58 protein-coding genes and 1 pseudogene (1 of these 59 cut by a window edge) are annotated in these 55,585 nt (G+C 67.3%); 31 read left to right on the forward strand and 28 right to left on the reverse strand.

Annotation, left to right across the window (positions count from 1 at the left end; all coding sequences use genetic code 11):
• Positions 1 to 140: 140 nt before the first annotated feature.
• The 4 genes from fadA6 to ipdE1 are packed head-to-tail and all read right to left on the reverse strand — an operon-like array spanning position 141 to position 3,800.
• Complete coding sequence (fadA6, locus tag AWC14_RS04805; RefSeq protein WP_045384118.1) at positions 141 to 1,289, reverse strand: steroid 3-ketoacyl-CoA thiolase FadA6; 1,149 nt, start codon at positions 1,287 to 1,289, stop codon at positions 141 to 143.
• Positions 1,290 to 1,291: 2 nt separating this feature from the next.
• On the reverse strand, positions 1,292 to 1,870 hold the full coding sequence (gene kstR2 / locus AWC14_RS04810) for a TetR family transcriptional regulator KstR2 (RefSeq protein ID WP_045384120.1): 579 nt from the start codon (positions 1,868 to 1,870) through the stop codon (positions 1,292 to 1,294).
• Positions 1,867 to 2,655 carry a (5R,7aS)-5-hydroxy-7a-methyl-1-oxo-2,3,5,6,7,7a-hexahydro-1H-indene-carboxyl-CoA reductase gene (ipdF, locus tag AWC14_RS04815; protein ID WP_045384122.1) on the reverse strand — a complete coding sequence of 263 codons (789 nt, stop codon included), beginning with the start codon at positions 2,653 to 2,655 and terminating at the stop codon, positions 1,867 to 1,869. Before ipdF ends, kstR2 begins: the two co-directional genes overlap by 4 nt.
• A complete protein-coding gene (gene ipdE1, locus AWC14_RS04820; protein ID WP_045384124.1) occupies positions 2,652 to 3,800 on the reverse strand; it encodes an acyl-CoA dehydrogenase IpdE1 in 1,149 nt (382 codons plus the stop codon). Before ipdE1 ends, ipdF begins: the two co-directional genes overlap by 4 nt.
• A 47-nt stretch (positions 3,801 to 3,847) precedes the next feature.
• Here ipdE1 and fadD3 point away from each other — a divergent pair, with 47 nt between their 5' ends.
• From fadD3 to AWC14_RS04850, 6 genes are read left to right on the forward strand one after another with little or no spacing between them, the layout of a single operon-like run.
• On the forward strand, positions 3,848 to 5,368 hold the full coding sequence (fadD3, locus tag AWC14_RS04825) for a 3-((3aS,4S,7aS)-7a-methyl-1,5-dioxo-octahydro-1H-inden-4-yl)propanoate--CoA ligase FadD3 (protein ID WP_057003374.1): 1,521 nt from the start codon (positions 3,848 to 3,850) through the stop codon (positions 5,366 to 5,368).
• Entirely contained in the window at positions 5,369 to 6,511 is a 1,143-nt protein-coding gene (locus tag AWC14_RS04830; RefSeq protein WP_045384127.1) for an acyl-CoA dehydrogenase family protein, read from the forward strand.
• Entirely contained in the window at positions 6,508 to 7,461 is a 954-nt protein-coding gene (locus AWC14_RS04835; RefSeq protein ID WP_045384129.1) for an acyl-CoA dehydrogenase family protein, read from the forward strand. Before AWC14_RS04830 ends, AWC14_RS04835 begins: the two co-directional genes overlap by 4 nt.
• The gene (ipdE2, locus tag AWC14_RS04840; RefSeq protein WP_162267214.1) at positions 7,413 to 8,399 is read left to right on the forward strand and encodes an acyl-CoA dehydrogenase IpdE2; all 987 of its coding nucleotides are present in this window, start codon (positions 7,413 to 7,415) and stop codon (positions 8,397 to 8,399) included. Before AWC14_RS04835 ends, ipdE2 begins: the two co-directional genes overlap by 49 nt.
• Before the next feature lie 10 nt (positions 8,400 to 8,409).
• The gene (locus AWC14_RS04845) at positions 8,410 to 9,573 is read left to right on the forward strand and encodes a pyridoxal phosphate-dependent aminotransferase (protein WP_045384135.1); all 1,164 of its coding nucleotides are present in this window, start codon (positions 8,410 to 8,412) and stop codon (positions 9,571 to 9,573) included.
• Positions 9,570 to 10,823: a hypothetical protein gene (locus AWC14_RS04850; protein ID WP_045384158.1), complete on the forward strand. Its 1,254-nt coding sequence runs from the start codon at positions 9,570 to 9,572 to the stop codon at positions 10,821 to 10,823. The genes AWC14_RS04845 and AWC14_RS04850 overlap by 4 nt, the downstream gene beginning before the upstream one ends.
• Here the strand turns inward: AWC14_RS04850 and AWC14_RS04855 are convergent.
• The 5 genes from AWC14_RS04855 to hsaA are packed head-to-tail and all read right to left on the reverse strand — an operon-like array spanning position 10,820 to position 14,863.
• Positions 10,820 to 11,293, reverse strand: a complete 474-nt coding sequence (locus AWC14_RS04855) for an Rv1419 family lectin (protein ID WP_045384138.1) — start codon at positions 11,291 to 11,293, stop codon at positions 10,820 to 10,822. The two genes, AWC14_RS04850 and AWC14_RS04855, sit on opposite strands and share 4 nt — an antisense overlap.
• A gap of 48 nt (positions 11,294 to 11,341) precedes the next feature.
• Positions 11,342 to 11,908, reverse strand: a complete 567-nt coding sequence (gene hsaB / locus AWC14_RS04860) for a 3-hydroxy-9,10-secoandrosta-1,3,5(10)-triene-9,17-dione monooxygenase reductase subunit (RefSeq protein WP_045384141.1) — start codon at positions 11,906 to 11,908, stop codon at positions 11,342 to 11,344.
• Complete coding sequence (gene hsaC, locus AWC14_RS04865; RefSeq protein ID WP_045384143.1) at positions 11,905 to 12,810, reverse strand: iron-dependent extradiol dioxygenase HsaC; 906 nt, start codon at positions 12,808 to 12,810, stop codon at positions 11,905 to 11,907. The genes hsaB and hsaC overlap by 4 nt, the downstream gene beginning before the upstream one ends.
• On the reverse strand, positions 12,807 to 13,676 hold the full coding sequence (gene hsaD / locus AWC14_RS04870; RefSeq protein ID WP_045384145.1) for a 4,5:9,10-diseco-3-hydroxy-5,9,17-trioxoandrosta-1(10),2-diene-4-oate hydrolase: 870 nt from the start codon (positions 13,674 to 13,676) through the stop codon (positions 12,807 to 12,809). The genes hsaC and hsaD overlap by 4 nt, the downstream gene beginning before the upstream one ends.
• A complete protein-coding gene (hsaA, locus tag AWC14_RS04875; RefSeq protein WP_045384148.1) occupies positions 13,676 to 14,863 on the reverse strand; it encodes a 3-hydroxy-9,10-secoandrosta-1,3,5(10)-triene-9,17-dione monooxygenase oxygenase subunit in 1,188 nt (395 codons plus the stop codon). Before hsaA ends, hsaD begins: the two co-directional genes overlap by 1 nt.
• 96 nt (positions 14,864 to 14,959) lie before the next feature.
• Between hsaA and AWC14_RS04880 the strand changes: the two genes are divergently transcribed.
• Complete coding sequence (locus AWC14_RS04880; RefSeq protein WP_045384150.1) at positions 14,960 to 16,039, forward strand: ferredoxin--NADP reductase; 1,080 nt, start codon at positions 14,960 to 14,962, stop codon at positions 16,037 to 16,039.
• A gap of 25 nt (positions 16,040 to 16,064) precedes the next feature.
• The gene (locus tag AWC14_RS04885; RefSeq protein WP_193393846.1) at positions 16,065 to 16,592 is read left to right on the forward strand and encodes a hypothetical protein; all 528 of its coding nucleotides are present in this window, start codon (positions 16,065 to 16,067) and stop codon (positions 16,590 to 16,592) included.
• A 72-nt stretch (positions 16,593 to 16,664) separates the two neighbouring features.
• Here the strand turns inward: AWC14_RS04885 and AWC14_RS04890 are convergent, their stop codons facing one another.
• Complete coding sequence (locus AWC14_RS04890) at positions 16,665 to 18,746, reverse strand: acyl-CoA dehydrogenase family protein (RefSeq protein ID WP_045384153.1); 2,082 nt, start codon at positions 18,744 to 18,746, stop codon at positions 16,665 to 16,667.
• Positions 18,747 to 18,985: 239 nt separating this feature from the next.
• Here AWC14_RS04890 and kstR point away from each other — a divergent pair, with 239 nt between their 5' ends.
• Positions 18,986 to 19,591: a cholesterol catabolism transcriptional regulator KstR gene (kstR, locus tag AWC14_RS04895; RefSeq protein ID WP_162267215.1), complete on the forward strand. Its 606-nt coding sequence runs from the start codon at positions 18,986 to 18,988 to the stop codon at positions 19,589 to 19,591.
• Here kstR and AWC14_RS04900 read toward each other — a convergent pair.
• Positions 19,588 to 20,661: an Rv3575c family transcriptional regulator gene (locus AWC14_RS04900; protein ID WP_057003373.1), complete on the reverse strand. Its 1,074-nt coding sequence runs from the start codon at positions 20,659 to 20,661 to the stop codon at positions 19,588 to 19,590. The two genes, kstR and AWC14_RS04900, sit on opposite strands and share 4 nt — an antisense overlap.
• Positions 20,662 to 20,680: 19 nt before the next feature.
• On the reverse strand, positions 20,681 to 21,526 hold the full coding sequence (locus AWC14_RS04905) for a sulfurtransferase (RefSeq protein ID WP_057003372.1): 846 nt from the start codon (positions 21,524 to 21,526) through the stop codon (positions 20,681 to 20,683).
• Between the two features lie 18 nt (positions 21,527 to 21,544).
• On the opposite strand from AWC14_RS04905, the gene AWC14_RS04910 reads away from it, so the two are divergent.
• From AWC14_RS04910 to AWC14_RS04920, 3 genes are read left to right on the forward strand one after another with little or no spacing between them, the layout of a single operon-like run.
• Positions 21,545 to 22,303 (forward strand): LamB/YcsF family protein, encoded by a 759-nt coding sequence (locus tag AWC14_RS04910; RefSeq protein WP_045382892.1) that lies wholly within the window; start codon positions 21,545 to 21,547, stop codon positions 22,301 to 22,303.
• Positions 22,303 to 23,223, forward strand: coding sequence for an MBL fold metallo-hydrolase (locus tag AWC14_RS04915; RefSeq protein ID WP_045382890.1), 921 nt, complete (start codon positions 22,303 to 22,305; stop codon positions 23,221 to 23,223). The genes AWC14_RS04910 and AWC14_RS04915 overlap by 1 nt, the downstream gene beginning before the upstream one ends.
• A 6-nt stretch (positions 23,224 to 23,229) precedes the next feature.
• Positions 23,230 to 24,471 (forward strand): SLC13 family permease, encoded by a 1,242-nt coding sequence (locus AWC14_RS04920; protein ID WP_045382888.1) that lies wholly within the window; start codon positions 23,230 to 23,232, stop codon positions 24,469 to 24,471.
• A gap of 402 nt (positions 24,472 to 24,873) precedes the next feature.
• On the opposite strand, the gene AWC14_RS04925 is transcribed toward AWC14_RS04920, so the two are convergent.
• Both AWC14_RS04925 and AWC14_RS28530 read right to left on the reverse strand, forming a co-directional pair.
• Positions 24,874 to 25,200 carry a hypothetical protein gene (locus AWC14_RS04925; protein WP_142281556.1) on the reverse strand — a complete coding sequence of 109 codons (327 nt, stop codon included), beginning with the start codon at positions 25,198 to 25,200 and terminating at the stop codon, positions 24,874 to 24,876.
• 63 nt (positions 25,201 to 25,263) lie between these two features.
• Entirely contained in the window at positions 25,264 to 25,440 is a 177-nt protein-coding gene (locus AWC14_RS28530; RefSeq protein ID WP_211282289.1) for a hypothetical protein, read from the reverse strand.
• 272 nt (positions 25,441 to 25,712) lie between these two features.
• On the opposite strand from AWC14_RS28530, the gene AWC14_RS04930 reads away from it, so the two are divergent.
• From AWC14_RS04930 to AWC14_RS04955, 6 genes and pseudogenes are all read left to right on the forward strand, one after another.
• Positions 25,713 to 26,045: a WXG100 family type VII secretion target gene (locus tag AWC14_RS04930; RefSeq protein ID WP_045382886.1), complete on the forward strand. Its 333-nt coding sequence runs from the start codon at positions 25,713 to 25,715 to the stop codon at positions 26,043 to 26,045.
• Entirely contained in the window at positions 26,042 to 27,826 is a 1,785-nt protein-coding gene (locus AWC14_RS04935) for a hypothetical protein (RefSeq protein WP_052425662.1), read from the forward strand. The genes AWC14_RS04930 and AWC14_RS04935 overlap by 4 nt, the downstream gene beginning before the upstream one ends.
• Before the next feature lie 146 nt (positions 27,827 to 27,972).
• Positions 27,973 to 28,263 carry a hypothetical protein gene (locus tag AWC14_RS04940; RefSeq protein WP_235216002.1) on the forward strand — a complete coding sequence of 97 codons (291 nt, stop codon included), beginning with the start codon at positions 27,973 to 27,975 and terminating at the stop codon, positions 28,261 to 28,263.
• A 54-nt stretch (positions 28,264 to 28,317) separates the two neighbouring features.
• Positions 28,318 to 28,737: a hypothetical protein gene (locus AWC14_RS04945; protein WP_081968258.1), complete on the forward strand. Its 420-nt coding sequence runs from the start codon at positions 28,318 to 28,320 to the stop codon at positions 28,735 to 28,737.
• 40 nt (positions 28,738 to 28,777) lie between these two features.
• Positions 28,778 to 28,957, forward strand: a pseudogene (locus AWC14_RS04950) (glycohydrolase toxin TNT-related protein); the annotation flags it as partial.
• Positions 28,954 to 29,442, forward strand: coding sequence for an Imm61 family immunity protein (locus AWC14_RS04955; protein ID WP_082632548.1), 489 nt, complete (start codon positions 28,954 to 28,956; stop codon positions 29,440 to 29,442). The pseudogene AWC14_RS04950 and the gene AWC14_RS04955, both read left to right, overlap by 4 nt.
• A 901-nt stretch (positions 29,443 to 30,343) precedes the next feature.
• On the opposite strand, the gene AWC14_RS28535 is transcribed toward AWC14_RS04955, so the two are convergent.
• Positions 30,344 to 30,847 (reverse strand): nuclear transport factor 2 family protein, encoded by a 504-nt coding sequence (locus AWC14_RS28535; protein WP_045382884.1) that lies wholly within the window; start codon positions 30,845 to 30,847, stop codon positions 30,344 to 30,346.
• 94 nt (positions 30,848 to 30,941) lie between these two features.
• Between AWC14_RS28535 and AWC14_RS04970 the strand changes: the two genes are divergently transcribed.
• Positions 30,942 to 31,913, forward strand: coding sequence for a GlxA family transcriptional regulator (locus AWC14_RS04970; RefSeq protein ID WP_052425660.1), 972 nt, complete (start codon positions 30,942 to 30,944; stop codon positions 31,911 to 31,913).
• A 170-nt stretch (positions 31,914 to 32,083) separates the two neighbouring features.
• Here the strand turns inward: AWC14_RS04970 and AWC14_RS04975 are convergent, their stop codons facing one another.
• The 6 genes from AWC14_RS04975 to carD are packed head-to-tail and all read right to left on the reverse strand — an operon-like array spanning position 32,084 to position 36,942.
• Entirely contained in the window at positions 32,084 to 32,971 is an 888-nt protein-coding gene (locus AWC14_RS04975) for a glycerophosphodiester phosphodiesterase family protein (RefSeq protein WP_045382882.1), read from the reverse strand.
• 4 nt (positions 32,972 to 32,975) lie between these two features.
• The gene (gene rlmB / locus AWC14_RS04980) at positions 32,976 to 33,908 is read right to left on the reverse strand and encodes a 23S rRNA (guanosine(2251)-2'-O)-methyltransferase RlmB (RefSeq protein ID WP_045382880.1); all 933 of its coding nucleotides are present in this window, start codon (positions 33,906 to 33,908) and stop codon (positions 32,976 to 32,978) included.
• Complete coding sequence (gene cysS, locus AWC14_RS04985; RefSeq protein WP_045382879.1) at positions 33,898 to 35,310, reverse strand: cysteine--tRNA ligase; 1,413 nt, start codon at positions 35,308 to 35,310, stop codon at positions 33,898 to 33,900. Before cysS ends, rlmB begins: the two co-directional genes overlap by 11 nt.
• 11 nt (positions 35,311 to 35,321) lie before the next feature.
• Positions 35,322 to 35,792, reverse strand: coding sequence for a 2-C-methyl-D-erythritol 2,4-cyclodiphosphate synthase (gene ispF / locus AWC14_RS04990; protein ID WP_045382878.1), 471 nt, complete (start codon positions 35,790 to 35,792; stop codon positions 35,322 to 35,324).
• On the reverse strand, positions 35,789 to 36,451 hold the full coding sequence (ispD, locus tag AWC14_RS04995) for a 2-C-methyl-D-erythritol 4-phosphate cytidylyltransferase (protein ID WP_081968257.1): 663 nt from the start codon (positions 36,449 to 36,451) through the stop codon (positions 35,789 to 35,791). The genes ispF and ispD overlap by 4 nt, the downstream gene beginning before the upstream one ends.
• A gap of 2 nt (positions 36,452 to 36,453) precedes the next feature.
• The gene (gene carD, locus AWC14_RS05000; RefSeq protein ID WP_045382876.1) at positions 36,454 to 36,942 is read right to left on the reverse strand and encodes an RNA polymerase-binding transcription factor CarD; all 489 of its coding nucleotides are present in this window, start codon (positions 36,940 to 36,942) and stop codon (positions 36,454 to 36,456) included.
• A gap of 285 nt (positions 36,943 to 37,227) precedes the next feature.
• On the opposite strand from carD, the gene AWC14_RS05005 reads away from it, so the two are divergent.
• The 3 genes from AWC14_RS05005 to disA are packed head-to-tail and all read left to right on the forward strand — an operon-like array spanning position 37,228 to position 40,369.
• Entirely contained in the window at positions 37,228 to 37,794 is a 567-nt protein-coding gene (locus AWC14_RS05005; protein ID WP_428838943.1) for a copper chaperone PCu(A)C domain-containing protein, read from the forward strand.
• Between the two features lie 35 nt (positions 37,795 to 37,829).
• The gene (gene radA, locus AWC14_RS05010) at positions 37,830 to 39,245 is read left to right on the forward strand and encodes a DNA repair protein RadA (RefSeq protein WP_045382875.1); all 1,416 of its coding nucleotides are present in this window, start codon (positions 37,830 to 37,832) and stop codon (positions 39,243 to 39,245) included.
• 14 nt (positions 39,246 to 39,259) lie between these two features.
• Positions 39,260 to 40,369, forward strand: a complete 1,110-nt coding sequence (disA, locus tag AWC14_RS05015; RefSeq protein WP_045382874.1) for a DNA integrity scanning diadenylate cyclase DisA — start codon at positions 39,260 to 39,262, stop codon at positions 40,367 to 40,369.
• Positions 40,370 to 40,373: 4 nt separating this feature from the next.
• On the opposite strand, the gene AWC14_RS05020 is transcribed toward disA, so the two are convergent.
• From AWC14_RS05020 to AWC14_RS05030, 3 genes are read right to left on the reverse strand one after another with little or no spacing between them, the layout of a single operon-like run.
• Complete coding sequence (locus AWC14_RS05020; RefSeq protein WP_235216000.1) at positions 40,374 to 41,177, reverse strand: hypothetical protein; 804 nt, start codon at positions 41,175 to 41,177, stop codon at positions 40,374 to 40,376.
• Between the two features lie 20 nt (positions 41,178 to 41,197).
• Complete coding sequence (locus tag AWC14_RS05025; protein WP_052425659.1) at positions 41,198 to 44,041, reverse strand: MMPL/RND family transporter; 2,844 nt, start codon at positions 44,039 to 44,041, stop codon at positions 41,198 to 41,200.
• Positions 44,034 to 44,360 (reverse strand): hypothetical protein, encoded by a 327-nt coding sequence (locus AWC14_RS05030; RefSeq protein WP_045382869.1) that lies wholly within the window; start codon positions 44,358 to 44,360, stop codon positions 44,034 to 44,036. The genes AWC14_RS05025 and AWC14_RS05030 overlap by 8 nt, the downstream gene beginning before the upstream one ends.
• Positions 44,361 to 44,494: 134 nt before the next feature.
• On the opposite strand from AWC14_RS05030, the gene AWC14_RS05035 reads away from it, so the two are divergent.
• From AWC14_RS05035 to AWC14_RS05045, 3 genes are all read left to right on the forward strand, one after another.
• Positions 44,495 to 45,697 carry a sensor histidine kinase gene (locus AWC14_RS05035; protein WP_045382903.1) on the forward strand — a complete coding sequence of 401 codons (1,203 nt, stop codon included), beginning with the start codon at positions 44,495 to 44,497 and terminating at the stop codon, positions 45,695 to 45,697.
• 1 nt (position 45,698) lies between these two features.
• Positions 45,699 to 46,364 (forward strand): response regulator transcription factor, encoded by a 666-nt coding sequence (locus tag AWC14_RS05040; protein ID WP_045382866.1) that lies wholly within the window; start codon positions 45,699 to 45,701, stop codon positions 46,362 to 46,364.
• 63 nt (positions 46,365 to 46,427) lie between these two features.
• Positions 46,428 to 46,748 (forward strand): DUF732 domain-containing protein, encoded by a 321-nt coding sequence (locus AWC14_RS05045; protein WP_045382863.1) that lies wholly within the window; start codon positions 46,428 to 46,430, stop codon positions 46,746 to 46,748.
• 3 nt (positions 46,749 to 46,751) lie between these two features.
• On the opposite strand, the gene AWC14_RS05050 is transcribed toward AWC14_RS05045, so the two are convergent.
• Positions 46,752 to 47,378: a carbonic anhydrase gene (locus AWC14_RS05050; protein WP_045382860.1), complete on the reverse strand. Its 627-nt coding sequence runs from the start codon at positions 47,376 to 47,378 to the stop codon at positions 46,752 to 46,754.
• On the opposite strand from AWC14_RS05050, the gene AWC14_RS05055 reads away from it, so the two are divergent.
• Entirely contained in the window at positions 47,377 to 48,282 is a 906-nt protein-coding gene (locus AWC14_RS05055) for an HhH-GPD family protein (protein ID WP_045382857.1), read from the forward strand. The two genes, AWC14_RS05050 and AWC14_RS05055, sit on opposite strands and share 2 nt — an antisense overlap.
• Here AWC14_RS05055 and AWC14_RS05060 read toward each other — a convergent pair.
• Complete coding sequence (locus AWC14_RS05060) at positions 48,259 to 48,885, reverse strand: TetR/AcrR family transcriptional regulator (protein WP_045382854.1); 627 nt, start codon at positions 48,883 to 48,885, stop codon at positions 48,259 to 48,261. The two genes, AWC14_RS05055 and AWC14_RS05060, sit on opposite strands and share 24 nt — an antisense overlap.
• Positions 48,886 to 48,893: 8 nt before the next feature.
• Here AWC14_RS05060 and AWC14_RS30295 point away from each other — a divergent pair, with 8 nt between their 5' ends.
• Positions 48,894 to 49,226, forward strand: a complete 333-nt coding sequence (locus tag AWC14_RS30295) for an alpha/beta fold hydrolase (protein ID WP_158089866.1) — start codon at positions 48,894 to 48,896, stop codon at positions 49,224 to 49,226.
• A gap of 3 nt (positions 49,227 to 49,229) precedes the next feature.
• Entirely contained in the window at positions 49,230 to 49,748 is a 519-nt protein-coding gene (locus AWC14_RS30300) for an alpha/beta fold hydrolase (RefSeq protein ID WP_158089867.1), read from the forward strand.
• Here AWC14_RS30300 and AWC14_RS05070 read toward each other — a convergent pair.
• The gene (locus AWC14_RS05070) at positions 49,712 to 50,476 is read right to left on the reverse strand and encodes an alpha/beta fold hydrolase (RefSeq protein WP_142281558.1); all 765 of its coding nucleotides are present in this window, start codon (positions 50,474 to 50,476) and stop codon (positions 49,712 to 49,714) included. The two genes, AWC14_RS30300 and AWC14_RS05070, sit on opposite strands and share 37 nt — an antisense overlap.
• Positions 50,477 to 50,490: 14 nt before the next feature.
• Between AWC14_RS05070 and mhuD the strand changes: the two genes are divergently transcribed.
• The 3 genes from mhuD to nicT all read left to right on the forward strand — a co-directional run bounded on the left by mhuD (position 50,491) and on the right by nicT (position 53,370).
• Positions 50,491 to 50,808: a mycobilin-forming heme oxygenase MhuD gene (gene mhuD, locus AWC14_RS05075; RefSeq protein ID WP_045382847.1), complete on the forward strand. Its 318-nt coding sequence runs from the start codon at positions 50,491 to 50,493 to the stop codon at positions 50,806 to 50,808.
• Complete coding sequence (locus tag AWC14_RS05080; RefSeq protein WP_428838944.1) at positions 50,771 to 52,150, forward strand: serine hydrolase; 1,380 nt, start codon at positions 50,771 to 50,773, stop codon at positions 52,148 to 52,150. Before mhuD ends, AWC14_RS05080 begins: the two co-directional genes overlap by 38 nt.
• A 143-nt stretch (positions 52,151 to 52,293) precedes the next feature.
• A complete protein-coding gene (gene nicT, locus AWC14_RS05085; protein WP_045382841.1) occupies positions 52,294 to 53,370 on the forward strand; it encodes a Nickel transporter NicT in 1,077 nt (358 codons plus the stop codon).
• Between the two features lie 12 nt (positions 53,371 to 53,382).
• Here nicT and clpC1 read toward each other — a convergent pair whose 3' ends face one another.
• Positions 53,383 to 55,585, reverse strand: partial view of an ATP-dependent protease ATP-binding subunit ClpC gene (gene clpC1 / locus AWC14_RS05090; protein WP_045382838.1) — the 3' portion only. 353 nt of this gene lie beyond the right edge of the window; the window shows 2,203 of its 2,556 coding nt (coding positions 354-2,556); its start codon lies off the right edge, out of view; its stop codon occupies positions 53,383 to 53,385.

Consider the following 55,585-nt stretch of genomic DNA (forward strand, 5'->3'; position numbering starts at 1 on the left):
AACCACCACGAAGCGGCCCTGTCACGCTGACACACCGCAACGCAGCACCATCACCCTGACACTGAGCGCAAACCCGGCCATCCGCTCGGCGTGTCGCCCGGGGACGCGCACGCTCGCGCCAAAGGCCAAAGGTGCGGGGGCTACAGCCGTTCGATGATCGTGACGTTGGCCGTGCCGCCGCCCTCGCACATCGTCTGCAGCCCGTAGCGGCCACCGGTCCGCTCCAGCTCGTTGAGCATGGTGGCGAACAGCTTGGCCCCAGTGGCGCCCAACGGGTGGCCGAGGGCAATCGCGCCGCCGTTGGGGTTCACCTTCTCGGGGTCGGCCTTGATCTCCTTGAGCCAGGCCATCACCACCGGCGCAAACGCTTCGTTGATCTCGACGACGTCGATGTCGTCGATGGACAGCCCGGTCTTCTCCAGCGCATAGCGGGTGGCGGGGATCGGCCCGGTCAGCATGAACACCGGGTCGGCGCCGCGGGCGCTGATGTGGTGGATCCGGGCGCGCGGCGTGAGCTTGTGGTTCTTGACCGCCTGCTCGGACGCCAGTAGCACCGCGCTCGCGCCGTCGGAAATCTGGCTGGCGACCGCCGCGGTCAGCCGGCCGCCTTCCGACAGGGTTTTCAGCGCGGCCATCTTCTCCAGCGAAGTCTCGCGCGGGCCCTCGTCGATCCGGAACCCGTCCACGTCGACGATCTCGTTGTCGAAATGCCCGCCCCGAATTGCGGCCAGCGCTCGCTGGTGGCTGGTCAGCGCGAACTGCTCCATATCCTCGCGCGAGATGTTCCAGCGCTCGGCGATCAGCTCCGCGCCGCGGAACTGCGAAATCTCCTGATCGCCATAGCGGTGCAGCCAGTTCTTCGACTCGTTCGTCGGTGAGGTGAAGCCGAACTCCTTGCCCACCACCATCGCCGACGCGATCGGGATCTGGCTCATGTTCTGCATGCCGCCGGCCAGGATCACGTCGGCAGTCCCCGACATAATGGCTTGCGCGCCAAAGGAAATGGCTTGTTGACTGGAGCCGCACTGTCGGTCGACGGTGACGCCGGGGACCTCCTCCGGGTAGCCCGCGGCCAGCCACGCGTTGCGGCCGATGTTGCCGGCCTGCCCGCCGAGAGCGTCGACGCAACCGACGATCACGTCGTCGACGGCGGCGGGATCGACGTCGACACGGTCGAATAGGCCGTGAAACGCGTACACCCCCAAGTCAATCGGATGTACGCCGGCCAAGGATCCGTTGCGCTTTCCGACCGCGGTCCGCACGGCATCGATGACATACGCTTCGGTCATTATCAGACTCCTTCTTTGGTGATACCGCCAAGGACGATGGCGAGGTATTGCCGGCCCACCTGTTCGGCGGTGAGCGGTCCGCCGGGTTGATACCAGCGCACCGACACCCACGTGGTGTCGCGGATGAATCGGTAGACCAGGTCGACGTCGAGGTCCGGCCGGAAGTAGCCCTCTTCGATGCCCTGGTTGAGCACGTCGACCCACATCTTGCGCTGCTGTTTGTTCTTCTCCTCGATGTAGGAGAAGCGGGGCTGCGACGACAGCCGCTTGGCTTCGTCCTGGTAGATGACGACCTGCGCATGCCGGTGCTCGATCGCGTCGAACGACGCCATGAACAATCCCTTGAGCCGCTCCAGCGGATTCGGTTCGGTGTCAACGATTTCCTGGTAGCGGGCGAAGAGCCAGTCCAAAAAGCCACGCAGGACCTCGTCGACCATCTCCTCCTTGGAGGAAAAGTGGTGATACAGGCTGCCGGATAGGATTCCGGCGCCGTCGGCGATGTCGCGCACGGTCGTCGCGCGCAGCCCTCGTTCGGCCATCATCGTGGCCGCCAATTCGAGAAGTTCCTCGCGCCGGTTCATGGGTGCTGGCTCGAAACCGAAATCACTTCTCCAGTCAGGTAACTGGAGTAGTCACTGGCGAGGAAGGCGATGGTCGCGGCAACCTCCCACGGCTCGGCGGCCCGGCCGAATGCCTCTTGGGCCGACAATCTGTCGAGCAACTCCGACGATGACGTCTTGTCGAGAAATTTGTGCCGGGCGATGCTCGGCGACACCGCGTTGATCCGCACGCCGTAGTCGACGGCCTCGATCGCGCTGCACCGGGTCAACGCCATCACGCCGGCCTTGGCAGCGGCGTAGTGCGCCTGGGAATGCTGTGCGCGCCAACCTAAAACGCTGGCGTTGTTGACGATCACTCCGCCGTGGTCGGCCTCGCGGAAGTAGCGCAGCGCCGCCCGGGTGGCGCGGAAAACCGACGTCAGCGTGACGTCGAGTACGCGGTCCCATTCCTCGTCGGTCATGTCGGCGACCGGGGTCTGCCCACCGAGCCCGGCGTTGTTGACCAACACGTCGATGCGGCCCATCCGCGCGGTGGCCGAGGCGAGCAACGCGTCGACCTGCACACTGGAGGTGACGTCGCACAGCACGTGCTCGACCCGGCCGAGGCCCAGCTTCGACAGTTCGTCGGCGGTCTCGGTAAGCCGTCGTTCGTGATGGTCGGAGACGACGACGTCGGCGCCCTCGAGCAGGGCGCGCCGCGCGGTGGCCGATCCGATGCCGGTGCCCGCCGCCGCGGTGACGATCACAACCTTGCCGGTCAGAAGGCCGTGTCCGTCAATCTCTTTCGGCGCGACCGCTAGCGTCATCCTTTGACCTCTCGGGGTAGGCCGAGCACCCGCTCGGCGATGATGTTGCGCTGGATCTCGTTGGAGCCGCCGTAGATGGTGTCCGCGCGGGTGAACAGGTAGAGCCGCTGCCACTCGTCGAAGTCGCCACCGTCGAGCACCATGCCGGCTTTGCCCTGGACGTCCATCGCGATCTCGCCGAGCTCGCGATGCCAGTTGGCCCACAACAGCTTCGACACGTTATCCTGGCCGGGCTGCTCGACGTCCATGGTGGCCAAGGCGTAGGAGCGCATCGCCCTCAAACCCGCCCAGGATCGAGTCAGGCGTTCGCGGATCAGCGGATCGTCCGCGGCGCCAGTGTGTTTGGCAAGTTCCACGACGCCGCTCAGCTCGCGCGCGTAGACGATCTGCTGCCCCAGCGTCGACACCCCGCGCTCGAAGGTCAGTGTTCCCATCGCGACCCGCCAGCCGTCCCCCGGCGTGCCGACCACCAGGTCGGCGTCGGTGCGAGCGTCGTCGAAGAACACCTCGTTGAATTCCGAGTCGCCGGTCAGCTGGACGATGGGACGGATCTGCACACCCGGTTGGTCCAGCGGCACAAGCAGATACGACAGCCCGGCGTGGCGCTTGGAGCCCTTTTCGGTGCGCGCCACCACGAAGCACCACTGGGCCCAGTGCGCCAGCGAGGTCCACACCTTCTGGCCGTTGATCACCCACTGGTCGCCGTCGAGCACCGCGGTGGTGGAGACGTTGGCCAAGTCGCTGCCGGCCCCCGGCTCCGAATAGCCCTGACACCACAGCTCCGTGACGTCGAGGATGCGCGGCAGGAACCGCTGCTGTTGCTCGGGCGTGCCGAATTCGATCAGCGTCGGGCCGAGCAGTTCTTCGCCGAAGTGGTTGACCTTCGCGGGCGCGTTGGCGATCGCGTACTCCTCGTAGAACGCCACCCGGTGGGCGACCGACAGACCACGGCCGCCGTGCTCCACCGGCCAGCCCAAACACGTCAACCCCGCCGCGGCGAGGTGCTGGTTCCAGGCGCGCCGCTCTTCGAAGGCCTCGTGCTCACGACCGGGCCCGCCGAGGCCTTTGAGCGTGCCGAATTCGCCGGCCAGGTTCTCGGCCAGCCACTCGCGGACCTCAGCCCGGAACTCCTCGACGTCCTGCATCCCTGTAGGCTAACCTACCAAGCACTTGCTTGCTAAAGGAGTTGTCGATGCCGACCGATCCGCAGACCATTCCTGCGGTGCTGGACCGCATCGCGCGTGAGCTCCCGGACCACAATGCGCTGGTCACAACGGATCGCACGCTCACCTTCGGGGAGTTGCGCGACGAGGTGCGCCGCGCCGCCGCCGCCATGATCGAGCTCGGAGTTGAGCCGGGTGACCGGGTGGCGATCTGGTCACCCAATACCTGGCACTGGGTGGTCGCCTGCCTGGCGACGCACTACGCGGGCGCCACCATGGTCCCGCTGAACACCCGCTACACCCCGTCGGAGGCCACCGACATCCTGGCCCGCACCGGCGCTCCGCTGCTGGTCGCGATGGGCGAATTCCTCGGCGCCGACAAGGTCGCCGACCTCGACCGCGACGCGCTGCCCGCGTTGCGGCACATCGTGCGTGTGCCGATCGAGGCCGCCGACGGAAGCTGGGACGACTTCGTCGCTGCCGGCACCGATCTTGGCGCAGCCGACGCCCGCGCCGCCGCCGTCAGCCCCGACGACGTCTCCGACATCCTGTTCACGTCCGGCACCACCGGCCGCAGCAAAGGTGTGCTGTGCGCCCACCGGCAGTCGCTGGCGGGGTCGGCGGCATGGGCGGCCTGCGGCAAGATCACCGCCGACGACCGCTACCTGTGCATCAACCCGTTCTTCCACAACTTCGGCTACAAGGCCGGCATCCTGGCCTGCCTGCAGACCGGGGCCACGTTGATCCCGCAACTGACGTTCGACCCCGAGCAGGCGATGCGCGCGGTGGCCGAGCACCGGATCACCGTGCTGCCCGGCCCGCCGACCATCTACCAGACGCTGCTGGACCACCCGAAGCGCGGCGACTACGACCTGAGCTCGCTGCGGTTCGCGGTCACCGGCGCGGCCACCGTGCCGGTCGTGCTGATCGAGCGGATGCAGTCCGAGCTGGACATCGACATCGTGCTGACCGCCTACGGTCTCACCGAATCCAACGGCTTCGGCACCATGTGCCGCGCCGACGACGACGCCGTCACCGTCGCCACCACCTGCGGCCGCCCGATCGCCGATTTCGAGCTGCGCATCGGCGACCAGGGCGAGGTACTCCTGCGCGGCCCGAACGTCATGCTCGGCTACCTCGACGACCCGGAGGCGACGGCGGCTGCCATCGGCGCCGACGGCTGGCTGCATACCGGCGATGTCGGAAAGCTCGATGCCGCAGGCAATTTGCAGATCACCGACCGGCTCAAGGACATGTACATCTGCGGCGGCTTCAACGTATACCCGGCCGAGGTGGAGCAGGTGCTGGCCCGCCTCGACGGCGTGCTCGACGCCGCGGTGATCGGCGTGCCCGACGAGCGCCTCGGCGAGGTGGGCCGGGCCTTTGTGGTGACCCGTCCCGGATTCGACCTCGACGAGCGGGCGGTGATCGCCTACACCCGCGAGCATCTGGCGAATTTCAAGACCCCCCGTTCGGTGAGGTTTGTCGACACGCTGCCCCGCAACGCGGGCGGCAAGGTGGTCAAACCATTACTGCGAGAGATGCCTTAGATGGACCTTGATTTCGACGACGAAACGCGCGCCTTCCAAACCGAAGTGCGTGCATTCCTTGCGGCCCACCGTGATTCATTCCCGACCAAGTCGTACGACACCGCCGAGGGCTTCGAACAGCACCGGCGTTGGGACAAAGTGCTCTACGACGCCGGGCTGTCGGTGATCACCTGGCCGCAGAAGTACGGGGGTCGCGACGCGACGCTGCTGCAGTGGGTGGTCTTCGAAGAGGAGTACTTCCGCGCCGGCGCCCCCGGTCGGGCCAGCGCCAACGGCACGTCGATGCTGGCGCCGACGCTGTTCGCGCACGGCACCGAAGAGCAACTCGATCGGGTGCTGCCGAAGATGGCCAGCGGCGAGGAGATCTGGGCGCAGGCCTGGTCGGAGCCCGAGTCGGGCAGCGACCTGGCGTCGCTGCGGTCCACCGCCACGAAGACGGACGGCGGCTGGCTGCTCAACGGGCAGAAAATCTGGAGCTCGCGGGCGCCCTTCGGCGACAAGGCATTCGGGCTGTTCCGCTCCGACCCTTCCGCTGAGCGGCACCGCGGGCTTACCTATTTCATGTTCGACCTCAAGGCCGACGGGATCACCGTGCGGCCGATCGCCCAACTCGGCGGCGACACCGGTTTCGGCGAGATATTCCTCGACGACGTGTTCGTCCCCGACAACGACGTCATCGGCCAGGTCAACGACGGCTGGCGTGCGGCGATGAGCACGTCGAGCAACGAACGCGGCATGTCGCTGCGCAGCCCGGCCCGCTTCCTGGCTGCCGCAGAGCGGCTCGCGCAAGTATGGAAAGACAGCGGCCACAATGTTTTTGGAGCCTTCGGCGACCAGGTGGCCGATGCCTGGATCAAGGCGCAGGCCTACCGGCTGCACACCTTCGGCACCGTGACCCAGCTGGTCGGCGGCGGCGAACTCGGCGCGGAGTCGTCGGTGACCAAGGTGTTCTGGTCGGACCTGGACGTCGCGCTGCATCAGACCGCGCTGGACATTCGCGGCGCCGACGGAGAGCTGGCCGACTCGTGGACCGACGGGTTGTTGTTCGCGCTCGGCGGCCCGATCTACGCCGGCACCAACGAAATTCAGCGCAACATCATCGCCGAGCGGCTGCTGGGCCTGCCCCGGGAGAAGGCCAAATGAGATTCGACTTGGACGCACAACAGCGCGATTTCGCGGCCAGCATCGACGCGGCGCTGGCGGTGGCCGACGTGCCGGCGGCGGTGCGGGCCTGGGCCGCCGGCGACACCGCGCCCGGCCGCAAGGTGTGGGCGCAGCTGACCGACCTCGGGGTCACCGCGCTGATGGTGCCCGAGCGGTTCGACGGCATCGGCGCGCACCCCGTCGATCTGGTGGTCGCCGCCGAGCGGCTCGGACGTTGGTGCGTGCCGGGGCCGGTCACCGAATCCATTGCGGTGGCACCGATTCTGCTTGCCGACGACGAGCGGTGCGCAGCGCTGGCCGCGGGTGAACTGATCGTCTCCGTCGCGCTGCCGCCGCAGGTGCCGCGGGCCGTGGACGCCGATACTGCCGGGCTGGTGCTGCTGGCGAGCGACAGCCGGGTCAGCGAGGCACGCGTCGGTGACCAACACGAGTCCGTCGACCCCAGCCGTCGGCTGTTCGACGTCACCCCCGGCGGCGCGGCGTGGGACGCCGACGTGGCGCGGGCCTACGAATTCGGCGCGCTGGCCACCGCGGCCCAGCTGGTCGGCGCCGGCCAGGCCCTGCTCGACGCGGCCGTCGACTACGCCAAGCAGCGCGCCCAGTTCGGGCGGGTGATCGGCTCATACCAGGCGATCAAGCACAAGCTCGCCGACGTGCACATCGCGGTGGAGCTGGCCCGGCCGCTGGTCTACGGCGCGGCGCTGTCGCTGGCCACCGGTTCACCGGACACCGCCCGCGACGTGAGCGCCGCCAAGGCCGCCGCATCGGAGGCCGCGCTGCTGGCCGCCCGGTCGGCACTGCAAACGCACGGCGCCATCGGCTTCACCGCGGAAAACGACCTGTCGCTGTGGCTGCTGCGGGCTCAGGCGTTGCGGCCGGCATGGGGCGACCCGGCGGCTCATCGGCGGCGGGTATTGGAGGCGCTGTGAACGACGAACGGGAACTGCTGCGCGAAACCGTCGCGGCGCTGGTCACCAAGCACGCGTCGCCAGAGGCGGTGCGGGCCGCGATGGAATCGGAACGCGGCTACGACGAATCGCTGTGGCGGCTGCTGTGCGAGCAAGTGGGCGCGGCTGCGCTGGTGGTGCCCGAGGAATACGGCGGCGCCGGCGGCAGTCTCGGTGACGCCGCCGTCGTCGTCGAGGAACTCGGCAAGGGCCTGGTGCCTACTCCGTTGCTGGGCACCACGCTCGCCGAGCTGGCGCTGCTGGCCGCCGACAAGCCGGACACCGACGCGTTGGAAAACCTTGCCGCGGGCGCCGCGATCGGCGCCGTGGTGTTCGACCCCGACTATGTGGTCAACGGCGATATCGCCGACGTCGTCATCGCGGCCGACGGCGAGAAACTCACCCGGTGGACCACGTTCAGCGCCGAGCCCGTCGCCGCCATGGATCCCACCCGACGGCTGGCCCGGGTGATCGCGCAGAGCACCGCGCCGCTCGGCGCCGACCCCGGCCTCGCCGACACCGCAGCCATCCTGCTGGCCGCCGAGCAGATCGGCGCGGCGGCCCGCTGCCTGGAGCTGACCGTCGACTACACCAAGGAGCGGGTGCAGTTCGGCCGCCCGATCGGCAGCTTCCAGGCGCTCAAGCACCGGATGGCCGACCTGTACGTCGCGGTGCAGTCGGCGCGCGCGGTGGTCAACGACGCGGTCGCGGAACCATCGCCGACCTCCGCGGCGCTGGCCCGGGTTGCGGCCAGCGAAGCGTTCAGCACGGTGGCCGCCGAAGGCATTCAGCTGCACGGCGGCATCGCGATCACCTGGGAACACGACATGCAGCTGTATTTCAAACGCGCACACGGCACTTCGCAGTTGCTCGGTCCGCCGCGCGAACACTTGCGCCGGCTGGAATCCGAGGTGTTCTAGCCTGGGCGACATGAACGACCGCGTCGCGCTGCGGGCCGGGGTACCGCCGTTCTACGTGATGGACGTCTGGCTGGCGGCGGCCGAGCGTCAGCGCAGTCACGGCGACCTGGTGAACCTGTCGGCGGGACAACCCAGTGCCGGCGCCCCGGAGCCGGTGCGCGCCGCCGCCAAAGCCGCGCTGGATGCCAGCCCACTGGGTTATACGGTGGCGCTGGGTATTCCGGAGCTGCGCGAGGCGATCGCCGCGTCGTACCGAGACAGGCATGGACTGGCGGTCGGTCCCGACGAGGTGGTGATCACCACAGGATCGTCGGGCGGATTCCTGCTGACGTTTTTGGCTTGCTTCGACGTCGGCGATCGGGTGGTGGTCAGCAGTCCGGGCTACCCGTGCTACCGCAACATTCTTTCGGCGCTGGGCTGTGAGGTGGTCGATCTCGAGTGCGGACCGCAAACTCGGTTTCAGCCCACCGCGCAGATGCTCGCCGAACTCGAGCCGCCGGTGTCCGGCGTGGTGGTCGCGAGCCCGGCCAACCCGACCGGCACCGTTATTCCGCCGGCGGAGCTGGCGGCGATTGCGTCGTGGTGTGATTCTGCCGAGGTGCGGTTGGTCAGCGACGAGGTCTACCACGGGCTGGTCTACGAAGGCGCGCCGGAAACCAGCTGTGCCTGGCAGACATCGCGAAACGCAGTGGTGGTCAAGAGCTTTTCCAAGTATTTCGCGATGACGGGCTGGCGGCTGGGCTGGCTGCTGGTACCGGCCGAGCTGCGCCGCGCCGTGGACCGCCTGACCGGCAATTTCACGATCTGCCCGCCGGTGTTGTCGCAGCATGCCGCTGTTGCCGCGTTCACCCCCGAAGCGGTGGCCGAAGCCGACGGGCACCTGCACCAGTACGCCGTCAACCGCAGGTTGCTGCTCGACGGTCTGCGTGACATCGGCATCGACCGGCTGGCGCCCACCGATGGCGCCTTTTACGTCTACGCCGACGTGTCGGACTTCACCGACGACTCGATGAGGTTCTGCTCAAAGCTATTGGCGGACACCGGCGTTGCGATTGCGCCCGGTATCGACTTCGACACGGTGCATGGCGGATCGTTCGTCCGGCTGTCGTTTGCGGGGCCGACCAGCGACATCGAAGAGGCGTTGCGGCGCATAAGGTCGTGGCTGCACCGGTGAGTCTCGTCATCTCGGATCACGAGCGGGCCGCGCTGGCGCAGGTGAGCGGGTTCCCGTTGTTCGCCTCCCTCACCGGACGGCGATCACGCCGCTTTCCGGCCGGCGGGCGCATCCCCGCCGGCGCGCTGGAATACACCAGTCGCCGGCCGGTCCAGCCGCTGTCGGAAGTCGAACGGGCACTGCTGCTTTCGGTCACCGGAGGCGTTACCGGCTGGCACTTCGGCATCACCCACAACCCGAGCTATGCGCCGTCGCTGCCCAACTATTCGGGCAGCGCGACCGGTCGAACCTTCCCGTCCGCTGCGGGCTTTCACACCAGCCAGCTGTTCTTCACCGACGACACCGGCACGTACATGTTGCCCACCCGCGACGCGCAACCGCGCGAGTTCGACGGCGTCGAGGACTGGATCAGCCACACCGCCGGCTCCTATGTGCGGATTTCGGATGCCCGTCTGGCACTGCCGCGTGAGGAGCCGCACGTGGAAGGCCACAACCTCTGGATCGCCAACCACCCCGGCAGCCTGCTGGCCTTCCCGGTGGCCGATCTCGCCGAGCACCTGATGGAAAACCTGTGGTTCTTCGCCGCCAACGGCTACCTGATCACCGACGACATCAGCGGCCGCGATATCCCTGGCGCCGAACGCTTTTCGAAGCTCCCCCATGCCGATGACCCGATCCCGTTGTCGTTCGTCGAGCAGTACACGCTGACCGAGGCGAGCGCGGAGCTGGCCGTCGCCGCCAACAACGGGGTCTTGGCGCTGCAGGCGCTCGGCCTGGGCGGCTGGATGTACGACGGCCTGAACCGCTTGTCGGTGTTGGATGGGCTGGGCTTCGTCGCCGACGAGGACGAACGCTGGCCCTTCCCCAATGTCACCGGGCTGCCCGGATACTTCGAGACGCTCAGCCCGCCGCATGTGCCGTCGGTCGCGGTCGGGGTGCAGAAGCTGGTCACCCGCAAGTACGGTCCGGGCGGGCCGTTTCACCCGGACACACCGGGGCCCTGGTTGGATACTCCTAAAGTTCGCGCCTCAGCGCTGCCGCCCGACGGCATCCAGGAGCTCGTCACCCTCGAGGCGTCGTATATCTACGACACCTTCGGCAAACTGCCCGGCACGGTGCCGACCGTGCACGTGCTGATGTACCTGCAGGCCCAGCATATCGACACCGACTTCTACGACGAGTTATTCGGTCCCGGCGCCTACCTGCCGACACACGCCGAACATCAGGCCCGCTGGCATCCGGAACGTTAATCCCACTGCTCGTCGGCCACGTCGGGGATGCAGTGGTAGGCGATCACGGCCGTGCCGGGCTGCGCCACGCCACCGAACACGTTGAGGCACGGACCGAGGGCGCTGGTGACTTGGCCGCTGGGTTGGTGAGCCCACTGCTGGTTAGCGGTATTCGCCTGACACGGTGCAAGGGTCACCGGGGTGTTATCCGCTGCGCCGCCGATGCTGACGCAATACCCAGGAAAGGCCGCGCTCTCGACCTGACCGGCCGGATTGAAAAGCCACAGCTGGGATTTCGACCCGTCACAGGGGTTGACCATCGTCGCGGTGTTGTTCCCGTTCGGGCCGTCCAGACACCAATTGCCCAGCCGGCTGCGCAACTGAACCGGGTCGGCATTCGCCGGCCCACTGCTCAGCAGCGCGGCACCGACTATCGCGCCGGCTACCACGAAGACCCGGCGCACACCGCCCATCAACCGCGGCTCAGCCATTTGAGCCCTATCATCGCACCGCGACCGCCGTCGCGACAGACCGACGTCCTACAGCCAGGTGTCCTGGGTGGTCGTCGTCAGGAAGGCCTCGAGGTCGTCGCGCCACTGCGCGGGCGTGGTCTTGTCCGGTTCGATGCCGGTGTAGTCCCCGCGGTAGAACAGCAGCGGCCGCGGCTTGATCTTCGGGACCTCCGACAGCGATTTCACCGCGCCGAACACCACGAAGTGGTCGCCGCCGTCGTGAACCGAGTGCACCGTGCAGTCGATGTAGGCCAGCGACCCGTCGATGATCGGCGACCCGAGTTCCGATGGGGTCCAGTCGATCCCAGCGAACTTGTCGGCGTCCTTGGAACCGAAGCGCGCCGAGATGTGCTTCTGACCCTCGGTCAGCACGTTGACGCAGAATTTTCCGCTGGCCTCGATGGCCTGCCACGACCGCGACACCTTGGTCGGACAGAACAACACCAGCGGCGGCTCCAGCGACAGCGCCGCGAACGACTGGCAGGCGAAGCCAACCGGCACGTCGTCGTGCACGGTGGTGATGATCGTGATCCCGGTGCAGAACTGACCCAGCACGTTGCGGAACGTGCGCGGGTCGATCGGCGCGGCGCTCACTGGTTGCGGGCACCTACCGTGAAGTCGTGGCCCCACAGGCTCACCGCGGTGCTTTCCCGGGCGATCCAGTCGCTGTCGTCGACTTTCCGCCCCTCGCAACCGAATTCGATGTCGAACCCGCCGGGTGTCTTCATGTAGAACGACAGCATCAGGTCGTTGACGTGCCGGCCCAGCGTCGCCGACATCGGCACCTTACGACGCAACGCGCGGTCCAGGCACAGCCCGACGTCGTCGGAGTTTTCCACCTCGACCATCAGGTGCACGATGCCGCTCGGGGTCGGCATCGGCAAAAACGCCAGGCTGTGATGCCGTGGGTTGCAGCCGAAGAACCGCAGCCAGGCGGGGGCTCCGTCGGCGGGGCGGCCGACCAACTGCGGCGGCATCCGCATCGAGTCGCGCAGCTTGAAGCCGAGCACGTCGCGGTAGAAGTGCAGCGCCTCGTCGTCGTCGCGGGTGGACAGCACCACATGGCCCAGGCCCTGCTCGCCGGTGACGAACTTGTGCCCGTACGGGCTGACCACCCGGCGGTGCTCCAGCGCGGCGCCGTGGAAGACCTCCAGGCAGTTACCCGAAGGATCCTGGAACTGGATCATCTCGTCGACCCGCCGGTCGGCCAACTCGGCGGCGGTGGCCTCCTTGTACGGCGTGCCCTCCACGTCGAGCCGGTTGCGGATCTCTTGCAGCCCTTCGGCGTTCGCGCATTCCCAGCCGGCCGCCGACAGCCGGTCGTGCTCGCCGGGCACGATCACCAGCCGGGCCGGAAAGTCGTCCATCCGCAGGTAGAGTGCACCCTCGGTGGTGCCGCTGCCCTCGACCATGCCGAGCACCTTCAACCCGTACTCCCGCCAGGCCGCCACGTCGGTGGCCTCGATGCGCAGATAGCCCAGCGACCGGATGCTCATCGCGCGCCTCCCAGGAAATCGATGGTCAGCTTGTTGAACTCGTCGAACTTCTCCACCTGTGCCCAGTGTCCACACTGCCCGAAAACGTGGAGTTGCACACGCGGAATGGTCTTCAGGGCGACCAGCGCGCCGTCGAGCGGGTTGACCCGGTCCTCACGGCCCCAGATCAGCAGCACGGGCTGGCGCAGCCGGTACACCTCGCGCCACATCATGCCGGCCTCGAAATCGGCTCCGGCGAAAGACTTTCCCATCGCGATGGTCGCCGCCAGCGATTCCGGCGTGCTGGCCAGCGTGAAGCGCTCCTCGACCAGCTCCGGGGTGATCAGCTTCTGGTCGTAGACCATGATGCGCAGGAACGCCTCGAGGTTCTCGCGAGTGGGCTCGACGGAGAACTTCCCCAGCCGCTTCACACCCTCGGTGGGGTCCGGTGCGAACAGGTTGACGCTCAGCCCGCCGGGGCCCATCAGCACCAGTCGGCCGGCCCGGTCGGGGTAATCCAGCGCGAAGCGGACCGCGGTGCCCCCGCCCAGCGAATTGCCCACCAGCGGAACACGTCCCAGCTCCAGCTGGTCGAAGAGCCCCTTGAGCGCCCTGGCCGCGTAACGGTTGAACTGCCCGTGCTCGGCGCGCTTGTCGGAGTGGCCGTAGCCCGGCTGGTCGACGGCCAGCACGTGAAAATGCTGAGCCAGCACAGCGATGTTGCGCGAGAAGTTAGACCAGCTCGACGCACCCGGTCCGCCGCCGTGCAGCAGGACAACCGTTGGGCCGCTGCCGGCTTCGTGATAATGCAGCTTCAGTGGACCGTCGACATCGACCTCCACGAAACGAGACGTGGATTCAAACGTCAGTTCTTCCGTCGCCGTCATTAGACCATCGTGTCGCCGGGCGGCAACCCGAACTCGTGGTTACCGAAGATCACGTAGGCGCGCTCCGGGTCGTTGGCGGCGTGCACCCGGCCGGCGTGCGCGTCACGCCAGAACCGTTGGATCGGAGCATCATTGGCCAGCGCGGTGGCGCCGGACGCCTCGAACAGCCGGTCGACCGAAGCGATCGCCCGGCCGGTGGCGCGGACCTGGTCGCGACGGGCCCGGGCACGCAGCTCGAACGGAATCTCCTTGCCCGCCACCAGACACGCGTACTCGTCGCTGACGTTGCCGATCAGCTGCCGCCATGCCGCGTCGATGTCGCTGGCGGCCTCGGCAATGCGCACCTTGGCGAACGGGTCGTCTTTGGCTTTCTCGCCGGCGAACGCCGCCCGGATCCGCTTGCCCTGATGCTCGACGTGCGCCTCGTAGGCGCCGTAGGCCATCCCGACGATGGGCGCCGAAATGGTGGTGGGATGCACTGTGCCCCAAGGCATTTTGTAAACCGGCGCGGTGTTGGTCGCATAGCCGCCGGCGGTGCCGTCGTTCATCGCCTTGTAGGACAGGAAGCGGTGCCGCGGCACGAAGACGTCCTTGACGACGATCGTGTTGCTGCCCGTGCCGCGCAGACCGACCACGTGCCAGACGTCCTTGATCTCGTACTCGCTGCGCGGGATCAAGAAGCTGCCGAAGTCGACAGGCCGACCGTCTTTGATCACCGGCCCGCCCAAAAAACACCACGTGGCGTGGTCGCAGCCCGACGACCAGTTCCACGAACCGCTGACCAGGTAGCCGCCGTCGACCACCGTGCCGGCGCCCATCGGCGCGTACGACGAGGAGATCCGCACGGTCGGGTCCTCGCCCCAGACCTCCTCCTGGGCCTTCTGGTCGAACAGCGCCAGGTGCCAGTTGTGCACCCCGATGATCGAGCCCACCCAGCCGGTGGAACCGCAGGCGCTGGCCAGCCGTCGCGCCGCCTCGTAGAACAGCGCCGGGTCGCATTGCAGGCCGCCCCACTGCTCGGGCTGCAGCAACGTGAAGAAGCCGACCTCGTCAAGCGCCTTGACCGTCTCGTCGGGCAGGCGGCGCAGATCCTCGGTGGCCTGAGCGCGATCGCGCAGCTGGGGAAGCAAGTCGTCGATGCCGGCTAGGACCGACTGCGCGTCACGCTGTTGAATAGAGGCTGACATAGCTCAAAGACTAGAACACGTTCCGATTTGTGTCGAGCAGGGTATTCCTGCGGCTGGTAGCGGTACCTAGTGGGTTTTCTGTAACCTGTTCTAGTTATGACGGGAGATAGCGCCGTGACAGTTCCGGACGAGCCGCTCGGCAGCCACGTCCTGGAGCTGCAGGTCGCCGACGTCGTCGCCGAGACCGACGACGCGCGGTCTCTGGTGTTTGCCGTCCCCGACGGCGTCGAGATCCCCGCCGACCGGCTGCGCTATGCGCCGGGCCAGTTCCTGACGCTGCGCATTCCCAGCGAGCGCACCGGCTCGGTGGCGCGCTGCTATTCGCTGTGCAGCTCGCCGTTCACCGACGACGCGCTGACCGTCACCGTCAAGCGGGACAGGGACGGGTATGCGTCGAACTGGATCTGCGACCACGCCCACGCCGGCATGCGGATCCACGTGCTGGCGCCGTCCGGCAACTTCGTGCCCAAGACCCTCGACGACGACTTCCTGCTGATCGCCGGCGGCAGCGGGATCACCCCGATCATGTCGATCTGCAAGTCGGCGCTGTCGGAGGGCAGCGGGCAGGTGGTGCTGTTCTACGCCAACCGCGACGACCGTTCGGTGATCTTCGGCGACGCGCTGCGCGAACTGGCCGCCAAATACCCCGACCGGTTGACCGTCGTGCACTGGCTGGAGTCATTGCAGGGGCTGCCGAGCGCCACCGCGCTGGCACAACTGGCCGGCCCCTACACCGACCGGCAGGCGTTCATCTGCGGGCCCGGGCCGTTCATGCAGGCCGCGCGGGAGGCCCTGGATGCGCTGAAAGTGCCTGCGGCGCAAGTGCATATCGAAGTGTTCAAGTCGCTGGAATCCGATCCGTTTGCCGCGGTGAAGATCGAGGACGACGGCGACCAGCCGCCGGCCACCGCGGTGGTGCAGCTCGACGGCGAAACCCACACGGTGTCGTGGCCGCGCGGCGCCAAGCTGCTCGATGTGCTGTTGGACGCCGGCCTGGACGCGCCGTTCTCCTGCCGTGAGGGTCACTGCGGCGCGTGTGCGTGCACCCTGCGCAAGGGAAAGGTGACCATGGAGGTCAACGACGTCCTGGAACAGCAGGACCTCGACGAGGGCCTGATCCTGGCCTGCCAGTCGCACCCCGAGACCGATTCGGTCGAAGTCACCTACGACGAATAGCCGCGAGCGTTAGGTTCTCTTGGTGATCAAGCAGCTGGGTGCGGCACTCACGGGTCTCGTGGCGGCGTTGGTTTTAGCGCCCCCGTCGTCGGCGGCGAGCAATACCGCCACCACGTTGATGCCGGTGGACGAGGCGACCCAGCTGGAGACCCGCGTCCTGCTCGACTGCCATAAGCCGACCGGCAGCTGCGATTTCACCGTCGGGGCAGACTTGCGAACGCCAGATGGGGTGACCGGATTCCCGTCGGATCTGTGGGCCCGGCAAAGCACCGAATTCCGCTCACCGAACCGGATGGCCTACCTCGACGTGCACGCCGACGGTCAGTACGAGCGGATCATGAAGCAGGGCGGGACCGACGTGATGACCGACATCTACATGGGCGAGGGCCCGCCGGAGAAATACCAGAGCAGCGGCCGGATCGACTCCACCGACTGGCACAACGGGCAACCGAAGACCGACGTCAGCGTCATCGTCTGCACCCACATTCAAGTGGTCTACAGCGGGGTCAACCTCACCTCGCCCAGTACTTGCGCGCAGACCACCTTCTCGTAGAGCGCGAAATTGCGCTCAGTGTCGTGATTTTCCAAAGATCACGACCCTGGTCGCGATCTCGCGAAAGGCTGACTAGCGCGGCAGGCCGAGCAGCCGCTCGGCGGCCAGCGTGAGCAGAATCTGCTCGGTGCCACCGGCGATCGTCAGGCAGCGGGTATTGAGGAAATCCTGCACGGTCGCGTCCTCGACGAGGCCCGCGCCGTCGGTCAGCTCCATCCGGTATTCGGCCAGCGCCTGTCGGTAGCGCACCCCGATCAGCTTGCGCACACTGGATTGCGCGCCCGGATCCTGGCCGCCGACGGCCAGCTGGGCGATCCGCTGGTCCAGCAGCGCACCGGCTTGCGCGGTAATGATCAACTGCCCCAACCGATCTCGCTGAGCGTCGTCGAGATCGCGGTCGGCCACTGCCTTGAGTAGTTCCTCCATCGGGTTTCCCAGCGCGGTGCCGGTGGCCATCGCGACTCGCTCGTTGGCCAGCGTGGTGCGGGCCAGCCGCCAGCCGTCGTTGACCGTGCCGACGACCATCTCGTCGGGCACGAACACGCCGTCGAGGAAGACCTCGTTGAACAAGGCGGCGCCGGTGATCTCGCGGAGCGGCCGGATTTCGATGCCCGGCGAACTCATATCGACCAGGAAGTACGTAATCCCTTTGTGTTTCGGGGCGTCGGGGTCAGTGCGGGCCAGGCACACACCCCACTGCGCCTTGTGCGCCGACGACGTCCACACCTTCTGCCCGGTCAGTTTCCAGCCGCCGTCGACCCGTTCGGCCTTGGTGCGCAGCGACGCCAGGTCTGAGCCGGCGCCGGGCTCGGAAAACAGTTGGCACCAAAAGATTTCGCCGCTCAGGGTGGCCGGCACGAAGCGCTCGATTTGTTCGGGCGTGCCGTGCTCCAGGATGGTCGGCGCGGCCCACCAACCGATCACCAGGTCGGGCCGGGCCACACCGGCGGCGGCCATCTCCTGGTCGATCAGCAGCTGCTCGGCCGGCCCGGCACCGCGACCGTAGGGTGGCGGCCAGTGCGGTGCCAGCAGCCCCTTTTCGGCCAGCGCCGCCTGGCGCCTGTCCTCGGGTAGCGCCGCGACTTCGGCGACGTTGGCGGCGATCTCGGGTCGCAGGTCGGCGACGTCGCTCAGGTCGATGGACAGCCGGCGGCGGGCCCCGGCCTGGGTCAGCGCGGCGGTGCGGCGCAGCCAGCGCGCCGAGCCGCCGAGGAACTGCCCGATGCCGTAGGCGCGGCGCAGGTAGAGGTGGGCGTCGTGCTCCCAGGTGATCCCGATGCCGCCGAGGACCTGGATGCAGTCCTTGGCGTTGGCCTTCGCCGCCTCGATGCCGACGCTCGCGGCGATCGCCGCGGCGATGCGCAGCTGCTCCGGGTCGGCGGCGGCGTGGGCGGCATCGGCGGCGGCGACGGCGGCTTGCTCGGCGCGGCACAGCATCTCGGCGCAGATGTGCTTGATGGCCTGGAAACTGCCGATCGGCTTGCCGAACTGCTCGCGCACCTTGGCGTAGGCGACGGCGGTGTCCAGCGCCCAGCGGGCCACCCCGGCCGCCTCGGCGGCAAGCACGGTCGCGGCCAGGTCCTCCAGGTCAGGCGCGTCGAGCACCGTGGCCGGCGCCGATGTCAGCACCACCCGCGCCAGCGGCCGAGAGAAGTCGGTGGCCTGCAGGGCTTCGACCGTCACGCCTTCGGCGGTGGCGTCGACGAGCAGCCACGTGTCGCCTGCGGGTAGCAGCAACAGGCCCTCGGCGTCGGCACCCAGCACCCACGGCAGGCTGCCCGATGCCCGCGAACCGTCGAAGTCCACGTCGCCGACCAGCGCCACCCCGGCGACGCGTTCACCGGATACCAACGCCGGGTCGCGCACCACCAGGGTGGCCAGCGCCGTCGTCGCCACCGGGCCGGGGACCAGCGCCTTTGCCGCCTCGTCGACCATCGCGCACAGATCGTCGATGGTGCCGCCCGCGCCGCCGCAGTCCTCGGGAACCGCCACCCCGAACAGCCCCAGCCCGGCCAGGCCGTCGTACACCGGTCGCCAGGCCTCGGGCTTGCCCTGCTCGATGTCGCGGATCGCGGCGGTGGTTCCCGCGCCGCTGGCCCAATCGCGCACCAACTCACGCGCCGCGAACTGTTCGTCGGTGATAGTGGCTGGCACGTTGAGGCTCCTCGGTTGACTAGAACGTGTTCTAATAGTGCCAGCGATCGACCGTCAAGTCGAACGCCATCGCAGCAGGATGCACCGGTGTCCGGCTGCAGCGAGATGGGAAATTCGCGCTCTGCGTGCGTATCGTTTGAGCGGGAACGCAACACGAAGGAGCTGCCCGTCACATGTCGTCGCCAGCGAACGCCAATTCGGGCCGCTCCGGGGATGCACAGCCCCGTGAGGTCATGAACGTGGCGGTTTTGGCCGAGTCCGAACTCGGGTCCGAGGCGCAGCGGGAGCGTCGCAAACGCATCCTGGACGCGACGCTGGCGATTGCCTCCAAGGGCGGCTACGAAGCTGTCCAGATGCGCGCGGTGGCCGACCGGGCGGACGTCGCGGTCGGCACGCTGTACCGCTACTTCCCGTCGAAGGTGCATTTGCTGGTCTCGGCGCTGGGCCGCGAGTTCGAGCGCATCGACGCCAAGACCGACCGGTCCACGTTGACCGGTGGAACGCCGTATCAGCGGCTGAATTTCATGATCAACAGGCTCAACCGTGCGATGCAGCGCAACCCGCTGCTGACCGAGGCGATGACCCGCGCGTACGTGTTTGCCGACGCGTCAGCGGCCGGCGAGGTCGACCACGTCGAGAAGGTCATCGACTCGATGTTCGCCCGCGCGATGGCCGACGGCGAGCCGAGCGAGGAGGAGTACCACATCGCTCGGGTGCTCTCGAACGTGTGGACCTCCAACTTGCTCGCCTGGCTGACCCGTCGGGCATCGGCGACCGACGTGAGCAAGCGGCTGGATCTGGCGGTGCGGCTGCTGATCGGCGACCAGGAGCACCCCAAGATCTAACCCGGCGGCCCGGCCGTACGCCCGCGGACCAGTGTGGTTTCCAGCAGTTCGACGGCCGGGTGGTTGCCGTCGCCGTGCAAGAGCTCACCGGCGCGACGGCCCTTGTCCAGGCTCGGCTGCGCAACCGTGGTCAGGCCGCGACGCCGCGCTTCGGGCACGCCGTCGAAGCCGGTGACGGTCATCTGCCCCGGCACATAGGTGCCCCGGCCGCGCAGGTAGTCCATCGCCGAAAGGGCGAGGACGTCGGCGGTGCACATCAGCGCGGTGATGCGCGGGTTGGCCTGCAACGCCACCTGCGCGGCGACGCCGCCCGACGTGGGCGTGTGCTCGTAGCTTTCGACGACGGTCAGCGACTCCGGGTCGAGGCCGGCGGCGGTCATCGCGTCGCGCACACCGTGAATGCGTTCGGCTTGCACCTGAAATGTGGCAGACCTCAGGCGTGCCGCGTTGACCACCCCTTCGCGGCGGTCCCGCCGCAGCCGCATTGTCAGCAGCCCGATCTGCCGATGGCCCAATCCGAGCACGTGGTCGGCAAGCTCACGCATCGCCGCCCGGTCGTCGATGCCGACCCGCGAGGTGCCGGGGACGTCTTTGGGCTGGTCGACCACGACCACCGGCAGCCGTCGCTGCAGCGCGACCTGCAGGTAGGGGTCGTCGTCGGACACCGAGTACACCACGAATCCATCGACGCCCGCCGCGAGCACTGATTCGGACCCCTTGGCCACCGAGCGGCTCGGCCCGACGGCGATCAGCATCAGTCCCTGGCCGCGCTCCTCGCACGACTGTGCCAGTCCCGCAACGAAATCCAGCGCGGCCGGGTCGCTGAACGAATAGGTCAGCGGTTCGGTGCTGACCAGACCGACCGCGCCGGCCTTGCGGGTGCGCAGCGACCGCGCCACCGGATCGGGACCCGGATACCCCAGTCGTTTCGCGGCAGCCAGCACCCGCTCTCGCAATTCGGGCGACAGTTGGTCGGGCCGGTTGTAGGCGTTGGAGATGGTGGTCCGCGACACCTTGAGCTCGGCGGCGAGCGATGCCAGGGTCGCCCGCCGTCGCGGCGTGGGACTCATGCCCCGTGAGGCTACCGGCTCAGCCCCGCCCGCCACGGGCTACCGGCCGCGCGGGATCGGAAATCCACTCCGACCACGAGCCTGGAAACAACGCCGCGTCCACTCCCGCGGCGGCCAGTGCCGCGACGACCACCGACGCGGTGATCCCCGAGCCGCAGTACACGCCGGTGTCCGCGCCGTGTTTCCCGACCAGCTCGCGCAGCTCCTCGTAGGGCAGGAATGTGCCGTCGGTGCCCAACAGGCTGGTGCTGGGCACGTTTCTGGCGCCCGGGATGTGGCCGGCGACCGGGTCGACGGGCTCGACGTCACCGCGAAAGCGTTCGGGCGCTCGGGCGTCGAGCAGCACGTCCGCGACGGCGACCTGCTGTGCGGTCAGCGTGCGCCGGGCTCCGGCATACAGGTCACCGTGCGGCACCGTGGCGTCTCCCGGCTCGGGTGTGACCATGCCGGCCTCGAGTGCGCCGCCGGCCGCAATCCACGCGCCCAAGCCGCCGTCGAGGATGCGCACGTCGTCGAGCCCGGCTGCCGTCAGCACCCACCAGGCCCGCGCCGAACCGGCCCGATTCCAGTCGTCGTAGGCCACCACCGGCACACCTCGACGGACGCCCCACCGTCGCGCGGCCGCCTCGACGCTGCGTCCGGAGGGCAGCGGATGGCGGCCCCGCCCGCTGACCGTGTGATCGGTCAGCTCCTCCTCGAGCGACACGTACACCGCGCCCGGAATGTGGCCTTGCCGGTAGGCGGCCCGCCCGTCCGGCTGGCTGAGCTGCCAGCGCACATCGAGAATCGTGACCGGCTGACCTTTCTCGATGCGCTCCGCCAACTCGGTCGCGCTGATCAAGACCTCGGCACGCGTGCTCTCCACAGCCCTAAGCTAACGTCCGTGGCCTCCGTGGATCTCAACGCCGACCTGGGCGAGGGCTTCGGCGTCTGGCGCCTCGGTGACGACGACGCCATGCTCGGCATCGTCACCAGCGCCAACGTGGCGTGCGGCTTCCACGCGGGCGACCCGGCCGGGCTGTTGCGGGTCTGCCGCGTCGCCGCCGAACGCGGTGTGCGCATCGGCGCCCAGGTGAGCTACCGCGACCTGGCCGGCTTCGGCAGACGCTTCATCGACGTCACCGCCGACGATCTGCTCGCCGACGTCGTCTATCAGATCGGTGCCCTGCAAGGGTTGGCACAGGCCGCCGGCTCGGCGGTGTCCTACGTCAAACCCCATGGCGCGCTGTACAACACGATCGTCACCAACCATGCGCAGGCCGCCGCGGTCGCCGAGGCGGTGCGCGTGGTGGACCCCGGGCTGCCGGTGCTGGGCCTGGCGGGCTCGGCCTTTTTCGACGAGGCCGCGCAGCGCGGCCTGCGCACCGTGCCGGAAGCTTTCGCCGATCGCGCCTACCGGGCGGACGGCCGGCTGGTGTCCCGCCGCGAACCCGGCGCTGTGTTGCACGACCCGGCGGCGATCGCCGAGCGGGTGGTGGGCATGGTGACCAAGGGCTCCGTCACCGCGGTCGAAGGCTCGACGATCGACATCCAGCTGGAATCGGTGTGCGTGCACGGTGATTCACCGGGCGCGGTGCAGATCGCCGAGGCGGTCCGCGACCGGCTGAAGGCCGACGGCATCGACCTGAAGGCATTCAGCTGATGCGGCTGCGGCCCGGGCGCCCGGACATCGCCCGGTATGCCCATCGCTTTACCGTGCCGACTGCGGATTCCGGTGCGCCGCTGGCGGTGACGTGGATGGGGGTCTCGACGCTGCTGCTCGACGACGGCTCGTCGGCGCTGATGACCGACGGCTACTTCTCCCGCCCCAGCCTGACGCGCATCGCGCTGCGCAAGGTGGCGCCCTCGCCTGCCCGGGTCGACGGCTGCCTGGCCCGGGCCAAGGTGTCGCGGCTGGAGGCCGTGATCCCGGTGCATACCCATATCGACCACGCGTTGGACTCCGCGCTGGTCGCCGACCGCACCGGTGCGCAACTGGTCGGCGGCGAATCGGCAGCCAACGTGGGACGCGGGTATGGCCTACCGGCCGAGCGCATCACGGTCGCGGCGTCCGGCGAGCCAATTGTGTTGGGCGCCTTCGAGTTGACGTTGATCGAGTCGCAGCATTGCCCACCCGATCGGTTTCCCGGTGCGATCACCGCACCGGTAGTCCCGCCGGTGAAGGCGTCGGCGTACCGCTGCGGGGAGGCCTGGTCGGCGATCGTGCACCATCGACCGTCGGGCCGGCGGTGCGTGATCCAGGGCAGTGCCGGTTTCGTCAAGGGCGCGCTGGCCGGGCAGCGCGCCGAGGTCGTCTACCTCGGCGTCGGACAGCTTGGCCTACAGCCGGAGGGCTACCTCGTCGACTACTGGACCGAGACGGTGCGCGCGGTGGGTGCGCGCAGAGTGGTGCCGATCCACTGGGACGACTTCTTCCGGCCTCTGTCGAAACCGTTGCGGGCGTTGCCATATGCGGGCGACGATTTGGATGCTTCGATGCGCGTGCTCGACCGGCTGGCCGCAGATGACGGAATCGCACTGGATATGCCGACGGTGTGGCGACGCGAAGACCCCTGGAACTGAAGAACATTGACCTTACTTCTTGCGCTGCTGCTTCTTGCTGTCGTGCTGGGGTTCGCGGTGGCCCGGCCGCGGGGATGGCCGGAGGCGTTCGCCGCCGTTCCCGCCGTCGTCGTGCTGCTCGGGGTCGGCGCGATCTCGGTGCATCAGGCCGTGGCCGAAGTGGCCAGCCTGGCGCGGGTGGTCGCATTCCTGGGCGCGGTGTTGGTGCTGGCCAAGCTGTGCGACGACGAAGGCCTGTTCGAGGCGGCCGGCGCGGCGATGGCGCACTCCCGTTTCGGGCCGCAACGGCTGCTGCGGCAGGTGTTCGTCATCGCCGCCGTGATCACCGCAGCGCTGAGCCTGGACGCCACCGTGGTGCTGTTGACTCCGGTGGTGCTGGCGACGGTCCGGTGGTTGGGGGCGCCGGTGCGCCCACATGCGTATGCCAGCGCGCATTTGGCCAACGCCGCCTCGCTTCTGCTTCCGGTGTCGAACCTGACCAACCTGCTCGCTTTTCACGTGGCCGACCTGTCGTTCGTCAAATTCACAGTGCTGATGACGCTGCCGTGGCTGGCGGCGGTCGCCAGCGTGTACGCGGTATTCCGGTGGTTTTTTAGGCGTGACCTTTCCGTGATGCCGGAGCGGCAGGAAATCGGGCCGCCGGCCCGGCCGCCGGTGTTCGTGCTGGCGGTGGTCGCGCTGACGTTGGCGGGGTTCGCGATCGCCGAAGCTGCCGGCGTGGCACCGGCCTGGGCGGCGTTGGCCGGGGCTTCGGTGTTGGCGGTACGCAGCCTCGCTCGACGGCACACCTCGGTGGTAGAGATCGTGCGCGCGGTCAACGTGCCGTTCCTGTTGTTCGTGCTGGCGCTCGGCGTGGTGGTGCAGGCCGTCATGCTCAACGGGTTCGCCGACGGGATGCGGGCGGTTTTGCCGGCGGGCTCGGGCCTGCTTGCATTGCTGGGCATCGCGGCCGTTGCGGCCGTGCTGGCGAACATCGTCAACAACCTGCCCGCGACGCTGGTGTTGGTGCCGCTCGCCGCGAGTAGTGGGCCGGCGGCGATCCTGGCGGTGCTGATCGGGGTGAACATCGGACCGAACCTGACCTATGTCGGATCGCTGTCGAACCTGCTGTGGCGCAGGGTGTTACGCCGCCACGACGTTCCAGCCAGCGTCGGCGAATACACCCGGCTCGGGCTGTGCACGGTCCCCACTGCGCTCGTCGCGGCGGTGCTGGCGCTGTGGGTCAGCGTGCGACTGCTGGGCGTTTAGTAGCTGGCGATCTCTTTCACCAAGCATTCATCACCGAATACGTTGAGCGACAAGGAATACCAGCATATCATGTCGACGCCCTGATATGAGTCTGGGCGTCGACCTGGGCGCTCTGGGGTGTCTACGGGCCACGGAAGGCGACGGCGTGCATGGAGATCGCCAAAGACGCCTACCAGGCGGCCCGCAGAATCATTCGCCGCTGGTCACGCAAGCAAGCCGCCTACAGCGATGTCGGCAGCGGTTTCCGAGCGTAGTGGTACCGCGGACGGCCTACCGGACTGTGCAACGTCGCAATAGCAAGTTCGGCACCATTCTTTGCCGCCGAACTCGCCAAAGCCATCCCCGCACACGTGCCGGCCGCAATAGCCGAGTACTCGCTCAACCGCGCTCGCGAGGCGAGGGTCACTGCCCGCTGGGTCCGTGTGTGAGGTCACGAATTTTCTGGGCATAGTCGGCTTCGATTCGGTTGATTGCAGCGTCCATGCGTTGCAGGCGTTGCTGATAGAGCGCGGCCTGTTCAGCGCGGGTGATCTTCTCGGCGGTCAACATGACGTGGACCGCTGGGTCGTCGATGGTGGCCGGAACCGACCAGTCCCTGGGATCAGTCACGGTAGTGAACGTGTCGGTGTCCACCGCGTAGCCCTCGGATTCAATACGGCCGATCAAACGGATAAAGGGCTGGCGGCGCTCGTCGATGACATGTTGGCCTTCGCTCATCAGGTCGGCCATCCGGGTCAACGTCACCGAGATCACCCGCAGCGTCTCGATCTCCGCACTTACCTGATTCTCGACTTAGCTGCGGGTGATGGGCGCATCGGCGGGCGTCTGATCGGTCAGCGCCCGGGCCCGTTCGATCAGATCACCCAATACCTCGCATGCCGCGGCGCCAATTACGCGATGCCCGAGGTCCTGTTCGAGCGCCTGCCGGCGTTGCTCCAATACGCGGCGCATTACATGCAGAGTCTTCACACCGCATCGCCTCGTCGATGATGATTCACCGCCCGGCCAGCTATAAACCAGGTACCTAACACCATTGACCGGCCAACGACGAATCGAGGGTAATCACCGGCTGCCGCTCGACGACCCGCCGGCCCTTGCCCATACCTTGCGCTTCCGGGCGCGGTGGCGCCCCGCCGGTTCACGGCGGGATCGGTTTTGCCGCATCAGCTGGTGCTGGGACGACGGTAAACTACTGCCCAAACCGCACGGCAACCAGCTGGGCACGAGGTCGGACAACGGGAATGGGCGACAATTTGCAGGTTGACCCGGTGCAGGCCCGGGTGGCAGGCGAGCACGTCGACACCCATGCCACGAATTTCCTGGCCGGACACGCGGCGGCCCATGAGCGCATCGCTACTACCCAGAGTGGGTTTATCGGGGAGTCTGCGGCGGCGTTAGCGGAGTTGACGGAGCACTGGAAAGACGAGACCGCCGCTCATCACCGCGAACTGTGTGAACATGCCGACAAGTTGCGCACCGCGGCGGCGAAATATGAAACCACCGACACCGACGCGGGCGCGACCATTGAGGCTTCGGTGGCCGATCTGGCCCAGCGCATGAGCATGGGGATGTGACGCGGGTGGGGCTGTGCATCGCCGATCTGCAGGAGTGGGACGCCGAGCAGATCAGCGAGTTCGCCGAGGCTGCTGCAGCGCGTGCACGGCACAGCCGCGAAGCCGCGCAAAACATTCCTAACCTGCCGGTGTTCACCACCTGGCACGGTGAGGCAGCCAGCACCGCTCAAGAGGGGCTGGCCAAGACCGGCGGCAAGATGGAGCTCTCGGCCCAAGATGCGTTCAAAGTCGCGCTGGGTGCTGGGCACGCCGCTCAGGAAGTCGCGGCGGTCAAAAAGGAACTGGCCGATATTTTCGCTGAGGCCAACGCCATGCCGGCCGTGCACATCGACACTAAAACCAACACGGTGAGCCCACCGGACACCACCGGGTGGGCCGATGAAGATGTGCAGAAGGTCAAGACCAAAGTCGAAGAGCTGCAACACAAAATCTCAGCACTGCTGCTCAAAGCAGAGAAAGCCAACACCGATTTGGCCGCCGTGCTGCGCGCGGGCACCGGAACCCAGACACCCGATGGGCAACCGTCGGGCGATCCGCCTTCCGACCCGAACGCGCCGAACGCTAAATCGACACTGGACGACCTCGGCCGCGCCAACAACCAGGCCGTCGTGGACGCCATGGCCCGGGTCAAGGCGGCCCAAAAGGCTCTCGATGAGGCCTCGAAAGCGGCGTACACGCACGGCGCGGGCAGCCCCGAGGCCCAGGCCGCGCTGGCCAAACTGTCGGAGCTGAAAAAGAACCTCGCCACCGCTCTCGATGACCTGGGCAAAATCCCCAACTACTCGGGCATCGACCCCAAATCGGTGACCATCGGCCCGGACGGCAAGCTGCTGTTCAACTACACCCTCAACGGCCAAACGATGCAGGTGACCGGTTCACTGAAAAACGGCACCGGCGAGATCTTCGACCAGGGCACACACGCCTACTACACCTACAAAGACGGCAAACTCGTCGGCACCCGCATCCTCGATGAGGGCCGCGCACTCCCCGACGACCAGCTACTCCAGAACGCCGTCTTCGGCGCGGTGGGCGCCGGCCCCACCGCTATGGCCGGCAAAGCCGGCGCCGAAGCCGCCTGGCAAGGACTTCGAGCACTGTTCACCCGCGAAGCCCTCGCCGGCATCACCTCCGACAACGTGCTACCCCGCGCCCTCTCCGCAGCGGAGATCCGCGCCTCGATGGCCACCGCGGAACTAGACGGCCACGCTCCGGTACCTCACGCCCCGGTCGGTCCCGCCGCCGAACACCCCACTCCCTTACCCGCGGGCGACCATCCCGCACCACCGGTCACTCACGACCATCCGCTCCCTGAAAGCGGCCCCCACGATTCGCCACTACCGGGCGGCGATGGCGCACACCCGCTGCCTCCTGAACCTGCGACATCCGGACCCGCATTCACCCTGGACAACCCGCTCGATCACATGGCCCCAGAACTGCGGGCATTGTCCGAACAGCACCTCACTGGCAGTGGCGAAACGGTTCTTGGGCCATATAGTCCGGTGGGAGGTGGTCAGTCATACATCGATGTCGCACAGCAACACGGAGCCAGTTACTTCGACATCGGGGAAGCATGGAATGCTGCCACCCCCACCGAACGGCTGGCAGCGAATCAGCATGTGCTCGATATGGCAATCGCCAACCGCGACAGTATCACCTTGTCGGTGCCATTCAGTACGGTCAGGCCGGACACCTACACGGCAGCTGAAATCAGGTACCTAGAATTACATGGGTATCGCCAAGTAAGTGAAACCAGATGGGTTCCATCCGGCGGAGGTAGCTAGGAATGAAAACGCTCTTAGAGTACTTTTTGAAGTACTTCGACTTGCTGTACCTAGATCCGCGTTATCATATTACCGATTCGAAGACCCGCGGCCTAGAGGATACTGATGCATCCCTCCGACTTACTAGTCCGATACTCAGTTGGAACTTGACCAATAACCGCGGGCAATTCGAGCTGACCGTTGCACCTACCGATCGGGCGACGGCGGAAAACTGGTTCTGGGTCTCGCTGGTCAAACAGTACTTGGATGGTGACGACGAGATTGAATACCTCTCTGCCGCGAAAGAAATCGAATGGCTGCGAAAAAATAGCAGTCGCGTCGAGCAGCTATTTTCTGACAAGTCGGTCGACACCGCATGCGAAACCCTCAGGACATTGCGGCAATTCAACTCAGATCGGTACTGGACGCGTTGGAGGCAACAGGAGGGGCTCACCTAATCGAGGCCCCACTCCTGGGATAATACTTTGGTTCCACCAACGGGGAGCACCGAAATGAAGACCCTCTTAGAGTTCTATCTGAAGTATTTCGACTTCCTGTATTTGGATCCGCATTATCGCATTACGAATTCCAGGACCGGGGGTGTTGCAACGATCAACGCCTCATTGACACTCACAGGACCTCTACTTAGTTGGCAGCTCGCTAATGACCGGGGACAGATGCAGTTTTATGTCGCACCAACTAAGTTGAATGCACCCGAAAACTGGTTCCGCCTCCCGGTAATTCGCCAGCATCTTGATGGGTACGACGAGACGAACAGGGTTCCTGCGGAGGAGACAGTGGCGTGGATTCGCGATAACCTGGGTCGCATAGAAGATCTGTTCTCAGACTCTTCAGCCGTTCAGTCATGTAAGGCAGTTACTGAACTGGAAAACGCAAATGCAATTAAGTATTTTGGTCCGCCCAAGACATAGGTCGAGGAAGCCAAGCCACCAGCGGTGCTTCTGGCCCGTTTACGTCATAAACGACCCCACCGCGCTCCCGTCCGGCTGGCACATCGAGCAATCGCAAGCCGCCCCCTGGTTCCACCAGCCCGGCGGCGGCACACAATACAGAATCATCGCGCCACCCGGAGAAAAGGCGTCCGTGGACAGGTTGGTTGAGTTCGGTTACCTGAAAGTGGTTGGCAAATGACGAATGATTTCAGCCGATTGTGTTCGGCGTGGATTGAATGGACCGGCATGCTCCGCATGCCTGGCGTATCAGTCTCGACTGAGTGCGGCGACTGCCAGGTCAGCTTCATCTCCGATGACCAATCTTTTCACCTACGTCAAGATGACAACTGGTGGATTGTTGACGAAGTCGACGATCGCAACAAACGCTATAACGCGACCGCTACACTATCCACATTCCAGTTGGCGGAAAAGTACCTCATTTGGAGATGGGCCTCGTTTACTCGGAACGCGCTACGGCTAGAAGCCTTCGGGCCTCAATTGTACAAGCAAGGGTACAGCAGCGATGTAAGTTTGGCGCCGGCTGAAAGTGAATGGCGCGTTGAGTTGCAGTCGTCCGCCGGCAATGCGATTCTGCCTCAATCGGATGCCACGATATTTAGCCATCTGATACTGAAATCGGTGGATGAGATTGAAGAGATGGTAATGAATGGCGTCGGTCGATAATAGTGGGAGCTGTAGAAAACCCTCTGGATAGGCGACATCACAGAATTCGTCAGGTGGTGATTCCTAGGGAGGGCCAATCAATGGTAGATTTCCCGCGCTTATCGGCGAACTGGTACCAATGGGCACCGGGGATTGGTGGCGGCGATATATCCGTCTCGACGGACTGCGACGACTGCGAGATCCTATTCGGTTCCGGTGACCATTCGGTACACCTTCGCAATGACCGATCCTGGTGGGTAGTCGATACGGTGGACGACCGTCACCACCGACAAAATGCGATTGCTAAGCTGTCGACCTTCGATCTAGCAGAAAAGTACCTAGTCTGGGACTGGGTGACTCTCGCGCGTTCCAGCCTTGCGTCCGGGTCGTTGGGGGCCGATTTGTACAGGCAGGGTTATGCGCCCGGAGTCGAGGTTTCCGAATTAGGTGATGGACACATTAAAATATGCTTGAATGGCGACTGCGCTATTTTGATCTCAGGTACCGCAACGATCTTTAGCCACCTCATGTCTAAATCAGTGGATGACATTGAGCAGATCGCTAACAAAGCCTGACCCTGGCGTTCATCTGACGTAGGCATTAGTGGGTGAGATAGATAGATCGCGAAGTGCGGCATCACTTCCGCGGGGGGATGGATTCGGAGAGTCGTTGAATGACGGATATACCGCAGCCATCGGAGCCTGACCCACTCTAACCTGACTTGGCTCACGTTTCGCGGCATCGAGTAATTGCAGTCGAGTTGACCTGCTGGTTTGTGGTTGGGATCGGCGAAATTTGCGCACTAAGTTTCCGGTCGTGGGCTGCGCTCGTGGCCGATGTGCGCACCTTCAATCTGCCAGGGCTGGCCGGACCCAGCGGAGATTCCTCCAGACTCGCGACGGGTGCCCGCGTCGAGAGTCGATCAGGCGACGGCTCGGGTTGCGGTGGCTGCGACCATCGCACGGGCGACCTTGGCGGCGTTGGCGAGCCCGAATCTCGACAGGCCGAAACGGACGATCGCGGGCGCATCCCGCAGCGAGAGAGCAAGCGGCGCCAGCTGGGCGCTATCGAAGTAGACGTCGTCGCGGCTGAACTTGCCGTCGCGGATCAGCACGTAATCCAGGCCGTAGGAATCGATGCTGGCGTGTGCCCCGATGAGGCCGCCGCGCATATTCCAGAAGATGATGCCGCCGTCGACATCGGCGAACGGCTGGATCGCGGTGACCGTCCAGGCCATGTCGAAGCGCCGAAACACCGCGGCCGCGTGTCGGCGGACCGCGTCGATCCCGTGCAGTTCACGGCCCGTGCTGAAGTCGCGATACATGATGTCATCCGTGTAGAGCTCCATCGCGGCGTCGAGATCGCGCTCGTTCCAGGTCTTCTCGATCCGCGCGGTCAGATCGTCCAGTATCGGATTGCTGCTCACGAACTCCGATGGTACGACCGGCCCAGCCGGCAGAGTTACGGCATTTCCGTCAACTCCGTAGTCAAATGCGACACGTTCACCGACAATCGAGGCCGTGAGCCTGCTCGTCGTCGTCGCCCCGCACACGGCCATCGCGACCAGCGTCGCCATCGCCCGCGACCTGTTGTGGATGGCCTGCCGCGAACGGTCCGCCGCCGACCGTGACCGCGTGGTGACCGCGACGACAGACGGCGGCCCGGTCGAATGCGGCGGCGCGGTAACGATTTCCGCTGATTGCGCGCTCGCCGACCTCGGCGACTGCGCCCTGGTGTGGGTGGCCGGGTTCTGGCAGCCGCCCGAGCGGGCGATCGAGCAGAACACGGCCCTGCTGGCGTGGCTGACCCGGCAACACGAATCCGGCGCGATCATCGCCGGCCACGGCCCGGCAACGATGCTGCTCGCGGCGGCGGGCCTGCTCGACCACGGCGCCGCCACCACCTATGCCAGGCAAGCCGACGACTTCGCCCGCCGCTACCCGAACGTCGACCTGCGCCCCAGCCGCGCCATCACCGAAGCCGCCGGCACGTACTGCGCGGTCGGCATCAACTCCGGCTGCGACCTGCTCGTCACCGTCATCGCACGGCTCTACGGCGGCGAGATCGCCGCAAGGGTGGCCGCGTCCGCACTCGTCGACATCCAACGCACCTACCGGATCGCGACTGTGGCGTTCGACGGCCAGAAATATCACCGCGACCACGACGTGCTGGAGATGCAGCGACTGCTCGAAACCAGATACCACCAGCCGCTCACCGTCGCTACGCTCGCCGATCGTTTCCACATGAGTCCACGAACCCTGACCCGCCGATTCAAAGCCGCGACCGGCGAACTACCCAGCCAATACCTGCAACGGGTGCGGGTCGAGGCCGCCAAGGACCTGCTGCGCAACGACAACACCACCATCACCGACATCGCCAGCCAGGTCGGCTACGCCGACGTCGGCGCGTTCTCCCACGTGTTCGCCAAACACGCCGGATTCCGCCCCGGCGAGTTCAGGCAAGCGACATCGACAACGCCGCTCAACCGGTGAGGCCGCAGCCTCAACGACACCCATCAATCAGTACCAAGCGCTCGCAGCCGAATGACGTGTCCGTCGATCCGGAATTCTCGTGTCCACTGGCCCAGAAATCCCACTGAACGTTGACAGGTGTGCACTAAATTGAGCCAAGTCGGGCATCGGAGCCTGACCGACTCTAAGCCTTAGTAACTGGGCGGCAGTGGCATGCCGAAATCGGCCATCACCGCACGCAACGCCGCAGGATCGTCGGTGATGATGCCGTCGACACCGTCGCCGATCTGTTGGCGCATGGTCGCGGTGTCGTTGATGGTCCACGGAAGTACCTTGAGCCCCAACGCATGTGCCCGGTCCACGAATGGCTTGTCGACCAGCGAGTACGCGGGCGAGACGATGCCGGCGCCGACCATCCTGGCGGCGATCAGCGGATCCCCGACGACGGCGGGGTTGATTCCGGCCAGCCACGGTGAATCCGGGCGCCAGGTGGTTTGATTCCATAACGTCACAACGGGAATCGACGGCTCCGCCTGACGCACCAACGGCAGCGTTCGCCAGTCGAAGCTTTGTATCTCGACGCGGTCGGTCTTGCCCGCGGCCCGGACTGCGGCAAGGATCACGTCGACGAACTCCTGCGGGCCGGCGGTCGCCGACGGCTGCTCGGGGTCGACTTTGGTTTCGATGTCGTAGCGGACATCGGCGCGATAGGAGTCGGTGAGCGCGAAGATCTCCGGCAGCGTCGCGATCCGGTCGCCGCAGTCGAGCGTGTGGATCTGGGCGAGGGTCAGCTCGTGCACCAGCTTTCCGACGTAGGGATACTCCGGGTCGGCGTCCAAGGCGGGCCGGGTGTCGGTGCACTTTGCCAGCTGCATGTCCTGGTCATGCCACACCACCGGCTGGTGGTCTTTGGTGATGCCGATGTCGAATTCCAAAGTGCTGACGCCGATTTCGAGCGCAGCGGCGGCGCCGCGATGCGCCACCACGTCGAAGCCGGATTGTTGTGCGACGGCGGTCGGTTGCGGGCCGAGAACAACAACGGCCACCAGCGCAACCAGCGCGCGCAGCCGGGACGGCATCCCGTTAATGCCTGCGCTGGCGGGCGATTTCGGCGAGCACCACCCCGGCGGCCACCGAGGCATTCAGCGACTCGGCCGGGCCGGCCATCGGGATCGACACCACCGCGTCGCAGTTTTCCCGCACCAGCCGGGAGAGCCCCTTGCCCTCCGATCCGACCACCACGGCCACCGGGCCGGTGCCGTCGAGGTCGTCGAGCGCGGTGTCGCCGTCGGCGTCCAGCCCGACCAGCTGCACACCTTGGCCGGCCCAATCCTTCAGTGTGCGAGTAAGATTCGTGGCCCGCGCAATGGGAACTCGAGCCGCCGCGCCCGCGCTGGTCCGCCATGCCACCGCCGTCACCGAGGCCGAGCGCCGCTGCGGGATCAGCACGCCATGCCCGGCGAACGCCGCGACCGACCGCACGATCGCACCCAGGTTGCGCGGGTCGGAGATGTTGTCCAGCGCGACCAGCAGCGCGGGCGGGGATTCCATCGCCGCCGCAAGCAGGTCGTCGGGATGGGCATAGTCGTAGGGCGGAACCTGCAGCGCGATGCCCTGATGCAGACCGTTGGTTGTTATCCGGTCCAGGTCGGCGCGCGGCACCTCGAGGATCGGGATTCCGGAATCGGCTGCGCGAGTGACGGATTCGGTGAGCCGCTCGTCGGCCTGGGCGCCGAGCGCAACATACAGAGCGGTCGCCGGCACACCGGCCCGCAGACATTCCAGCACCGGGTTGCGGCCGAGCACTGTCTCGGTGGTGTCCTCGGTGCGTTTGGTCTGGCGGCGCTGCTGGGCGCGAAGCCGCTTGGCGGCGGGATGGTTGGGCCGCATATGCGCCGGCGGCGTTGCGCCGCGACCCTCCAGCCCGCGCCGGCGCACACCGCCGGAGCCGACGGTGGGGCCCTTCTTGGTGCCGGGTTTGCGAACCGCGCCGCGGCGCCGCGAATTACCGGGCATCGGCGTCGGTCCCCAGCGACCACTGCGGCCCGTCGGCGGTGTCGGTGACCTCGATGCCGGCGTCCTTGAGCCGGTTGCGGATCTCGTCGGCCAGCGCCCAGTCCCGCTGCTCGCGGGCCTTTTCGCGGCGCTCCAGCTCGGAGCGCACCAGGACGTCGAGGGCGGCCAGTGCGGCAGACGTCTCGTCGTGCGACTCCCACCGCTCGTCGAGCGGGTCGCAGCCGAGGATGCCCATCATCGCGCGGAGGGAGGCGGCGTGAGCCAGTGCGCCCTCGTGGTCACCGGCGTCGAGCGCCCGGTTGCCTTCCGCGCGGGCGTGGTGCACCTCGGCCAGCGCGATCGGCACCGCGAGATCGTCGTCGAGCGCTTCGGCGAACCGCTCGGTCCACTGCCCGGGCATGACGGCACCAACCCGGTTGCGCACCCGGTGCAGGAAGTCCTCGATGCCCACGTAGGCGTTGACCGCGTCCTGTAGGGCGGTCTCGGAGAATTCCAGCATCGAGCGGTAGTGGGCGCTGCCGAGGTAGTAGCGCAGCTCGGCTGCCCGCACCCGCTGCAGGATTGCCGGGATGGCCAGCACGTTGCCCAGCGACTTGCTCATCTTCTCGCCGCCCATGGTGACCCAGCCGTTGTGCAACCAGTAGCGGGCGAACCCGTCGCCGGCCGCGCGGCTCTGCGCGATCTCGTTCTCGTGGTGCGGGAACACCAAATCCATTCCGCCGCAATGGATGTCGAATTCGGGGCCGAGGTACTCGTGGGCCATGGCCACGCATTCGGTGTGCCAGCCGGGCCGCCCGCGACCCCATGGGGTCGGCCACGACGGCTCGCCGGGCTTGGCGCCCTTCCACAGCGTGAAGTCGCGCTGATCGCGCTTGCCGGTCGCCACGCCCTCACCCTGGTGGACGTCGTCGATCTTGTGGCCGGACAGCTGGCCGTAGTCGGGGTAGCTCAGCACGTCGAAGTACACGTCGCCGTTGCCCGTATATGCATGGCCGGTGCAGATCAGCCGCTCGATCAAGTCGATCATCTGGGTGATGTGCCCGGTGGCGCGGGGTTCCGCCGACGGCGGCAAGACACCCAGCGCGTCGTAGGCGGCGGTGAACGCCCGCTCGTAGGTGGCGGCCCATTCCCACCAGGGCCGGCCAGCGGCGGCAGCCTTGTTGAGGATCTTGTCGTCGATGTCGGTGACGTTGCGGATGAAGGCGACGTCGTAGCCGCGGGCCATGAGCCAGCGGCGCAGGATGTCGAAGGCCACGCCGCTGCGGACATGGCCGATGTGCGGCAGGCCCTGCACGGTGGCGCCGCAGAGATAGATCGACACGTGGCCGGGCCGCAGCGGGACGAAATCACGCACGGCGCCGGCCGCCGTGTCGTGTAGCCGTAGCTGGGCGCGATCGGTCACGACGTGCCAGCTTACCGGGCTACTACCAGCGCCGTTGCTATGGCCGCAAGGCCCTCGCCGCGGCCGGTGAGGCCCAGGCCGTCGGTGGTGGTGGCCGACACCGACACCGGCGCGCCCAGCAGCCCGGACAGCAGCTCCTGCGCCTCGCCGCGGCGCGGGCCGACTTTCGGCCGGTTTCCGATGACTTGGACAGCGGCGTTACCGAGCCGCCACCCTTCGGATCCGATGAGCTCGGCGACGTGGCGCAGCATGTCGGCGCCGCTGACGTCGGCCCAGCGGGGGTCGTCGACACCGAAGACGCTGCCGATGTCGCCGAGCCCCGCCGCGGACAACAGTGCGTCGCACAGCGCGTGTGCGGCGACGTCGCCGTCGGAGTGCCCGGCACAGCCGTCGGCGTCGGGAAAAAACAGGCCCAGCAGCCAGCACGGCCGGCCCCGCTCGATCGGGTGAACATCGGTGCCCAGACCGATCCGGACGTTCATTGATTGACGATCGCCTGCGCTAACAGCAGGTCCAGCCGGGTGGTGATCTTGAAGGCCAGCGGATCGCCGTCGACCACGTGGACCTGCCCGCCGATGTGCTCGACCATCGACGCGTCGTCGGTGAAATCAGCGGTGCCGGCCCGCTCGTAGGCACGCTGCAGCAGTTCGGTGGCAAATCCCTGCGGTGTCTGCACCGCCCGCAGGCCGGCCCGTTCCGGCGTGCCCAGCACCACCCCGTTGGCGTCGACGGCCTTGATGGTGTCGGGCACCGGCAGGGCGGGCACGACGGCCGAATGACCCGACCGGAGCGCGTCGACGACGCGGACCACCAGTTGCGGGGGCGTCAGGGCCCGGGCCGCGTCATGGACCAGCACAAACTCCGTTTCACCGGCAGCTGCCAACGCCCGCGCGACCGACTCGCTGCGATTGGCCCCGCCGGCGACGATCGTGGCGACGTGGCCCAGGATCAGCTTGGCCTGGTCGGTGCGATCCGCGGGCACCGCCACCACCACGCGATCGACCACTTTCGATTCCAGCAGGCCGGTGACGGCGCGTTCGACCAGGGTTCGCCCGTCGAGGTGGAAGAACGCTTTGGGAACACCCGCGGCCAGCCGCTCACCCGATCCAGCGGCCGGGACTACCGCGACCGTGCCCGTCACAGTCAGGAGGCTGCGGCCAGAACCTCGTCGAGGATGGTCTCCGCCTTGGCGTCGTCGGTGCTTTCGGCCAGTGCCAGCTCACCGACCAGGATCTGGCGTGCTTTGGCGAGCATGCGCTTCTCGCCGGCGGACAGGCCGCGCTCTTGGTCGCGGCGCCACAGGTCACGCACGACCTCGGCGACCTTGTTGACGTCGCCGGAGGCAAGTTTTTCCAGGTTGGCCTTGTAGCGGCGCGACCAGTTGGTCGGCTCCTCGGTGTGCGGCGCGCGCAGCACCTGGAACACCTTGTCGAGGCCTTCCTGTCCGACCACATCGCGGACACCGACGTACTCGGCGTTCTCGGCGGGGACTCGAACTGTGAGGTCTCCCTGCGCCACTTTCAAGACGAGATATTCCTTTTGTTCCCCTTTGATGGTCCGGGTTTCGATCGCCTCGATTAGCGCAGCACCGTGGTGTGGATAGACAACGGTGTCTCCGACCTTAAAAATCATCTGGTTCGAGCCCCTTTCGTTGGTTCAATCCTAACACGGCGCCTCGACACGCGCGGAACAACGGTGCAGGTCAGGGGCACCGCACGCGAAGAGTAGGGGTTGACAGAAGGCTGAATTCGTGCTTGGCACCGACCTTTTGGGAACCCGGCAGAGCGCACCCAAAGATCGTACTGCGCGGCCCCGGGCGGCCTCCAGCGCCCTGCGCTTCCGCCCACCCGGCCGACCTACTACTGTGCATAGTCGAATTGCGACGAGGAGCAATCGGGCTTGAGCAGGAGGCTTTGAGTGAACCGCTTAGACAACCGCCGCTCGATGGCCGTCGCTGCGCTGGCCGCCGGCGCCGCCCTCGCGTTCACCGGCTGTGGCAGCGGCCAGCTCTCCCAGACCGCCGCCCAGGTGCCCGCCGTCGACGGCGCCCAGGCGGCCGTCCAGAACGTCGCACTGCGCAATGTCCACATCCAGGCGGTCCAGACCGGTGACTTCCTACGGCCGGGCCACTCCGTGGACCTGGTGGCGGCGGTCAGCAACCAGTCGTCGGACACCGCCGACAAACTGGTCGCCGTCACCACCGACATCGGCACCGTGACGCTGTCCGGCGACACCCGGCTGCCGGCGGCCGGGATGCTGTTCGTCGGTACCGCCGACGGTCAGAACATCAAGGCCGTCCACGCCGTGGAGCCCGCTCACACCGCGAAGGCGACCGTGGCGTTGACCAAGCCGATCACCAACGGGCTCACCTACAACTTCACCTTCACTTTCGAAAAGGCGGGCAGCGCAAGCCTGCCGGTGCCGATTTCGGCCGGTCTGGCACTGCGCCAAAGTGAAACGCCGACGCCTGCCGAGCATCATTAGGCCACGATGTCGTACCCGGCGGATACCGTCGGTCCGTGGCCAAGGGACGTTCGCAATACCGCTGTTCGGAGTGCCACCATGTCACCCCTAAATGGGTGGGTCGCTGCCTGGAATGCGGCACGTGGGGCACGGTCGACGAAGTGGCGGTGCTGTCAGCGATCAGTGGCAACGCTCGCCGGCCGGTAGCGCCGGCCTCTGCCGCGGTGCCGATCAGCTCCGTCGAACCGCGCAGCGCCCGGCACTGCCCCACCGGAGTCGACGAGCTCGACCGGGTGCTCGGCGGCGGTGTGGTGCCCGGGTCGGTGACATTGCTGGCCGGCGACCCCGGGGTGGGCAAGTCGACGTTGCTGCTGCAGGTCGCCCACCAATGGGCGCAATCCGGTCGCCGAGCGTTGTACGTGTCCGGTGAGGAGTCGCTCGGCCAGATCCGGATGCGCGCCGACCGGACCGGCTGCAGCCACGACGAGGTTTTCCTGGCCGCCGAGTCCGACCTGCACGCAGTGCTCGGCCATATCGACGTCGTGCGGCCCACGCTGGTCGTGGTGGACTCCGTGCAGACCATGTCGAGCACGGATGCCGACGGTGTCACGGGCGGCGTCACCCAGGTCCGCGCGGTGACCACTGCGCTGACCGCCGCGGCGAAGACCAGCGGGGTGGCGATGATCCTGGTCGGCCACGTCACCAAGGACGGGGCCATCGCCGGGCCGCGCTCGCTGGAACACCTGGTCGACGTCGTGCTGCATTTCGAGGGCGATCGCAACTCCGCTCTGCGGATGGTTCGCGGAATCAAGAACCGGTTCGGCGCGGCCGACGAAGTCGGGTGCTTCCTGCTGCACGACGGCGGCATCGACGGCGTCACCGACCCCTCCGGCCTGTTTTTGGATCAGCGGCCGCATCCGGTTCCGGGAACTGCGATCACGGTGACGCTGGACGGCAAGCGCCCGCTGGTGGGTGAGGTCCAGGCGCTGCTGGCCACACCGTCGGACGGCCGTGCGCGCCGCGCCGTCAGCGGTATCGACCATGCCCGCACCGCGATGATCATCGCGGTGCTGGAAAAGCATGCGCAACTAAGGATTTCGGTCAACGACACGTTCCTTTCCACCGTCGGCGGCATGCGGTTGACCGACCCGTCGACCGACCTCGCCGTGGCGACCGCGTTGGCTTCGGCCTACGCGAGCCTGCCGCTGCCCACCACGGCGGTGATGATCGGCGAGGTCGGGTTGGCGGGGGATCTGCGCCGGGTCGCCGGCATGGACCGCCGGCTGGCCGAAGCGGCCCGGCAGGGCTTCACCACCGCGCTGATTCCGCCCGGATGCGGCGCGGCGCCGACCGGTTTGCGGGTCCTGGAGGCGGCCACCATCGTCGTCGCGCTACACCACATGCTCGACATCGTCGAGCGCGCCGCCAACACTCCACCGCCACTGCGCCTGCTGGATCCGCCGCCCGCATAGCACAATGGCTGGTAATGACTGCGAGCAAGGCGACCAGAATCGGCGTGGTGCCGGCGGCGCGGCCCACCCTGCGTGAGGCCGTCGGCCGGCTGGCGCCGGGCACTGCCCTGCGCGACGGCCTGGAGCGCATCCTGCGCGGCCGCACCGGTGCCTTGGTGGTGCTCGGCTACGACGACAGCGTGGAGGCCATCTGCGACGGCGGCTTTTCCCTCGACGTCCGCTACGCGCCGACCCGGCTGCGCGAGCTGTGCAAGATGGACGGGGCCGTTGTGCTGTCCACCGACGGCAGCCGCATCCTGCGGGCCAACGTGCAGCTGGTGCCCGACCCGTCGATACCCACCGACGAATCCGGCACCCGGCACCGCTCGGCCGAGCGGGCCGCCATCCAGACCGGCTATCCGGTGGTCTCGGTCAGCCACTCGATGAACATTGTGACCGTCTACGTCGCCGGCGAACGCCACGTGCTGGCCGACTCGGCGACCATCCTGTCGCGGGCCAACCAGGCCATCGCCACGCTGGAGCGCTACAAGATCCGGCTCGACGAGGTCAGCCGCCAGCTGTCCAGGGCGGAGATCGAGGACTTCGTCACGCTGCGCGAGGTGATGACCGTGGTGCAGCGGCTGGAATTGGTCCGCCGGATCGGCCTGGTGATTGACTACGACGTCGTCGAACTGGGCACCGACGGTCGTCAGCTGCGGCTGCAGCTCGAGGAGCTGCTCGGCGGTAACGACACCGCGCGGGAGCTGATCGTGCGCGACTACCACGCCAACCCCGAGCCGCTGTCGGTGGCCGAGGTCACCGCCACTCTCGACGAGCTGGACGCCCTGTCGGACACCGAGCTGCTCGACTTCACCGTGCTGGCAAAGGTTTTCGGCTACCCCTCGACCGCCGAAGCCCAGGACTCGTCGATGAGCCCGCGCGGCTACCGCGCGATGGCCGGCATTCCGCGGCTGCAGTTCGCCCACGTCGACCGGCTGGTCCGCGAGTTCGGCTCGCTGCAGGGGCTGCTGGCGGCCAGTGCCAGCGACCTGCAGTCGGTGGAGGGCATCGGCGAGATGTGGGCCCGGCACGTGCGAGAGGGGCTCTCGCACTTGGCCGAGACGATCGCCGACCCGATCAGGTAGCTGCTCAGTTGCCGCCGGGAGCCGCCGGACCGGGCGGCGGCCCGAGCTCGCCGGGTGCGGGCAAGCCGGGCGGCGGCGGCGTTCCGGGCGGCGGCGCGCCGGGTGCGCCCGGCGGTCCCGGGGCGGCCAGGATGAACGGCACCGGCGCCGAGCGCAGGTTGCCCAGTTGCACCACCAGGTTGTAGGTGCCCGGCCCGATCGGGGGGCGAGGCAGCGGGCAGTGCGGCGCGGAGCCCATCCCGGTCCAGGTCACCGCGGTGGTCACCTGCTCGCCCGGCGCGAAGGTCTTCACCAGCGTCTCGTTGGACGGCGCGCAATCCAGGTTGGACCACAGCCGCTTGTTGTCCAGCGAATAGACGTAGGCGGCCAGCACCGCGGCACCGACGTCGCGTTTGCAGGCCACCAGCCCGATGTTGGTGACGACCATGGTGAACTTCGGCTGGTCGCCGATCACGTATTGAGGCGCGTTGGTCAGGCCCTTGACGGCCAGGGTCGAGTCGGGGCAGTCGTCGCCTTCCTTGAGCACCGGCGGCGGCTGCACCGCCGCGGTCGGCGTCTCGGAGGGGGCTTGGTTCTGCGCCGCCGGCGGCGTCACCGGGGTCTCCACCTGGGGCTGCTGAATCGGGGACTTGGCCTGCGGCGTGGCGGTGGGCTTGTCGCTGGTTTTGGCGCCCGCGCTGCTGCTCATGATCGCGACGATGGTCGCGACCACGATTCCGATCACGACGACCGCGATGCCCAACGCCAGCCCTCTTCGCCGCCAGTAGATCTCCGGCGGCAACGGGCCATGCGGTTCCAGATCCAGCACATTCACACCGTAAGCCCAGGTCACACGGATACGAGCGACCGTTCTCGGCGTGTCGCGAGGCTGGTCCGCGGGGCCGTGACCCGGCGGGGCCACCAGAACCAGCGATTCAGCAGCGCCACCAGCGAGGGAAGCAGGAACGTCCGGACGATCAACGTGTCCAGGAGCAGCCCGACGCCGACGGTCAGCCCCGTCTGCGCGACGGGCTGCACTGTGCTGGCCATCAGCGCGAACATCGTGATCCCGAAGACGACGCCGGCCGTCGTCACCACCCCGCCGGTGCCGGCGAAGGCCCGCACGATGCCGGTCCCGATGCCGGCGCGGACCTCCTCGCGGAGGCGCATCGCCAGCAGGAGGTTGTAGTCGGCGCCGACGGCCACCAACGCGATGAACGCGATCGGCGCCACCGCCCAGTGCATTTCCTGTCCGAGCAGGTATCGGCAGACCAGTCCGCTGACCGCCACCGCCGAGGCGTACGAGACGATGACCGTCCCCATCACCGCCGCTGCCGCCACCGGGCTGCGCAGCATCACCGCGACGATCAGAAAGATCAGCGCCAGCGTCGCGATCACCAGCAGCCGGAAGTCGTGGGCGACGAAGACCCGCAGGTCGCTGGTCACCGGGCCCACCCCGGCCAGGTCCACCTCGGTGGGCGTCAGCGTGCCCTCCTTGGTGGCTTCGGCCACCGCGGTGCGGACCTGCTCGGCGCGGCGCGCGCCGTCGGCTCCCCACTCGTTGCGATCGCCGTAGACGAGCAAATAGGTTGCGTGTCCGTCGGCAGACATCAAGTCTTTCAACACTTCTCGGTATCTCGGGTCTGACAGCGCGCGCGCCGGCAGGTAGAAGCCACCCGCGGCGCTGCTGCGGAACCCGGCGTCCAGCTCGCGCAGGTAGTCGGTGAGCTCGTGCACCTGCGGGCCGAGCGAGCCCAGGGTGTCCCGCAGGTCGCCGGTGGCATCCCGGGCCTGGCCGAGCACGTCGCGCATCGACTGCAAGGTCCGCGGCAGCCCTGCCAAGCCGGCGGTGGCCGTGCCCGATCCTGATGTCAATTTGACTGCCCCAGTGGATATTTCGCCGGAGCTATGGACGACGGCGTCGACGGGTTCGACGACGCGGGCCACCGCCGAGCAGATCGGGTTGGCCGGGCAGTCGGCAGTGTTGCCGACAAAGCCGCGCAACGGGTCCAGGTACTCCGACACCGTGTTGATGCTGGTCTGCAAACCGTCCAATCCGGCCCGCATATCGTCGGCGCCCGAGTTGATTTCGCCCAGCCTGGCGGCGCTGCCGGCCATGCCCCGGCCGAGCTGGTCCACCGTCGTGGCCATCCGCGACAACATGGCGTCCAGCTCACCCACCCGCTGCAGACGCTGTACCAGTGAATCGATGCCCGCGCCGAATTGCTCACCCAGCAGGCTCGCCTGGTGGCTCAGGGTCGCCTCGTCGGGCACGGCCCCGGCCGGTCGGCTGGCCGACTGCACCATCCTCACGCCAGGTATCGCCATGATCTGGCGTGAGATCCGCTCGATGGCGATCAGGCTCGCGGGAGTGCGCAGGTCGTGGTCGGCCCCGACGGTCACTACGTCGGGAAACAGCTGGTTCGCCGGGAAGTGCTGGTCGATCGCCCGATAACCACGACTGGAATCGGCGCCGGCCGGCGTGGCCCGCGGTTCGTTCCAGCCGGGCCGCAGTCCGGCCACCGGCAACGCCATGACGAGGACGACGAGGCCGCTGGCGACCAACACCGGCCCGGGCCAGCGCGCGACGATCACCCCGATTCGCCGCCAGCGGCGCGCGATCATCGACGGCCGGGGTTCCAACAGGCCACGACGCCCGGCCAGGCTGATCAGCGCCGGCGTCAGCGTAAGCGCCGCCACCATCCCGGCTAAAATCCCGATGGCGCAAGGCATTCCGACGCTGCGAAACATGCCGACTTTAGCCAGGCCCAGGCAGGCCAACGCGACCGCCATCGTCAGCGCGGATCCCACCACCACCGGCGCGACGCCGCGGTACGCCTGCTCCAGCGCCGCGGCCGGGTCGACTCCGCGTCTTCGGCCCTCGTGGTAGCGGCCGATCAGGAAGATCGCGTAGTCGGTTCCCGCGCCGAGCAGCATTGCCGCGATCAGCGCCACCGAAAACAGCGACACTTCCACGAGGCCGTGCCGGCCCAACAGCGCTACCAATGGACGCGCCACGGCCAGGGCCAGGCCCACCGTGATCAGCGGGATGGCAGCGGCGACCGGTGATCGATACACGATCAGCAGCAGGATCAGGATCACGGCGATCGTGGCCGCGGTCATCAGCAGCATCTGCCGGTCGATGGCGGCGAACTCGTCGGAGATGGTCGCGCCCGGCCCGGTGACGTGGACATGCAAACCGTCGGGCGGCGCCAGACGAGCCACCGTGTGGCGCACTGCGCTGACCGCGTCGGCGGCCGCAGAGGTCCCCAGCATCCCCGACAGGCGCAGCATCACAGTCGCGGCATGCCGGTCGCGGCTCAGCGCCGCGGATTCGGTGAGGGGTAGCGCCCACAGGTCGGTGACGGCGCTGACGTGGGCGGTGTCGGATCGCAACACCGACACCAGGGTGTCGTAGTAGTGGCGGTCCGCCGACCGCAACGGCTGGTCACGTTCCAGCACAACATAATTGATGTTGTTGCTGGGTACGTTGCCGAACAGTTCGGCCGACCGCCTGGCCGCGATCGAGCTCGCCGCCGATGCCGGCATGAACGACCGGGAGTGCGACGCGACGACCCGCTCCAGCTGCGGCACCAATACGTTGGCCAGCCCCGCCACCACAACCCAAGAGACCACGATGAGTACGGCGTGACGGCCGGTGAAACGCGCGGCGCGGCCGAGCAGTTCACGCAACGGTCTGCTCCTCGCGCTGTACGGATTGCAGCCGTCGGGACCGCTTGGCGGCCGCATCCAGCTGTGCGCGCAGCCCCGGCTCGGCAGCCGCGATCTCGGCGCGGGCCTGCTCGACCGAGATGTCGCCGTCCAGCCGTGCGGTTACCGCGGTGATCCAGCGCTGCTGCAGCAACAGCAGCAGCCCCTCCTCGCTGCCGAACAGCCGCTCGACGTCGGGCAGATTGCCGTTGAAATGCAGTGCCGCATATGGGTTTTCGGCGGCCCGTTCGATCAGGTCGGCCATGAAGGCCATTCGCTCGTGCAGGTGTGTCCACGTCATGTCAGTGACGCTAGGGAAGTGGGGCGCGCCCGTCGTCGTGCCAGGGTTCGGTTTTCGGGCTCCTACTACGGTCGGAGTCGAACTCCGTCTGCAGCATGATGTGCGACCCGCCGAAACCCTTCTACGATGAGCCGATGAGGCGCGTGATCGATTTCGTGTGCGATCGGGTGCGGCAACGCGGCGACCTGATACCGCCCGGGTATTCCTGGAACTTCGTAGTCATGGTCGACACCGCCATGGTGCTGTTCCTGGTCGCGTCGATTCTGCAGCGCGGCCGCGCCGACCTGCCCGCCGCCGGCAGTGCGGCACTACTGGCGCTAGCGCCGTTGCTGCTGTTCTTCCTGGCTGGAGTGAAGTTTCTGCCCGGCCTGGTTTGGGCCACCTCGCTTGCGGCGACAACCATCCTGCTCTTCGCGACCTCCACACCGGTCGACGGCGACGTGGCGCCGGTATTGCTGGTGGTGGCGCTAGGGTGTACCGCTGCACTGGCGCCAGTGCTTTACGGGACATTTGCCCTCGGATCGGCGGCGGCGCTGCTGGTGGTGGCTGCCGGGATGCATCGGCTTGACGAGCTCCCGGTGTATTTGGGCATGGTCGCGATGGGCTGGCTGACCGGCATTCTGACCCGAATCCAGGCGCGGTTGATCGTCAAGCAGCAGGAGATGCAGGCGGATTTGGCCGAGCACGCCGTGGCCGACGAGCGACGACGGATCGCCCGCGAGGTGCACGACGTCATCGCCCATTCCCTTTCCGTCACAATGCTTCACGTGACAGGCGCGCGGCACGCGCTGCAGCAAGACCGCGACGTCGAGGACGCGATCGACGCGCTGACCGATGCCGAGCGGTTGGGCCGTCAGGCGATGGCCGATATCCGCCGCACGGTCGGGCTGCTCGACGCCGGTCCGGCCAAGATGGCCCCGGAACCGGAAATCGCCGACATCCCCGATCTGGTGGACGATTTCGTCCAGGCGGGGTTACCGGTCACACTGCGCACCAAGGGCGACCCAGATCGGGTATCGGCCGCGGTCGGGTTGGCTCTCTACCGGATCACCCAGGAATCGCTGACCAACATCGCCAAACACGCGCCCGAATCGAAAGCCACAGTGCAGCTGGTGATTTCGCCATCAGCCGCGGCGCTGTCGGTGGTCAATGCGGTGCCGGTGGCGGTCGGGGCCACGCCGGCATCGCGAGGCGGCCACGGGCTGGCCGGCATGCGCCAACGAGTGGAGCTGCTCGGCGGCGTAATCGACGCCGGGCCGTCTGACAACGGCTGGTCTGTGCGCGCCGAGATTCCGTTGAGCGACTCGAGCTCACGCACGCGGCGGTGCCCACTCTGACATGGGCACCACCGAGATTTCCGTCGTGCTGGTCGACGACCAGGACCTTGTGCGCTCGGGCCTGCGCCGGATCCTGCGCCGCAAAGACGGATTCGTCATCGTCGCCGAATGCGCTGACGGCGACGAGGTTTGCGACGCGGTCGCCGCGCATCGCCCCGACGTGGTGGTGATGGACCTGCGAATGAAGCGGGTCGACGGAATCGAGGCCACCCGCCGCCTCGCCGCAACCGACTCACCGCCGGTGCTGGCGCTGACCACGTTCAACGACGACGAGCTGCTCTCCGGGGCGCTGCGTGCCGGTGCGTCGGGATTCGTGCTCAAGGATTCCTCGGCCGAGGAGCTGATCCGCGCGGTGCGGGCGGTCGCCCAGGGCGACTGCTACCTCGACCCGGCGGTCACCTCACGCGTGCTGGCCACGTATCGGCGGGTCGCCGGTGAACACCGCCCGGAAGCCGTCGCCGAACTGACCGCGCGTGAGGGCGACGTGTTGCGGCTGGTTGGGCAGGGCCGGTCGAACGCCGAAATCGCCGACGAGCTCTGCATTTCCGAGCTGACAGTCAAAAGCCACATCGGCCGGATCTTCGTCAAGCTCAACCTGCGCGACCGCGCGGCGGCCATCGTCTACGCCTACGACCATGGCATCGTCACGCCGCGCTGCGCGGGTTGACTCAAGGTTGTTGCCAAGGACTTTGCAGCCAGTTCTGAGGTTCGGTCACTAACCGGGCCGACGGTGAAGATATACGCGTTGGCGGCATTGCTGGCGATCGCCGTGGCGCCCACCGCGGTGGCGCATGCGGATTCGGCCGATGACACCTTCCTGAAAGCCCTTGCCGACCAGGGGATTACAGGAGATCCCGCAGAGCTGGTCGCAGCGGGTCGCGGCGTGTGCGACAACGTTTCCGGGCTGGCCACCACGTTGCCCAAGTGGTCGAAGGCCCCGGCGTTGGGTCCTGTGATGGGCGCGCTGAACCTATCGCTATTCCAGGCGGAGTTCGTGGTCAGCGCCGCCGAAAGCGCTTACTGCCCGCAATATCTCGGGCTCGGACGCTGACCCCTACGACACCTCGTCGCCGATCTCGCCGATGTGGTTGCGCAGCACCGCGCGCCCGTCGGCCAGGTGATAGGTGACCCCGACGATCGCCAGCGTGCCCGCGGCGACCCGCTCGGCGATGGCCGTCGACCGGGCCATCAGCTGCGCGCCGGTCTCGACCACGTGCCGCGCCTCGAACTCGTCGACCCGGCTCATGCCCTCCCGGCGGCCCAGCAGGATGGACGGCGTCACCCGCTCGACCAGGTCGCGCACATAGCCGCCGGGCAGTACCCCGTCGTCGAGCGCGGACAGCGTCGCCTTCACCGCACCGCAGCTGTCGTGGCCGAGGACCACGATCAGCGGCACGTCGAGCACCGTCACCGCGAACTCGATCGAGCCCAGCACCGCGGAGTCGATCACGTGCCCCGCGGTGCGCACCACGAACACGTCGCCCAGGCCCTGGTCGAAGATGATCTCGGCGGCCACCCGGCTGTCGCCGCACCCGAACACCACAGCGGTGGGCTTTTGCCCCTCGGCGAGTTTCGCCCGGTGCTCGATGCTCTGGCTGGGATGTTCGGGCTTGCCGGCAACGAACCGCTCGTTACCCTCTTTGAGTGCCTTCCACGCGGTTATGGGATTGGTATTGGGCATGGCGCACATTCTGCCGTACCGGCCGATGATCGTCGCGGCGGAGGACCTACTGAGCTGGTACGAGCGGTCGCGGCGCGACCTGCCGTGGCGCGATCCCGGCGTCAGTCCATGGCAGATCCTGGTCAGCGAGTTCATGCTGCAGCAGACGCCGGTGGCCCGCGTCTTGCCGATCTGGACGGAGTGGGTGGTGCGCTGGCCCACCCCATCGGCGACGGCGGCGGCTAGCGCGGCCGACGTGCTGCGCGCCTGGGGCAAGCTCGGCTATCCCCGACGGGCCAAACGCCTGCACGAGTGCGCGACGGTGATCGCACGCGATCACGGTGACGTGGTGCCCGACGACGTCGACACCTTGATGACACTGCCCGGGGTCGGTTCCTACACCGCGCGGGCGGTGGCCTGTTTCGCCTACCACCAACCGGTGCCCGTGGTGGACACCAATGTGCGCCGGGTGGTGGCTCGCGCTGTGCACGGCCGCGCCGATGCCCGCGCTCCGTCGGCGGCCCGTGACCACGCCGACGTCGCCGCATTGTTGCCCGAAAACGGAGTAGCGCATCATTTTTCGGCGGCGCTGATGGAACTGGGCGCGACGGTGTGCACCGCCCGGGCGCCGAAATGCGGACTATGCCCGGTTACCGGGTGCCGATGGCGGGAACTCGGGTATCCGCCGGCCGAGGGGCCGGCACGCCGCGCGCAAACCTACGCCGGCACCGACCGCCAGGTGCGCGGCCGACTGCTGGATGTGTTGCGGGACAATGCTTCTCCGGTCACTCGCGCGCAGCTGGACGTGGCGTGGCTGACCGATACCGCGCAGCGGGACCGCGCGCTGGAGTCGCTTCTCGCCGACGGCCTGGTGACACGGATGCCCGACGGCCGCTACGCCCTAGTCGGCGAGGAGGACCGCTAAAGTCGCGTCGATAATCTGACCAATCCGGTTGCTCGTTGCTCCCGTCCGAGCGCGCACGGCGATGGTGACGAGCGCGGCGGTCGCAACCTCGGCAAGGGCCCGCGGCGCCGCCGCCGACGATAACTCCCCCTCCCGCTTGGCCCGGTCGAACCGCTCGGCGAACAACTCGGTGAACCCGTTGAAGGTCGACTCGGCGATCGCTGCGACGCGCTCGTCGCGCCTGGCCTCGGTCACGGCCGTGCCGACCAGAAAGCAGCCGCGCGGCCCGTCGTCGCCGGCAAGGTAGAACTTTCGTGCGTTCTGGTAGACGGCGCGCAACGCGGCGCGCAGTGGCCGCGGCTTCGCCAACTCGCGGGCCAACGCCGCGTGACTGTCGGCGGCGTAGCGAGCAGCCGCCGCCTCGTACAGTTCCCGCTTGTCACCGAACCCCGCGTAGATGCTCGGCCGGTTCATGCCCATTGCCGCGCTCAGCTCGTCCAACGACGTCGCCCCATAGCCATTGCGCCAGAACGTGTCCCGGGCCTGCTTGAGCGCGACGTCGGGATCGTAGCGCCGCGGCCTGCCCCGCGGCCTTCTTGTCGGTTCCATATTTTTATACGACATTGTACAAAATGATGACATGCGATATCGACGGCCGACGGGTGCACTACGTCGACACCGGCAGCGGGGAGCCGGTGCTGCTGCTGCACGGCTACCCGCAAAGCTCATCATGCTGGCGGCATCAAATTCCCGCGCTGGCGGCGCGCCACCGGGTCATCGCGCCGGACTGGCCCGGCTTCGGCCGTTCGGAGCCACCCGCGACCTCGCCGAGCTACGACGACGAAGTCGACCGCATCGAGCGGCTCGTGGCGCGACTGGGCTTGGAGCGCTTCAACCTCATCGCACACGACTACGGCGGATTTCTCGGCCTGGGCTACACCCTGCGCCACCCCGAGCGCGTGTAGCGGTTGGCGCTGCTGAACAGCCGGGCGCACGGTGTTTTTCGGCCATGGTTCTACAACTTCTCGCTCGGGCAGCGGTGGCTGGCCACGCATCGCATCGGCACACGCGTGGTGCGCCGCCTACCCGTGCGAACGCTGCATCATGTTGCGTTCCGCCGTTATCGCGACCTTGGATGCTTCGACACCGATCTCGAGACCGAGTACCTCGGTTGGATGGACCAGCCAGGCGGCAAGCGAACGTTCACCGAGTTCTTCGCGCACTACCATCTGCCCCTGGTGCCGTGGCTGGCCCCGCGACTTGCTGAAATCGACTGCCCGACCGCGATTATCTGGGGCGACCGTGACGCGTACATCCCGTTTCGGACCGCCGAGGAACTCGCCGAGCGGATCCCGGGCGCAACGTTGACGCGTCTGCGCGGCGCCGACCACTACGTCATGGAAGAGCGGCCCGACCAAGTGACCTCTGCGCTGCTGGACCTGCTGGCCCGTCACCCCGCCAGAAACGATTCCACCGCCTCGCGGTAGACCTCCGGGGCGTCGTCGTGCACCAGATGGCCGGCTTCGGGAACACGTATATAGCTTGTCCGACAGCCTGTTTCGCTCATCGCACGCATCTGCCCGGGCGGCGTGACCGAGTTGCCGGCTTCGATCAGCAGCGCCGGCGCGCGCACCGCCTTCCATTGCGCCCAGTAGTCGCGGGTGCCCCACTCGGCGGCGATCTCGATCCATCGTTCGACGTGGCCGTGCAGCCGCCAGCCAGTCGCGGTGCGATCGAAGGATTCCAGAAAGTAGCGCCCGGCGATATCGCCGAATTCGGCGAATACCTGCTCGGCAGTACCGAATTCGACTGGCAGGGCGTGCAGCCACGGCTCCCAGGGTCCCGTGGTGCGGCCGCGGAAATCCGGCGCCATGTCCTCGACCACCAGCGCCGCCACCAGGTCAGGACGCTCGGCCGCCAGGCACCAGGAGTGCAGCGCGCCCATCGAATGGCCGACCAGCCGCGCCGGTACGCCCAGCGCGGCCACCGCGTCGCCGAGATCCGCCACGAAGCGTTCGGTGCTGATCGGGTGCGGGTCGGCGACGTCGCGGCCGCGGTGCCACGGCGCGTCATAGGTGTACACGGCGCCCAACCGGGTCAGCCAGGGCAGCTGACGCGACCACGTGGTCCCGCGCCCCATCAGACCGTGCACCAGCACCACCGGCCGGCCGCGCCCGCCGCGATGGGTCAACAGGTCGGCGGTCATGTCCGGCACGGTAGCCTGGCGGCATGCCAGTGGTGAAGATCAACGCAATCGAGGTGCCTGCCGACGCCGGCCCCGAGCTGGAGAAGCGGTTCGCACACCGCGCGCACGCCGTCGAGAACTCGCCCGGATTCCTCGGTTTCCAGCTGCTTCGCCCGGTCAAGGGCGAAGACCGCTACTTCGTGGTGACCCAGTGGGAATCCGAGGAAGCCTTCCAGGCCTGGGCCACCGGGCCCGCCATCGAGGCCCACGCCGGCCACCGGGCCAACCCGGTGGCGACCGGGGCGTCGCTGCTGGAATTCGAGGTTGTGCTGGACGTTGCCGGCTCTGGCTCGAAGGCATAGCCCGCGCCGGGGACGGCATCGCGCGGCGGCGCTGGGCGCCGTCGCCACGCTGGTCACCGCCCTGGCCCCGGGTTGCAGCCCACCACCCGCGCCGTCCGCGAACGCCGCCGATGCCGGTGTGCGGATCGACACCAGGACGCCGCCCGGCATGCGGGCCAAGCAGACCGTCGACATGCTCAACTCGGACTGGCCGATCGGCCCGGTCGGAGTGCGTACGCTGGCCGCACCCGACATGGTGGAGTCGGTCGAGCGCTCGATGGAAGAGCTCTGGTGGGACCGCCCCTTCACCGTGGGCGACGTCGCGATCAGCGCCGGCGCGGCCACCTTGCAGCTCATCACGTCCTACGGCGCGCGCCAGAACGTCCGGATCCACACCGACGACGCCACTTTGGTCGACGGGTTCGACGTCACCACGCAGGCTCCTGTCATCTCCTCCTGGCGTGACGTCGACGCCACGTTGACACGGACCGGTGCCCGCTACTCGTGGCAAGTCACCAAGGTCGACGACGGCCACTGCGATCGAGTGGCGGGCACCAATACCGCCGAATCCCTGCCGTTGGCTTCGATTTTCAAGTTGTACGTGCTCTACGCCGTCGCCCAGGCGGTCAACGACGGAACGGTTTCCTGGGACGACCAGCTGACCGTCACCGACAAGGGCAAGGCGGTCGGTTCCGGATTGGAATTGCCGGTGGGAGCGCATATTTCGGTCCGTACCGCGGCCGAGAAGATGATCGCCACCAGCGACAACATGGCCACCGACCTGCTGATCGGAAAGGTGGGACCACACGCCGTCGAGAACGCGCTGGTCGCGGCCGGCCATCACGACCCGGCCAGCATGACGCCATTCCCGACGATGTACGAGTTGTTCTCGGTCGCCTGGGGAAAACCCGATGTGCGCGAGCAGTGGAAGCAGGCGGTCAACCCGCAAGCCCGCGCCCAGTTGCTGCAGCAGGCCAATTCCCGTGTATACCAACCGGATCCGACGCGCGCGCACACGCCGGCGTCGGGCTTCGGCGCGGAGTGGTATGGCAGCGCCGAGGACATCTGCCGTGTCCATGCGGCGCTGCAGGCCGCCGCGGTCGGCAAGGCCGCGCCTGTCAAGCAGATCATGTCCGCGGTGCCCGGCGTGGACTTGGACCGGCGGGTGTGGCCGTACATCGGCGCCAAAGCCGGTGGCCTGCCAGGTGACTTGACGTTCAGCTGGTACGCGGTGGACCACACCGGTCAGCCGTGGGTGGTCAGTTTCCAGCTGAACTGGGGCCGCGACCACGGGCCGAGGGTGACCGGCTGGATGCTGCAGATCGCCAGGCAGGTCTTCGCGCTGCTGCCGATGCCGCGCTAGTCTTTCGCGGTAGTCATGTGACGGCGAGGAAACCGGTGCGTATTCCGGTGCGGTCGCGCCACTGTGACCAGCGTTGCACGCTGGAAGCCAGACCTTCCCGTCACATCGCGGATGAGGACGCGTAATCCTCGGAAGGCGGTCTGATGTTTCGGTTGGCTTCAACGGGCTGGACTCGTCGCGACCGAATCGAGATCAGTGTGCTGCTCGGCGCGATCGCGCTGATGCATCTCGTCGGCTTCGTGACGCTGTTCATGATCATCGCGCCGCGCCACTATCACGCCGGAAGCCAGATCTTCGGTGCCGGTTTGGGGCTTACCGCATACTTGTTCGGGCTGCGGCACGCATTCGACGCCGACCATATCGCCGCGATCGACAACACCACGCGCAAGCTGATGACCGACGGCCACAAACCGAAATCTGTCGGGTTCTGGTTCGCCATGGGCCATTCCACGATCGTGCTGGTGATGGCGGTGCTGGTCATCGTCGGCGCCCACGCGGTCGGCGTCTTGGTCGACGACGACTCGCCCACGCGACGCGCGCTCGGTTTCGCCGGCACCTTGGCCTCCGGCCTGTTCCTCTACCTGATCGCGGCCATGAACATCATTGCGTTGATCGGGATATCGCGCGCTTTCACCAAACTGCGCCGCGGCGACTATTCCGACGAAGAGCTCGAAGCCGCGTTGAACGACCGCGGCTTTTTGGCCCGGCTGCTGCGCCCGATCATGAACCGCATCAAACGGCCGGTGCAGATCTACCCCGTCGGCGTGTTGTTCGGTCTCGGCTTCGACACCGCCACCGAGGTCGCGCTGCTGGCGCTGGCCGGCACCGGCGCCGCCGCCGGGCTGCCCTGGTACGCCGTGCTGGTGCTGCCGCTGCTGTTCGCGGCAGGCATGAGCCTGATGGACACCTTCGACGGCTTACTGATGACCGCCGCTTACGACTGGGCGTTCCTGCAGCCGGTCCGCAAGATCTACTACAACCTCACCGTCACCGGGTTGTCGATTGCGGTGGCGCTGCTGATCGGGTCGATCGAGCTGGTGTCGATATTGCACGACGACCTCAATTGGGTTGACCCCGTTACCAGTTGGATCAGCAACATCGACCTTAACAACGCCGGCGTCGCGATCGTCGGGTTGTTCGCGGTCACCTGGGCCGGCGCGATCGCCTACTGGAAGCTGGCAGGAGTCGAGGCACGCTGGCAGCCGGCCCGGCCGGAGTAAACCGCCAGCGGTTTACTCGGTGGCGGCGCTGTGCGCCCCGCCCGCGCTGTGCGCACCGGCCTTGGCCAGATCCGGCCCGACCGGCTCCACGGGCTTGGGGCTCCCGGTGAACGTGAACTTGGCGTCCTCGCCGGAGCCTTCGCCGTCCCAGTCGTCCACGTCGACGGTGACGACCTGGCCCGGGCCGACCTCCTCGAACAGGATCTTCTCGGACAGCGCGTCCTCGATCTCGCGCTGAATGGTGCGTCGCAGCGGACGAGCACCCAGCACCGGGTCGAAGCCCCGCTTGGCCAAAAGCGCCTTGGCCTTGTCGGTCAGCACCAGCGCCATGTCCTTGCTCTTGAGCTGCTTTTCCACCCGGCCGATCATCAGCTCGACCATCCGGATGATCTCGTCGCGAGTCAGCTGGTGGAAGACGATGATGTCGTCGATCCGGTTGAGGAACTCCGGGCGGAAGTGCTTCTTGAGCTCGTCGTTGACCTTCTGCTTCATCCGCTCGTAGTTGTTCTCACCGCCACCCTGCGAGAAGCCCAGGCCCACCGCTTTGGAGATGTCGGCGGTACCGAGGTTGGACGTGAAGATCAGCACGGTGTTCTTGAAGTCGACCGTGCGGCCCTGCCCGTCGGTGAGCCGGCCGTCCTCGAGCACCTGCAACAGGCTGTTGTAGATCTCCTGGTGCGCCTTTTCGATCTCGTCGAACAGCACCACCGAGAACGGCTTACGCCGCACCTTCTCGGTGAGCTGGCCACCCTCCTCGTAGCCGACGTATCCCGGCGGGGCGCCGAACAACCGCGACGCGGTGAACCGGTCGTGGAACTCACCCATGTCGATCTGGATGAGCGCGTCGTCGTCGCCGAACAGGAACTCCGCCAGCGCCTTGGACAGCTCGGTCTTACCCACACCGGACGGGCCGGCGAAGATGAACGAACCCGACGGCCGCTTGGGGTCCTTCAACCCTGCGCGGGTGCGACGGATCGCCTTGGAGACCGCCTTGACGGCGTCCTCCTGGCCGATGATCCGCTTGTGCAGTTCCTCCTCCATGCGCAGCAGCCGGGTGGTCTCGGCCTCGGTGAGCTTGAACACCGGGATTCCGGTCCAGTTGCCCAGCACCTCGGCGATCTGCTCGTCGTCGACCTCGGCGACGACGTCGAGATCGCCTGAGCGCCACTGCTTTTCGCGCTCAGCGCGCTGGGCCACGAGTTGCTTTTCGCGGTCGCGGAGGCTGGCGGCCTTCTCGAAGTCCTGCGCGTCGATCGCGGACTCCTTCTCGCGGCGGGCTTCGGCGATCTTCTCGTCGAACTCGCGCAGGTCGGGCGGCGCGGTCATCCGGCGGATCCGCATCCGGGCACCGGCCTCGTCGATCAGGTCGATGGCCTTGTCCGGCAGGAACCGGTCGTTGATGTAGCGGTCGGCCAGGGTTGCCGCGGCCACCATCGCACTGTCGGTGATGGACACCCGGTGGTGCGCCTCGTAGCGGTCGCGCAGACCTTTGAGGATCTCGATCGTGTGCTCGACCGTCGGCTCGCCCACCTGCACCGGCTGGAAGCGGCGCTCCAGCGCGGCGTCCTTCTCGATGTACTTGCGGTACTCGTCGAGGGTGGTGGCGCCGATGGTCTGCAGCTCACCGCGGGCCAGCTTGGGCTTGAGGATGCTCGCGGCGTCGATGGCGCCCTCGGCGGCACCGGCACCGACCAGCGTGTGCAGCTCGTCGATGAACAGGATGATGTCGCCGCGGGTGTTGATCTCCTTGAGCACCTTCTTCAGCCGCTCTTCGAAGTCACCGCGGTAGCGCGAGCCGGCCACCAGCGAACCCAGGTCCAGCGTGTAGAGCTGCTTGTCCTTCAACGTCTCGGGGACCTCGCCGTGCACGATGGCCTGCGCCAGGCCCTCGACGACGGCGGTCTTGCCGACACCCGGCTCGCCGATCAGCACCGGGTTGTTCTTGGTGCGACGGGAGAGCACCTGCATGACCCGCTCGATTTCCTTCTCGCGGCCGATGACCGGGTCGAGCTTGCCCTCCATCGCGGCGGCGGTCAGGTTGCGGCCGAACTGGTCGAGCACCAACGACGTCGACGGCGAGCCGGACTCGCCGCCACGGCCTCCGGTGCCGGCCTCGGCGGTCTCCTTGCCCTGGTAGCCACTCAGCAGTTGGATCACCTGCTGGCGCACCCGGGTCAGCTCGGCGCCGAGCTTGACCAGCACCTGGGCCGCGACG

The sequence above is a fragment of the Mycobacterium kyorinense genome, assembly GCF_002101735.1.
Lineage (GTDB): Bacteria > Actinomycetota > Actinomycetes > Mycobacteriales > Mycobacteriaceae > Mycobacterium > Mycobacterium kyorinense.

Excerpts from the sequence above, each read along its gene's own strand:
- fadD3 (WP_057003374.1), top strand. The coding sequence starts at position 3,848 with ATGCCGACCGATCCGCAGACCATTCCTGCGGTGCTGGACCGCATCGCG.
- AWC14_RS04975 (WP_045382882.1), bottom strand. The coding sequence starts at position 32,971 with ATGCCGTCCCGGCTGCGCGCGCTGGTTGCGCTGGTGGCCGTTGTTGTT.
- ispF (WP_045382878.1), bottom strand. The coding sequence starts at position 35,792 with ATGAACGTCCGGATCGGTCTGGGCACCGATGTTCACCCGATCGAGCGG.
- AWC14_RS04925 (WP_142281556.1), bottom strand. The coding sequence starts at position 25,200 with ATGGCCGACCTGATGAGCGAAGGCCAACATGTCATCGACGAGCGCCGC.
- AWC14_RS04880 (WP_045384150.1), top strand. The coding sequence starts at position 14,960 with ATGACGGGAGATAGCGCCGTGACAGTTCCGGACGAGCCGCTCGGCAGC.
- AWC14_RS04830 (WP_045384127.1), top strand. The coding sequence starts at position 5,369 with ATGGACCTTGATTTCGACGACGAAACGCGCGCCTTCCAAACCGAAGTG.
- AWC14_RS05040 (WP_045382866.1), top strand. The coding sequence starts at position 45,699 with ATGGGCACCACCGAGATTTCCGTCGTGCTGGTCGACGACCAGGACCTT.
- AWC14_RS05050 (WP_045382860.1), bottom strand. The coding sequence starts at position 47,378 with ATGCCCAATACCAATCCCATAACCGCGTGGAAGGCACTCAAAGAGGGT.
- AWC14_RS04915 (WP_045382890.1), top strand. The coding sequence starts at position 22,303 with ATGCGGCTGCGGCCCGGGCGCCCGGACATCGCCCGGTATGCCCATCGC.
- hsaC (WP_045384143.1), bottom strand. The coding sequence starts at position 12,810 with ATGAGCATCCGGTCGCTGGGCTATCTGCGCATCGAGGCCACCGACGTG.
- AWC14_RS05060 (WP_045382854.1), bottom strand. The coding sequence starts at position 48,885 with ATGTCGTATAAAAATATGGAACCGACAAGAAGGCCGCGGGGCAGGCCG.
- rlmB (WP_045382880.1), bottom strand. The coding sequence starts at position 33,908 with ATGCCCGGTAATTCGCGGCGCCGCGGCGCGGTTCGCAAACCCGGCACC.
- fadA6 (WP_045384118.1), bottom strand. The coding sequence starts at position 1,289 with ATGACCGAAGCGTATGTCATCGATGCCGTGCGGACCGCGGTCGGAAAG.
- AWC14_RS04945 (WP_081968258.1), top strand. The coding sequence starts at position 28,318 with ATGAAGACCCTCTTAGAGTTCTATCTGAAGTATTTCGACTTCCTGTAT.
- AWC14_RS05030 (WP_045382869.1), bottom strand. The coding sequence starts at position 44,360 with ATGACGTGGACACACCTGCACGAGCGAATGGCCTTCATGGCCGACCTG.
- hsaD (WP_045384145.1), bottom strand. The coding sequence starts at position 13,676 with ATGACGGCGACGGAAGAACTGACGTTTGAATCCACGTCTCGTTTCGTG.
- ipdE1 (WP_045384124.1), bottom strand. The coding sequence starts at position 3,800 with ATGCAGGACGTCGAGGAGTTCCGGGCTGAGGTCCGCGAGTGGCTGGCC.
- AWC14_RS04855 (WP_045384138.1), bottom strand. The coding sequence starts at position 11,293 with ATGGCTGAGCCGCGGTTGATGGGCGGTGTGCGCCGGGTCTTCGTGGTA.
- kstR2 (WP_045384120.1), bottom strand. The coding sequence starts at position 1,870 with ATGAACCGGCGCGAGGAACTTCTCGAATTGGCGGCCACGATGATGGCC.
- AWC14_RS05035 (WP_045382903.1), top strand. The coding sequence starts at position 44,495 with ATGAGGCGCGTGATCGATTTCGTGTGCGATCGGGTGCGGCAACGCGGC.
- hsaA (WP_045384148.1), bottom strand. The coding sequence starts at position 14,863 with ATGTCAGCCTCTATTCAACAGCGTGACGCGCAGTCGGTCCTAGCCGGC.
- AWC14_RS04930 (WP_045382886.1), top strand. The coding sequence starts at position 25,713 with ATGGGCGACAATTTGCAGGTTGACCCGGTGCAGGCCCGGGTGGCAGGC.
- carD (WP_045382876.1), bottom strand. The coding sequence starts at position 36,942 with ATGATTTTTAAGGTCGGAGACACCGTTGTCTATCCACACCACGGTGCT.
- AWC14_RS04835 (WP_045384129.1), top strand. The coding sequence starts at position 6,508 with ATGAGATTCGACTTGGACGCACAACAGCGCGATTTCGCGGCCAGCATC.
- mhuD (WP_045382847.1), top strand. The coding sequence starts at position 50,491 with ATGCCAGTGGTGAAGATCAACGCAATCGAGGTGCCTGCCGACGCCGGC.
- disA (WP_045382874.1), top strand. The coding sequence starts at position 39,260 with ATGACTGCGAGCAAGGCGACCAGAATCGGCGTGGTGCCGGCGGCGCGG.
- AWC14_RS04845 (WP_045384135.1), top strand. The coding sequence starts at position 8,410 with ATGAACGACCGCGTCGCGCTGCGGGCCGGGGTACCGCCGTTCTACGTG.
- ipdF (WP_045384122.1), bottom strand. The coding sequence starts at position 2,655 with ATGACGCTAGCGGTCGCGCCGAAAGAGATTGACGGACACGGCCTTCTG.
- ipdE2 (WP_162267214.1), top strand. The coding sequence starts at position 7,413 with ATGGGGCGACCCGGCGGCTCATCGGCGGCGGGTATTGGAGGCGCTGTG.
- AWC14_RS04955 (WP_082632548.1), top strand. The coding sequence starts at position 28,954 with ATGACGAATGATTTCAGCCGATTGTGTTCGGCGTGGATTGAATGGACC.
- AWC14_RS04900 (WP_057003373.1), bottom strand. The coding sequence starts at position 20,661 with ATGAGTCCCACGCCGCGACGGCGGGCGACCCTGGCATCGCTCGCCGCC.
- AWC14_RS30295 (WP_158089866.1), top strand. The coding sequence starts at position 48,894 with ATGATGACATGCGATATCGACGGCCGACGGGTGCACTACGTCGACACC.
- AWC14_RS05055 (WP_045382857.1), top strand. The coding sequence starts at position 47,377 with ATGGCGCACATTCTGCCGTACCGGCCGATGATCGTCGCGGCGGAGGAC.
- nicT (WP_045382841.1), top strand. The coding sequence starts at position 52,294 with ATGTTTCGGTTGGCTTCAACGGGCTGGACTCGTCGCGACCGAATCGAG.